Source organism: Petrotoga sp. 9PW.55.5.1, from assembly GCF_003265365.1.
Lineage (GTDB): Bacteria > Thermotogota > Thermotogae > Petrotogales > Petrotogaceae > Petrotoga.
Genome location: NZ_AUPM01000031.1, coordinates 57,672 through 113,656, shown reverse-complemented (window position 1 = coordinate 113,656; position 55,985 = coordinate 57,672). Strand labels below are relative to the sequence as shown.

The following is a 55,985-nucleotide window of genomic DNA, read 5'->3' as shown; positions in this document are numbered from 1 at the left end:
TTTGGCATTGTTTTCTCCTTTGTTTGTAGGGTTGAAGTTATCTATTTAAATTATACCATAATAGTGATGGTTATGATCTAATACGCAAAAATTTATTCTTAAGTCTAAATTTCCTTAACTGTTACCCATGGATAAAGAGTAGGAGACTGAAAGACTACTCCTCTATGCCAATCAGGCTTATCAATAGGTTTTCCATGCATGGAACAGCTCCCTTCTGTAAGGAGGCTGAACAAATGGAAGTTTTAGATTACTATATTGAAGATATTAAATATAGAATAGAAACTTGTCAAGCTAAGGAAATTTGAGCTTAATTTTTTTAAATTTCATGACATTGCATAGGGGTTGGTTCGCTTAGTGTTTCGAGAACTTTTTCTAATAGTATGCCTTCTCTTGGCGGATAATTATAACCACAACTAGCTTTTAAACACGTGGTTACAAAGTAAGTTGCCTTATTAATAGCTGTTGATAAGCTGTCTTTATTTAATAGACTTCCCGTTATTACACTTGCAAAGGCATCTCCAGTTCCAGGATATGAGGCTTTTATATATTCATTTGTTATTTTCCAAAATTTTCCATCTTCTTTGTTATAAGCTATTACACCCGTTTTACTTTTATCTTTGTTTGGTATACTGGTAATTATTACAATCTTTGGCCCGTTTTCAGAGAGCTTTCTCATCCAATCTTTTAATTTGGATTCTTCCACCAATTCTGTGTAATTTTCTTCCAATAACAAACAAGCTTCGGTGTAGTTTGGAATGATTACATCTGCTTTTATTATTAATTTTTTCATTTCTTCAACTAAATTTTTCGTAATTGAAGAATAAAGTTGACCATAATCTCCCATAACAGGATCAACGACTACAAGAGTTTCTTCATTTTTTTTGAAATAATTTATAAAGTCAATTACGATGTCTATTTGCTTTTCAGATCCCAAAAATCCACTGTAAATAGCATCAAATCTCAAATTTAATTTTTTCCAATGGTTTATACTGGCTTTCATATGATCCGTTAAATCAGTGAAAACGTAATTTTCAAATCCATCAGTTTGGGTTGATAAAACAGCCGTTGGAATAGGACAAACTTGAATATTCATTGAAGATAATACTGGAATAACAACAGTTAATGATGATTTCCCAAATCCTGATAAATCATGAATAGCTGCAACTCTTTTGATGGGTCTTTCTAACAAATGAATCATTCCTTTAATTGATTTATTAATTTTGAATATTCTATTGCTATATCAGCTCCAAGTCGAGCGTTGTTGTACACTAATTCTATGTTTGCTTCTAAACTTTCCCCTTTGGTTAAGTCTTTTATTTTTGATAACAGAAATGGAGTTAGCTCCTTTCCTTTTATATTTTGTTTTTCAGCTTCAGATATTGCCTTCTCTATTATTTCTTCAATTATTTTTGTATCCATCGAATATTCTTCGGGAATAGGGTTCGCTATTATTAAACCTCCTTTTAAATCCAAATCCCACTTCGCCTTCATTATTTGAGCTGCTTGCCTAGCATTTTCTATTTTATATGGTAGATTTACTCCACTATTTCTGGAATAGAAACAAGGTAATTCTTCTGTCTTAAAACCAAGAACAGGTACTCCAAAAGTTTCAAGGTATTCCTTAGTTAGGTTTAAATCTAATATGGCTTTAGGGCCAGCAGATATCACAGCTACATTGGTTTTAGAAAGTTCTTGAAGATCCGCTGATATATCAAAGGTTTGCTGAGCATTTCTGTGTACCCCACCTATTCCACCGGTTACAAAAACTCTTATTCCAGCTAAGTTTGATATTATCATGGTCCCTGCAACTGTCGTTGCTGCATTCAATTTTTTTGCTACTATTACAGGTAAATCCATCCTGCTAGCTTTAAGAATGTTTTTTGATTTTGCCATAAATTCTATTTCATCAGCTGATAGTCCTACTTTCATTTTGCCGTTTATCACAGCTATTGTAACTGGGATTACTCCTTTTTCCCTAATTATTTTTTCTACATTCAAAGCCACCTCAACGTTTTTAGGATAAGGCATACCGTGTGTAATTATTGTGGATTCAAGAGCTACAACAGGTTGGTGTTCATGTAAAGCTTTCGATACTTCTTCTTTGACTTCTAAGTATGAATTTGTAATCAATTGAATTTCCTCCGTTTGTTCAAATTATAATTTCAGGGCTCATTTCGTCTGCTACCGTTTTCGGACTTTTCAAGGTTATTTGTGAGGCTTTTATTCCATATTCAATAGATTTTTCAACACTTTCATTTTGATATAACCCGAAAATTAATCCAGCAGTAAATGCATCCCCCGCACCATTTGAATCAACAATATCTTTTTCCTTTATTTTCTCCACAGAATAAAATCTCTTTATTTTATTTTTATTATTTATGTAAATTACTCCTTTTTCCCCATTAGTTATAACTATATTGCAAATATTGGAATGCTTTTTTTGAAATAGTTCTGAAATATTATCAATATCTAAGAAATCTATTTTTCTTTCAAATAGAGATTCCGTTTCTAATAAATTTAACGTGAGATAATCGATCTTTTCTTTAATATTTGCCAATTTTTTTACTTTCTTATTGGACACAGAGTTTACAACTATTAAAGCTTTTTTATTCTGAAAAATTTTCAGTATATGCCCAATAACCGATTCTTTCAAGTTTGTATCGATAAAGATTATTTTAGAATTTTCTAATATTTCTTTGTGAGATTCTATATAATTTACGTTTACTTCTTTCATTATTTTCATATCAGAAATTGAAACCATCATATCTTTTTTTTCATCTAAAACAGCTAAATAAATACCTGTTTGGTATTTATCCGATATTTTAAGACATTCTGTTCCAATATTCAAATCCTTTAACTCTTGTAATAGGATTTGGCCAAAAACATCTTTCCCAATAGATCCAAATAAATTTACTGGAATCTTCAGCTTTGAAAGATTATGTGCAACGTTCCGAGAAACCCCTCCAGAGGAATAAAAAATATTTCCTGGATTAGAGGTTTTTAGTTCTAACTTTTGGTATGATGAACCTTTTAAATCTAGATTAATTCCCCCTATAACAGAAATGGACAACTATATATCTCCCTTTAAAATTTTTTCTGGATTAAAAACCTTTACTATTTCTTCACAACTTTTTCTAAGCTTTTCTTCATCTTCTGGTTCTAAAGGAGAAAACCTATCTGCCGCTTGTATTAACCATTCTATAAGATTGATTTTAGCAGAACAAAGTATTGAAGTTATAGGTCTTGTAAGTGAAAATCTTATAGTTAATTCCACTTCCCTATAGCTATCAGAAGAAACATAGAGGAGGTCAGATATGTGTTTTTCGGTATTAGCTCTTGATACCTTTTTTGTTAAACTTTGACTACTTACTATTGCTGCTTCTTTTTCTTTCGCCTTAATAACCGTTTTTCTTCCATAACCAGTATACCAATTGACCCAATCAATCGGAAAAGTTATCACGTCAAAATTATAGCTTTCCAAAAGAGATAAAGCAATTTTTTCTTTGTAAGTAGAAAAACCAATATAATTTATTAAGCCTTGGGATTTAGCTTGTAATATTGCTTCTAAAGCTCCTTCAGGAGCGAAGATTGTTTGAGCCATTTCATCAGAATTTACAACAATTTGTATTAAATCTAAATGCTGAAGATTAAATATTTTCAACATGTAAATTATATCTTCTAAAATTTCATCACGATTTTTAGAATAAACTCTTCCAGAAATAAAAAGCTTGTCTCTGTGAAGATTTAACGGAAAAACAAGGGTTTCATCTACCAGTTCAATTCTTGGTGAAATTTCAAAAAAATTTACACCATTAATAATACTTTTTTCAAGATATAATTTTATGTCTTGGGAAACATGATTTTTAAACAATTTCTCCAAATCTAATCCTATTATTGATATTTCTTCGTTTGTTTTACCTAAAATTCTTTTTTCCATCAATAATTCCTCCTTTAAAAAACGGACCCCCGAAAAGTACATAAAAACTAAAGAAAAAACAAAATAACTATATATTTAATTATAACATATAATTTTATTTGATTTGAAAATCGGTAATCATATGTTATTAGAAGCGATTAGAGAGAAATATTAGCTTTTAGAATGAATTTTCTTGATTTTGATTTTATACTATATACTGGTATAATGTATACGTAAAATTTAAAGCATTAGATTTATGAGATTTTTTTCACAAACTATTTAGATTGGAGGGATAAGTGTGAAAAAGTTTATTACAACCTTTTTTGTTCTTTTCGCTATTTGGTTGATTTTAACTTCATTTACTGTTTCTGAAATAATCGTAGGACTTATGGTATCAATTGTCTTAGCAATTATTATATCTAAGATGGTGAGCTATGAATTCGATTTTTCTGTTTTTTACAAATTGTTTTTATTCATTTTCCTTTATGTGCCAGTGTTTATCTACAAGATGGTTCTTGCTAATATCGATGTCGCAAAAAGAGTTTTATCTCCAAAAATCCCCCTTAACCCTGGTTTTGTAAAAATACCTATTAACTTAAAGGGAGAAGTTGGTAAGCTAACCCTAGCAAATTCGGTCACTTTAACCCCCGGAACCTTGTCTATAGATGCTGATGAAGACAATTTATATATACACTGGATAGACATTAAAGGGGTTAATGAGAAAGATTACAAGGAAAAAGTTACAGGTAATTTTGAAAAAATTTTGGGGAGGATTTTCAAATGATTGAGATTATTGTGTTTTGTTTAATAGGTGGAGGAGTTTTATTCTCTGTTTTACGCATGATAATCGGTCCAGAAGTAACAGATAGAATCGTTTCCTTAGATACTGTGAACGTTATGGTTACTGGAATTATTGTTTTATTTGCTTTTGTTTTCAAAAATGAGATATACCTTGATATCGCGATAGTATATGGAGTTCTTTCTTTTCTAGAAACTGTAGTTCTTTCTAGATATTTGGAGGCGAAAAAATGAGCGTTATAGGATATTTTCTTTTAATCGTAGGTGGAATTTTTTATTTTTTAGGAGGTTTAGGAATTTTTAGAATGCCTGATATCTTCAACAGAATTCAAGCAGGAACCAAAGCAACAACTTTAGGAGCGTTTTCTTTGATATTAGGTGTTGGTTTTTTAAATCCATCCTGGCTTTTAAAAACAATTATTTTGGTTATTTTTATGACGATAACAAATCCTGTTGGTAGCTCAGCCTTAGCAAGAGCTTCTTACCTATACAAGTCAAAAACAACAAAATTACAGAAAGATGATTTAAAGTTATTATACCAAGAACAGGAGATGAGGAAAGATGATTGATATCATCAGCATAATCATAGGGTTGCTAATGATCGTGTTTGCATTATTGGCCATTGAGTCAAAAAAACTGTTAAACTCAGTGATTTTTCTTTCTATAACATCTCTTTTATCAGTTGTAGAATTCGTTATAATGAAGGCACCGGATGTTGCAATAACTCAGGCAGTTATAGGCTCGGGTTTAATGACATCTTTATTTCTCTTTACTTTGATGTCTTTACAAAAGCGTGGTGAGGGTGAATGAAAAAATTTATCTCTGCTTTTTTGACACTTGTTATTGCTTTTTTCGTTTTTTCTTTATTGTATGATTCACAAAGCATGTTTCCAAAATACGGCGAGAAAGATTTAAGTAAAATAGTTTCCCAAAGATATATTGAAAAAAATGTAGATGAAGAAAGGCCTTATCCGGAAACTGGTTCAGCGAACATTGTTACTTCAATTGTGGTTAATTATAGATCTTTTGATACTTTAGGAGAATTAACAGTATTATTTATTTCTGCACTTGGTGTTTCTTTGCTTTTAAATGTTGGGGGAGAAAGAATAAAGTTCAGAATTAAACCTAATTTCATCCTCAAAGCAGGGGTAAGAATAATTACAGGAATAATATTGATTGTTGGAGTTTATATATTCGTTCATGGGCACTTAACTCCTGGCGGAGGATTTCCAGGCGGAGCTATGATAGCTTCTTCAATTTTGTTGATGTATCTAAGTGATGATAATTTCAAAGAAAAGATGAATGCTTTTAATGTACTTGAAGGAACTTCGGGTATTTTAATAATAGTTTTAGGATTAATTGGACTGTTTGCCTTTAATTCATTCTTATACAATTTTTTGCCTTCAGGAAACATAGGAGAACTTTTTAGTGCAGGTTTAACACCTATTTTATATGTTCTTATAGGCTTAAAAGTAGGTTCAGAACTATCTAACATCGTTGGGAATTTTCTTTTTGAGGGGGGAGAAGCATGATTCAATACTTATTTTTAGCTTTATTTTTTGTAGGTATATATGGTTTACTCTCATCAAAGAATTTGATTAAAATGCTTATTTCATTAAATATTCTTGAACTGGGTTTAAACCTTTTTATTATCTCTATTGGATATATAAAAGGCAGTGAAGCTCCAATAATTACATTTGAATCTATAACAAGTTACGTTGATCCTTTACCACAAGCATTAGTCTTAACAGCAATTGTTATAGGGTTTGGAACTACAGCACTAGGACTTGCTTTTATTAGAAAAATATATATTGATAAAAATTCTTTAGAGATGGATGAAATTAGAGGTGGTATTGATGATTAATCCAATTCTTTTAATAGTTATACCTTTGCTTTTTGCTTTTTTAGCAGCGATTTTCAAGAGATCTTCTAAATTTTTATTGTTACTAGCTTCTTTTTTAAATATTATATTTCTTTTTTTCATTCAAAATGGAAGTTATGAAATTGGAGGATGGCAACCGCCTTTCGGTATCAATTTGCTTGTAGATAATTATTCGTTCTTTGGAATTGTTTTAATAAATATATTATTTATTGTTTCTATTTTGATAGGCTTCAAAAATATAAAGAATTACTCAACAGTCTTGATGGTAGCTTTAGCAGGATTAAATGGAATGATACTTACAAACGACTTATTTAATTTTTTTGTTTTTTTCGAAATAACAACTATCTCTGCCTACATAATCTCAACGTTACATAAAAAATTTCTTCATACTTTTAATTATTTAATACTAGGTTCTATAGGTTCAAGTTTGTATCTTCTAGGAATAATAATATTTTACAACGTTGCTGGAAGTTTGAATATGGTTGATTTAGCCACTAATTTTCCTGAATTATCTTTAAATATACAACTTATAGTGACTGTCCTCATTTTTTCAGGACTTGCTGTTGAAACAAAACTTTTACCGTTCAATGCATGGGTAAGAGGAATCTATTCGAACACTAATTCACTAACAGCCCCACTTTTTTCTGCAGTTTATGCTTCAGCTGCCATTTTAGTATTTGGAAGATTCTTTTCTAGTATTTTACAAACATCAGGAGCATTATTCAACATAATTATAACAATTACTTTAGTAACTTTTATATTTGCAGAAGCATCGGCTACATCCACAAGAAATATGAGAGAAATCCTTACATACTCTAGTATCGGCCAAGCAGGTTTAATAACTAGCTTATTTCTTATTGGGGGAGGATATGCTGCTATTCTTCAATTAATAAACAATGCTTTTGCTAAAACAGTTATGTTTTCTACCGCGGCAAATATTTACGAGAATAACTCAAACGATACTATTGATAGTGCAGCTGGAATTTTTAGAAAGTATCCTTTGGTAGGATTTGGTTTCACTATTTCTACCTTATCTTTGATTGGACTCCCGCTGTTTTACGGATTTTATGCAAAATTAAATATTTTAAATACGGCTTTTTCTTCCAATTGGTATTTTCCAATGATAATACTTTTAGGTAGTTTGATAGAAGGCGTTTATTACATTAGAATGTTAGTTAAATTGTGGGTACCTGGAGAAGAACACGAAGAAGCAACTGAAAAACTAACTACAAAATTTTCTATGAACAAAATATTTGTTATAAACATTGTAGCAGTAGTTTTTGGTGTTCTATTGTTATTTGGAGGAATTTATCCAGAACTTTTTGATAGTTTTGTTCAAAATGTTTCTAAACCATTAAATGAGTTAATATCTTATATCCCACAGGGAGTGATGTAGATGGCTTTGAACTCTCTTTTGTTAATTGGCTTATTGGCTGCACCTTTGACTTATGTTTTAACGAAAGTTAATAAAAAATTAGGTAGTTACTTTACAATTTTTTCAACGTTGTTTATTTTGATATTCTTGTTTGGATATATGAATGATACCGGAAGTATCTTCAACTTAATTAGTTTTGGAGAATTTTCTTTACAACTAGTTACTTCAAACTATGGTTGGTATTTTTCTATAATAATGGTTTTAACGTATTTTCTCGTTTCTTTTTTTAACCCTTTTTGGGTAGAAAAGTTAATCAATCCTGCTTCATACAATATGCTATACGTTTTTTCCGTAGTGTCTACTTTGGGCGTTTTTTATGCCAAAGATTTTTTAACGCTGTTCATATTTTGGGAGATGGTTGTTTGGTCATCTTTGTTTATAATCCCTCTTGGTAAATCAAGAAAAGCTTCTGTAGTTTACTACACTATCAGTACGATCGGTTCTTTTTCAATGTTTTTTGCGATAATGTATTTATATTCAATGTACCAGACTTTTGATATCTCAGTAATTTCACAGAATTTAATCAATAGTCCCAATACGGCTATTATGGCTTATTTCTTAATAATAATAGCTGGTCTTGCAAAATTAGGGATTTTCCCATTTCATACTTGGCTTCCCATTGCTCACGGTAATGCACCTCACACTTTCTCACCTGTTCTATCAGGTGGATTGGTAAAGATGGGTGGATTTGTTGCTTTGTTGGCTAGTGCGGTTATTCCCACTTCACAGATATTTTCAAACCATATTAAAATAATAGGAGTTCCTTACGAAAATTACATAGTTATGGTGTTAGGTGCAATAAGTATAGTGGTTGGGACCCTCATGGCGATAAAACAAGAAGACGCTAAAAGGTTAATAGCTTACTCCACCGTCGCTAATGGAGGATACATATTGATAGGGATATCACTTCTAGATCAATCAGGGTTTGCCGGTGGAATGATGCATATCTTTAATCATGCTATGGCATCAGCAGCAATGTTTTTAACTATTGGAGCCGTGGCTTATAGAACTGGAACTACCAAGATGAGTGAGTTAGGTGGATTGATTAAAAAGATGCCTGTTACCTTTGCAGCGTATTTAATAGCAATAATTTCAATGGCAGGGATTCCACCTATGAGTGGATTCGCTTCAAAATGGTTAATATTCCAAGGATTAGCAAACAAGGGTCTTATGTTTATGGCATTCGCTGCTTTTTTTGGAAGTATAGGGTCTTTCATGTACGTTTTTAGGCCTCTTGCTACTGTATTTTTAGGCCAATTATCACCAAAGTATAACGATGTGAAAGAAGTTCCTTTTTTAATGCAAATTCCTATGTTAATAATGTCTTTACTCACAATCTACTTTGGAGTAATGCCATCTCACATGTTGACATTTATATCAAAAATTCAAAGTTCTTTAAATATAACACCTATAACTATCGAAGGTTCAAAAATTTATTCTTTCAGCGGTATGTGGGATTCTGTTATTGTAACATTAGTTTTTGTAATAGGTTTCATTATAGCTGCTTTGGTTTTTTATACACATAAAAAGGCAGAACCTGTAGATCAGATGAATACTTACACAGCAGGTGAATTTATATACGATCCTGAATCTTACCATTATGCAAAAAATTATTACGCACCTTTTGAAAGATTATACAAGAATCATCCATCCGTAGAGAAATTCTATGATGCGATTGTTTTAAGAATAAACGAGTTCGGTCATCTAATAAGGAGTTGGTTTTTCTCTTCAAATGTTTCTACAGGAGTATTTTGGATCTCAGTAATAATAACAATAGCCTTTTTCTGGGGTGATAAATTATGAGTTATTTGATAGCATTTTCAATAATTATCATAGGATTTCTGTGGCAAGTATCTCTAGATGGTGTTCAGAGAAAAGTCACAGCTAAAGTTCATAGAAGAGTGGGACCACCATGGTACCAAGCGTTTATGGATATATTTAAAACGTTATCAAAATCATCGATATCTCATGGTTTTATATATGATTTCGGAGTTATGATGGCTTTAGGTGGAACAATAGCCACTTTGATGTTTTTGCCTTTTGGAAATATAGTAGCGTTTGAAGGCTTGGATAATTTCTTTGTGATTGTTTATCTACTTGCTGTTGGATCATTAGGTATGGCAATGAGTGCTTCTGGATCGGGAAACGCATGGGCGGGTATAGGCATAATGAGGGCATTAACTCAAATGCTTGCCTATGAAGTTCCTTTCATGATTGTAGTATTTGGGATGATTCACGCTTATGGCACTTCTTCTTTAAGTGAATTAGCCCATGTACAACAAATGAATGGAATTTTAGGATGGCATATCTTTACCATGCCCCTTGGTGCAATAGTTGCTTTTATCTCTCTTTTGGGAATGTTAACTAAAGTGCCGTTTGATACACCTATTGCACCTGCAGAAATAGCTTCAGGACCAATGGTTGAGTATGGAGGAAAACATTTTGGTATGTTGATTTTACAACATGAATTTGCTACTTTAGTAGAAGTAGGATTATTTGTGAACCTATTTTTAGGTGGAGGGAACTTATTGGAATATCTAATAAAATATTTTTTGGTCTATACATTAGTAACTTTAATATACAGTGTATCAGCTCGCTTTAGAGTAGAAAACGTAGTTACATATTTCTACAGAGTGCCAATCATTCTTTCTCTTGTTCAGACTGCAATAGTAATTTTTACAGGACTGGGGGTGAACGTATGAGTAACAAAGACCAAATAAAAGAAATAAATGTTTTCGAAGAAGATTTAAACGATACTATAACGTTTTGGGAAAAGATAAGAAATATATTTAGAGGTAAATCTCTTTGGATGCTTCATTATTGCACGGGTTGCGGAGCTGTTGAGTTGCCTCCAACAATGACAGCAAGATTTGATATGGAAAGATTAGGAATGGGACCTATGGCAACTCCTCGTCAAGCAGATGTTTTATTGGTAACAGGTTATCTAAGCGTTAAAACATTAAGAAGAGTAATATACACTTACGAACAAATGATGTTTCCAAAATATCTTGTTGGATTTGGTTCTTGTACTATAAACGGTGGGATATATTATGATTCTTATGCCGTTATAAATAGACTAGATTACTACCTTCCTGTAGATTTATACGTTGCAGGATGTATGCCAAGACCTGAAGCAATAATGAATACTTTTAAGACCTTAGAAAACATGATAACAAAAGGCGAAGCCAATGGATGGAAGAAATATGTAGAAAACTACGAATGGTACAGAGAAAACCAGATCCGTTCTTTAGGGGAGGTGTACGTAAAAGATGAATTCCACGAATGATTCTAAAAGTATTATAAGTATCTTAGAAAAAAGCTACGATATAAAAGAGTATTCTACGCCGAAAAATAATGAAATAAGTATTACCGTTGATCAAAATGATCTACCTGCTGTATTAAGTCACTTAAAAAGTTTAGGATGGAAGCAGTTAAGCTTATTGACTTGCGTTGATTGGATAAAAGAAAATAAATTTGAATTGGTTTATATACTTTTCAATTGGACAAACGCTATAACATTCATAGTAAGAACCAAAATAGAAAGAGAGAATCCTCAATATATTAGTATAGTTAATATCTTTCCTGGTGCCAAGTACTACGAAAGAGATGTACATGAATTCTTTGGTGTAAAATTTGAAGGTAATGAAGATTCAGAAAAACCACTGTTTTTAGAGCTATGGGATGATAAACCACCTATGAAAAAAGACTTTGATCCTTTGGAATATTCAAAAAGAAAGTTCCCTGATAGAGAATATGATGTTGAATCTGCAAAGAAAACGGTTATAAGGATAACAGAAGGTGAGAAAAATGAAAGAGCTTAAATTATACTTAGGACCTAATCATCCAGGAATGCATGGTAATTATAGTGTTCACATGTATGTGGACGGAGATACTATAGTTAGAGCTAGACCAATGCCAGGAATGTTACACAGAGGATTCGAAAAACTTATGGAAAGAAGATATTGGATGAACAACCTTGCACTAATTCCAAGAATATGTGTTCCGGAACCAGATATAAATGAAATGGTTTATTCTATGGCAATAGAAGAATTATCAGGTGTTGAGGTTCCTGAAAGAGCACATTGGATTCGAATGATTATCTTAGAATTGGCAAGAATAGCGAACCATTTGATGTCTTTAGGAGGCATAGGTGGACCGGTAGGTTTATATACTGGACCAAACTGGGGTCTTGCTGATAGGGATTTAATTTTAGATATATTCGAAGAAATAACTGGAGCAAGAATATACCATATGTACATAGTACCGGGTGGCGTTAGAAAAGATATAAGTGAAGAAACGATAGAAAAGATCCAGAGTTTTCTTGATTACTTGGAGAGAAGACTACCGGAGTATGAAGATTTAATCCTAAAAAATGAATTAGTGATTAGAAGAACAAAAGATAAAATATTATTACCTGCAGAGGTTGTTTGGGAGTTAGGGGTTACCGGAATAGGAATGAGATCTGCTGTGGGAAAAGCCTATGATATAAGAAAAGTTGACCCATACGCAAGATACGATCAAGTAGATTTTTATGTCCCGACAGCTAATTATTCTGATGGGTACACTAGATTATATTTCAAATATTTAGAAACTTATCAAAGCATTAAAATAATAAGACAGGTAATAGAAAAAATGCCAAAAAAAGGAGAAGTATGGAACAAAATTTCTGTTGGAAATGCGCTTCGTTGGAGGGTGCCAAAAGGTCAAGTATACACTCATGTTGAATGTACAAGAGGAGAATATGGTTATTACTTGGTTTCTGATGGAGAAGATAAACCTTATAGGGTAGCTGTTAGAGGAGCTTCTTATCCCCAAGGTTTACTTGGTGTGGAAAAATATATGCCAGGAACTAGAATAGACGACGCGGCACTTTGGATGGATACTATGGGAGTATGCGCTCCTGAAATTGACCGATAATAGATAAAATTAATAAAAGAGGTGAACAATGAAAATGAAAACACCTGATAAAAGTTTCTTTGCTCCTGCAAAAGCATGGAAGTATTTAACAAGAAAACCTGTAACTATTCCCATGGATGACATATTAACCACTCCTCGAGAAGCATCTGATAGGTATAGAGGATTTCACGTAAATGATTGGGAAAAATGTATAGGATGTGGAACTTGCTCAAAAATATGTCCCACTGATGCCATTACAATGATAGAATTTACAGAACTTCCAGATGTTGAAGGTTCTAAACCTCAAAGACCTTCAATAGATTATGGAAGATGTAGTTTTTGCGGGTTATGTGTGGATATATGTACGACCGGTTCATTACAAATGACAAAGGAATATTTACACATATCAAAAGATCCAAATTCCTTCTTTTTTATACCAACAGATGAAGGAATTCATTTGAAGAAAGAACCACTTGGTTATATTAGAGATGAAAATTCAGATCTACTTGGTTTAGAAAGAGAAGAAATGGAAATTGATCCACCAGAAGTTAGAAAAACATCTTTTATTGAAATGGTTAAAGGCTTCTCAAAAGAACAGGCGATAAAAGAAGCCTCTCGATGTGTAGATTGTAGTATATGCGAAAAAACATGCCCTGCACATATGAATATAGCAGATTATATAAGAGATATATATACAAACGATCTTGAAACAGGTTTAAAAGATCTTTACAAAACCAATCCATTACCAGCAGTTTGTGGAAGGATGTGTACACACAAATGTGAAACTGTATGTTCTATAGGTCATAGAGGGGAACCCGTTGCTATAAGATGGTTGAAAAGATATATAGTTGACAATGTTCCTCAAGAAAAGTACAGTGAAATATTAAATCAGGAAATTATAAAAAAGGCAAATGCCAAAGTTGCTATAATAGGAGCAGGACCTGCCGGGCTTTCTGCGGCATACTTTTTATCTTTGATGGGATATGAAATAACCATATACGAAGAAAAAAACAGACCTGGAGGAGTACTAAATTATGGAGGACCTTCATATAGATTACCAGATAATGCATTCGAACAAGATGTGAATTATATAAAATCATTGGGAGTAAAAATAATAACAAACACAAAAGTTGGTAAAGATATTACATTAGAAGAATTAAGGGAAAAATTTGATGTAATATTCGCATCAACAGGTTTCAACAAAGGAAGAAAACTTCCAATTGAGGGGGCAGACCACGAAAAAGTTTATGATTCCTTGACTATTTTAGAAGATATGAAAAACTACGTAAGAGGAGAAGGACCAAAGCCATACATTCCTAAATCATTAGTGGTTATTGGTGGAGGGAACGTAGCAATGGATGTTGCAAGATCAATGCTTAGACTTCAAAACTTAGAAAATGGTGAATCAGAAGTTCATGTATTAAGTTTAGAAAGAACCTTTGATGAAATGCCTGCAGACGAAGATGAAATTGTAGAAGGTAAAGAAGAGGGAGTAAACTTTCATCCTGGCTGGGGACCAGTAAAAGTAATAGTTGAAGATGGAAAATTAAAAGGAGTACTATTCAAAAAATGTGTTGAAGTATTTGATGAAAATGGAAGATTTAATCCCAAATATGACGAATCAAAAACAATGATGGTTGAAGGTGACATGGTTGTTATGACCGTAGGACAAGCTCCAGATTATTCTTATCTACCAGAAGATATACAAAATAAAATGACGATAGAAAGAGGAAAAGTAAAAACAAATGAATACGGACAAGTTGAAGGGGTACCTTGGCTGTTTGCAGGTGGAGATATTGTAAATGGGCCAGATATCATACATGGAGTTGCTGACGGGCATCGAGCAGCACAAGGAATAGATAAATATATAATGGAAGAAAAGGTTATTTAACAAAAGAGGCAGTAATGCCTCTTTTGTTTTTGTGTTTATTATTTATTTATTTAATTTAGAGGGATGTCGGTTTTGATTTAGCGCTCTAATTCCCTTCACAGAAGAAGAATTAGAATCAAACAAAAAGTTATAATTTTTTTATTTTCAACCTCATATTAAATGATATAATCAGAAAAGGCCCCTAGTATTTACCAATCAGTGAAACCGTTACAAGAATTCAGTTTATAACTACTCAGGAGGAATACATGTTAGCTTTACTAATAATCATTTACATATCTTTTATAAGTCTTGGTTTACCTGATGCTCTTCTGGGTTCTGCGTGGCCTGTTATGTACCAAGAATTTTCTGTTTCCGTTTCATATGCAGGGATAATTTCGATGATAATTTCATTAGGAACTGTAGTATCAAGTTTTTTAAGTGCAAGGTTTATAAAAAGATTTGGAACTGGAAGAGTTACTTTAGTGAGTGTAGCTATGACAGCTATTGCCTTAATTGGTTTCGGATTATCTCATACTTTTTTCCCTTTACTATTTCTTGCAATCCCTCTTGGATTAGGAGCAGGATCCGTCGATGCAGCTCTTAACAACTTTGTTGCTTTGCATTATGAAGCAAAACACATGAATTGGCTTCATAGTTTTTGGGGAGTTGGAGCAACAACTGGACCTGTAATTATGTCTTTTTGGCTTGCAAGAAATAATAACTGGAACATGGGTTATATAACAATAGGTATCATCCAAAGTGTTTTGGTTGTTGCTTTAATAATATCTTTACCTCTCTGGAATAATTCCCCAATAGAAAAAAAGAGAAGACAAAACAAAGGGAAAAATAGTGAAGATATTAAAGCACTTTCTTTGACTCAAATTTTAAAAATTCCTAGGTCCAAAATGGCATTACTAGCTTTTTTCTCTTACTGTTCTTTAGAATTAACAGCTGGTCTTTGGGCAAGCAGTTATTCGGTAAATAATTATGGAATTTCATCAGAGGTCGCAGCTTTTTGGACATCAATTTACTATCTTGGAATTACTATAGGTCGTTTTTTCTCGGGTTTTATGTCCATCCAACTATCTAATAAACAATTAATTAAAATTGGATTAAGCATTATCTTTGGTGGAATAATATTAATTATTCTTCCTTTACCTGTTTGGAAAATTCCTATTGGTTTATCTCTTATTGGCCTCGGATGTGCCCCTATTTATCCAAGCATGCTTCACCAAACTCCTAGAATATTTGGTAAGGAACTTTCGCAGTCAATGATGGGGGTTCAAATGGCTTTTGCTTATATTGGTTCTACCTTTACACCACCTTTGTTTGGATTAATTGCTGATCTTATTAGCATTTCATTATTTCCTGCCTTCCTTTTATTATTAGCTTTTATCTTACTATTTACAACAGAAATAGTTAATCGTTAAAGAAATTATTTATATCATTCTAAAATATAAACAACGAGAAGTGAAATAATTCCAGAAGCCAAAGGGGTTCCTACCCAACCAAATATTACCTTCAATATTACTTTTGTATCAAAAGTTCTTGTCCCTGTTGCTAACCCAACTCCTATAATAGATCCTATTATAGCTTGTGCAGCACTTACTGGAATTCCTATCAATGAATATACCCAAAGTGTCATTGATGCTCCCAAAATACTTATTACAGAAGAAAAATGATCTAATTCGATTATCCCTTTTCCTACAGTGTTTAATACTTTCTTGTTGGTTGTTAATATCCCAAAAGCTATTGATAATCCGCCTATTAGCAATAAAAGTATAGGTGTAAGAAAAATATTCGTAAAAACACCTGTTACATTAGCAACGTTATTTGCTCCAAGTGAGTAAGAACTATAACCTATTACAACCCATGTTAGTACCTTAATAAATCTATCCTGAGTCGCTACTCCCAAGAATTTTCTAAATATTAATGCAAATATCTTGTATAGAATTAATGAAAAAACCAACGCCCCTATAGGTGTAAATATCCAAGAAATAAATATATCTATCAATATTTTTGTGTCAAAACTGCCTTTTAATAAACTTACACTCACCAGCGCTCCTACAACCGCTTGAGTTGCTGATGCTGGCAATCCAAAAAAACTCATTATTGTCATTGTTAAAAAAGCACAAAGTAAAGAGAGCGAAAGAAAAAAAATATCTAATTCCGCTAAATTACTTAAGGTGTTTAACCCATTTCTTCCTCCTAAGATAGATCCAACTATTACAAATACAGAAGAAACGATTATTGCTTTTTTGTATGAAACTAAACCAGAAGATACTGGAGGACCAAAAATATTAGAGGAGTTGTTAGACCCCAAAGACCACCCTAACAAAACAGCTGGGACAAGAAAAAGAAAATTCATATCAGAAAATTTCCTCCGTTTAATTTAAATATATCTATTGAAAAAAGAAAGCCTATTTTACCATTTTCGGCAATAATAGGCTTTTTGGTAAATCTTTCTCGAAAAACACTGTTTTTAATTTTAACACTAATTATTTCGTTAGTCAATTTCTATGGTTTTATTAACTTATAAAATCATTCTTTTAATCCACTACCAACCAAACTTTTAACAAAAAGATCCTGAAGTAAAAAGAATATAATCAACGTTGGAATTGCAACTAATAAGGTTCCTGCCATGATAACACCCCAGTTGTTTGTGGATTCGGCAGAAATTAACATCTTAACCCCTATTTGCGCTGTTTTCATCTTATCATCCATAGTAACTATTAAAGGCCAAAGATACATATTCCAAGCATATACAAAGTTAATTATGGAAGCACCTGCTATCATTGGGCCTGATAATGGAATCAATATTTTCCTAAAATATTGCATAGGAGTAGCTCCATCAATCTTTGCTGCATCTTCTAAAGTAGTCGGAATAGACATAAAATGTTGTCTAAACAAAAAAGTATTAGTAGCAGAAGCAGTGAAAGGTATAATAAGAGCCCAATATGTATTAACCCACCCCAATTTTGACATAATCATGAAAAGAGGTAATATCATAACGGTTTCTGCGGGTAAAAACAAAGTAATAAAAAGCGTAGAAAACAATATGTTTTTCCCTTTAAATCTGAAAGATGAAAAAGCAAAAGCAGCTAATGTTCCAGTAACTAATTTACCTATAGTAGTAAAAACTGCAACTATCATAGAGTTCAATAACATTCTACCAAGAGGTATAAGTTTTAATGCTTCACTATAATTTTTAAAGTTTATACTGGATGGAAAAAATTTTGGAGGATATGAAAACACCTCTGTAGGACTCATAAAACTCATAGATATTGCAAGAATAAAAGGCAAAAACATAAATAAAGAAACTAGTATTAATCCCACTTCAATTAAAAAATAATTGGTTTTCTGTCTGGTTGATATTTTCATATTTCGTACGCTCCTTTATTGATAATGTACCTTTTTTTCTCCAAATCTGAAGTAGAAAAATGTTATAAAAGACATTATTATAAATAGAACTACGCTTTGTGCCGCTGCTTCCCCAGTCTTTTGAAAATAAAATGCATCTAAATATAATCTGTATATTAAAGTTGTTGTAGTACCAACAGGTCCTCCTCTGGTCATTATATCAATGATACCAAAGGATTGGAACATGGAGTGCGTTATATTCATAATAATAAGATAAAAAGTAATCGGAGAGAGTATCGGAAATTTTATTCTCCACATTCTTTGCCATGAATTGGCTCCGTCTATTATTGAACTATCAATAATAGATTCAGAAATAGATTGGAGCCCCGCAAGATAAAAAATAATGGAGAAAGGAAGCATTTTCCATATACTCGCAACGGACACTGATATTAAAGCAAAAGGAGCTTGATTTAACCAATTAATGCTTTTTCCAGTAATTTGAGATAAAAAATAGTTGATATGCCCTGCCACTGGATTAAGCATAAAGACCCATAGTGCTCCTCCTATGGCAAAAGATATAGCATAAGGAACAAATATAAGAGTCCTATATACTTTGATTCCTGCTACTTTGTTATCTAATAACTGAGCTATCAAATATCCAAGTACAACGACACTAAAAACGGTTACAACAAGATATATTAAAGTAACAGTAATAGCGTTCCAATAAACATCGCTTTTAAAAAGATCTATATAATTTTGTATTCCAACAAATATCCTTCTTCCGCCAAAAGGAGCTACTTTATACATACTTAAAGAAAAAGAGTTAATCGCAGGCCAATAAATAAAGATTCCTATCACCAAAAAAGTAGGTATAAGTAAAAGATAAGGAGTATATTTACCCCATTTCATAGCTAATTCCTCCTAAAAAATCCAAGGAAGAGATTTTCCTCTCCCTCGGATAATTTACAAAATTTTATAGATTAGAAAATATTATTGGCAAGTATCTATCAATAGAATCGGTTATAATTTTCTATTAATTTGGTAACTTCCTTTTCAGCCCATGCTAAAGCTGCTTCAGGAGTCATTTGACCATCTGCCATTCTTTCATATGCTGTTTCTATGACATCTCTAGCTTCAGGAAAAACACCGATTATTGCTCCTGCTGTGTTATAATCTCTTTTTGCTAACAGTAATTGTAAAATCGAAGTAAAGTAGTTAGGATTTTCTGCATAGAATCCCTGATAGTGTAGTGTTTGAATTGCGTCTTTTCTTACAGGGAAATATCCTGTTCCTTTATGCCAATTTATTTGTTGATCTTCTCTGTTCACGAACTTCAAAAATTCCCATGCCGCCTTTGTTTCTGCATCAGGATGTCCTGCTATTAACCATAAACTTGCTCCTCCAATTACTGGACCTCCACTTACAGATTCATTTGGAACAGGAAGGAAGGCAGTACCTAGTTCGTATCCATTACTTGCTAGCCCCTCTTCAAACATCGCTACATCAGAAGTAGAAGTTAAAAGCATCGCTGCTTTTCCAGGTATAAAGTTTTGTCTTGCTGCTCCCCAATCTTCTCTAGTGGTGTTAAGGATCAAACCTTCTTTATTTAATTGATCAAATAGTTTAAATATTGCCAGTCCTTCTTCATGATTAAATACAGCTTCTGTAGCTCTACCGCTTCTTCCATTATTGTTGTTAACAAAAGGAGCATCAGCTGCTGCTATTAGTTGTTCAATTATCCAAGAATGAGTTGGCCATGTTAAACCGTATTGTATTGTGTTGCCTTTGGCATCTTTTTTGGTCAGAACCCTACTATACTCCAAAACTTCTTCATAAGTTCGTGGAGGTCTGTCTGGATCTAATCCAGCTTCTTCAAAAAGTGTTTTGTTGTAATATAGTAAAGCTGTAGATGAGTTAAAAGGCATTGAATAAAGTTTGCCGTCGACTTTGTAATAATTTAAAATAGGCTCTAATAATACACCGGGATCATATGTTTTGTCCTGATCTAGTAAATCTTGTGCGGGAACTATTATTCCGCTGTCTATCATAAGCCTTGTTCCAATCTCATATATCTGAACAATATGAGGAGCGTTCCCAGATTGAACTGCTGCAGAAAGCTTGTTCAAAGTTTCAGGATAGCTTCCGGTATACTGAACATTCACCTTAATATCAGGATTCGCTTTTTCAAAATCTGCAACCATACCTTCTATAATGGGAATCCTACTGCCACTCATAGCATGCCAAAATTCTATCGTAGTAACTGAAAAAATCGCTCCTGCAAATAAAACAAAAATAATCCCCAATACCAAAAAACGCTTCATTCCAAAACACCTCCTTAAAATAGTTATGCTCATCTTTCAAGTAAATCTATTATAGAATACATAATTTTCATAAGAAATATATTAAAAAAGATTAAGAATTATTTAAAATAAAAAAACCCAATAATATTAAGATTATTATCTTAATATTATCAGGCTTTTCTCTTTATATTCTCTAGCCTATCGTAGATTTTATCATTTGTCGATAGGTTAGTCAAATACCGCTAAAAGTAATCAGAGTGGTTTAGAAACAAATAATTGGATTTAACAACGAAAATTATCAAATATCTTAAAAATTAAAAAAATGTTAGTTTATTTTAATTTCTTGTTTATAGATTCTATTTCAGAAAATATTTCTTCTAAAAATGGAGAATCTTGTTTTATAAAAATTGGTGGGAATCCTAAGTCAGCTTTTACTTTAATATATTCACCCCCCAAAAATCTTCTGTTTGTCCAGAGATGGATCCATTTATCTGGAGGTAGATAAACTTTCTTTTCTTTCTTGCCTTTTTCTAAAATAGGAGCTACTAAAATATCATCCCCTAGTAAATATTCATATTTTTGGTTTAAACTTTCTTTATCCTCTGGATAATTTAAACAAAGATGTTTAATAACAGGTAATTTTTGGTTTAAACTTTTTGTTATTTCTTTTTTTAGGTAATTTTTTAAAGAATAATGTACTCTCGACATCCGTATAAAATGTTTAAAAATTTTTTCATCTGAATCAAACTGAACATTTTTATAAGGCCTATTGCCTTCGTGGGTTCTCATAATAAGAGAAAAAGAACTTAATTCTATCCATCTCATGAATAATTCTGGTGTTCTTTTCATCCACATTAAAGAAGTATAACCTCCCGCATCCCAATGAAAAAAATCAACGCCTGAAAGCCCTACACTTAAAGCAGCTGGAACAACAGACGAAAGCCCGTCACTCTTACTCCAATTAACGTTTTGATCTCCTGCCCAATAAATTGGGCAGTATGAAACTGAGTTAAAATAACCGGAACGCATAAAGAATGTTAAATCTTTTTTATGACTTTCTTTTATTGCCTCATAATTTAATTTCGCCCAATCTACGGGATATCTATTATGGTAATTAACTACATTTTCACCTGATGACAAGACAGCATCTACTGGGAGATATTCGCCAAAGTCTGCCATCCATCCAGTTGTTCCAATGTTTATAATATTGTTCTTTATAATTTCTTTATACCATTCGTAAGCATTTTTATTCGTGAGATCTATCAGACCTGCTGGAAAACTAGTAACGTATATTTTATATACTTCATTAGAACTATTTCTAACAAAATAGTTGTTTTCTTTTGCTATATTATATAATCTACTGCCTTCAATTAAAAATGGGTTAATATACGAGAGAAATTTAATACCCTCGTTGTTTAATCTTTTTATTTCCTCAGGTAAGGCTTTGTAAGATTTATCATCGTATTCCCAATTCCAATAAACTTGTTTACCAAAGGATGTATTAATAGTTCCAGACCAATCTTGACACCAAAAAGCAGATACGGGGACATCGTTCTCTTTCAGTTTTTTCATTTTTCTATCTAAACTTTCTATTCCACCCTGTGAGGCAATTATTGTTCCATGAATCCATTCAGGAAGATGATGCTTAATATCAAAATAATCTCTTATTTCTTTTGCAAGATCGGTGAGGTTTTCTCCTTCGATAATAATTATTTTTAAAGTGTTATCCCATATTTCGTATTTTAAATCCTTACCTTTTAAGTTTACAATCATTGGGGAATAAGTTTCAAATATTAAAGCGTATCCAAAAGTCGAGAGAAATATAGGAGATGGGAAATAGGTAGTATACCAACTTCCACTAATCCCTTTAAATTTTGTAGCAAAGGATATAAGGTCATGCCCTCTACCTACTCCTTGCTCTTGGACCCAAAGAGGAAACTTTTTCCCTTTTAAATTTAGATGAGTATATTGCTCCCCTCCTCCATAAATTTTCTCTGATTCCAAACCCGAAAAAGTGATATTTATTCTATTATATTGTTGGGGTATATCAATAAGAATTTCTGAAATATTTTTAGATACTAATTTTGTTTGTAAATCAATATTTTCTTTTTTTATTACTTTTACTTTTTCTTTAATCTTGAAGTGGCCATGGTTTTCTTTGAATTTATGTTTGCCTTTACCATAATGAATCTGCGTGGAATTTAAAATTTCATGGTTTTTAATAAAAAGTTTAAAATCATTTCCTGATTTTATTATTTGCATAATTTTTTCACCACTTTATATTGTTATCATTCTATTATTTCCCACTTCTTTAATCTAGCCACTTTTTTCAAACTTTGTGAGTAGTCACCATATCCTAATACAACATGGTGAGAAATCCCTTTTGATACAATCTTTTCTAGAAATTCTTTTGCTTCAGGGATCTTAACTTTTACAAAGGTTCCTTTAAGCTCTTTATCCATTGGTATTGCTTCTCCTTTTGCCACTAACAATCGAAATTTTCCTTTTGCATAATCAATCCTTGAGATAGTAACGGGACCTGGTTTTAAAACAAAACCTACAGTAACTCCTTTTCCACCTGCAAAATAAGTATCAAGTGTTTTTTCAGATTTATTATCCCATAGGTTGTATGGTGCAACACCACAATGCCAAAATAATAAAGCACTTTCTTTTTCAAATATTTGACTGACATCTGCTAAAAAAATTTCATTACAACCAATAGATTTATAGGCTATCATTCCCAGTGCTCCTTCAATATCTCCTTCACAGGCAATAGGAACATGTCCTGGCATAAAATATGACATCGAAGCACATGGTGATATTCCATAGTTGCCGGCAAATTCTGGCCAACATCTTACTGCCATTGCTTCATAATGATTTGATTCTTGTAAATCTTTGAAAGTTAGAGATAGATTAGCTACTTTTTCTAATCTGTCATCTGTCATACTTTCACTGTATTTGTATAATTTTTTTATATTTGCTTCTTCTTCTTTAATTTCTTCAACTTTAGCTTTTTTTGTAAATACAGTATTTAGAGGTATATATTCTATATCTGAACCAAACTGATTAATTATTTCAGGTTCATAAACGTCGATGTTGTAGAAACCATGTGCATGATTGCCAATGTAACCTATTTTGGTATTATTCCATTTTTTTATAATCCTTAAAGAATCCAGCCAATTATTTAATTCAAAAATAAATTTTTCGTCTTCAATTTCGCCGTATATGAATTCAAATTTATCAAAACCAGCCTTATACAAATTAGAACAGTCTAAATGCGCCCCTACCAAGGAATTTAATCTTACTCTTCCTCCATTGTATGGAGGTTCTGGAAGAGCCCAAATTAATAAAGGAACATTCAGATTCTTAGCCACTTTTATAGCTAATTGTCCCAAATGAAATGTCGCACTCATTATTATTATTCCATCTAACTTTTTATTTTTAAGATTATTTATCTCTTTATCTAGCTCTTCAGGAAATTCTACTGATTTTTCTAAACCATACAAATTAATATCTTCAATGTTTCTTTTGATAAATGAAATTGAGTCTTGATATATTTCATTTCCTTTTTTAACATCATAAGTACTTCTAACAAAAGCCAACAATCCAATATTGATTTTTTCTTTCAATCTAACTCACTCCTCTATATCAAAGCATACTACTTTCATTTCTGACATTTCTTCCATTGCAAACCTTATTCCTTCTCTACCTAATCCACTCTTTTTATAGCCTCCATAAGGCATAAAATCAGCTCTGTAACGTGGCCCTTCATTTATCATAATCCCACCAGCTTCTATGCTTTTTGCTACTTTGAATGCTTCATTCACATTTTGAGTAAAAATACCCGCTTGTAAACCATAAACACTATTGTTTGTTAGTATGATAGCTTCTTCAATATTCTTTATTTTTCTAATAGCAATACCTGGTCCAAAAAGCTCGTTTTTCATTAAATTAGATTCCAAAGGAACATTCGTTAATATTGTTGGCTCAACCAAGGTATAATTTCTACTTCCTCCGGTAAGAATTTCAGCCCCTTTTGACTCAGCCTCTTTAAACCATTCTACAATCCTAATTGCATTTTGCTCATCAATTACAGGGCCCATTGTTGTTCTATCATCCATTGGATCCCCAATATTTATTTCTTTGACTTTTTGAATCAATTTTGAGACAAACTCATCATAAACTTTTTCATGTACAAAAACTCTTTGAACAGATATACAAACTTGCCCAGCCAAAGAAAATCCTCCACTTACTGTTGATTTAACAGCTTTGTCAATATTTGCTGAATCTGCAACTATTAAAGCTGAATTAGAACCTAATTCCAAACCTAACTTTTTCATTCCCGCATTTCTTGATATGTTTTCACCTGTTTCCACACTACCTGTAAAACTTAAGAATCTTATTCTAGGATCTTTTACTAATGCGTTTCCTACAATACTACCTCTGCCTGTTAAAACACTAATAGCCTTTTCAGGCATACCAGCTTCTAACAACAATTCTCCTAATATTATTGTATTCAAAGGTGTTTGAGTGGCGGGTTTAATAACAACAGCATTCCCTGCCGCAATCGCAGGAGCAACTTTATGAGCAGCTAGCGATAATGGAACATTAAAAGGTGTGATAGCCCCTACTATTCCTATTGGTTCTAAAGTATAATAACCTATTTTATTTTCTGAACCTTCCAAAGAAGAAAAAGGAAGAGTCTCTCCGTGCACTCTTTTTGCCTCTTCAGAAGCATATTTAAACAATTTTGCAGTTCTCAAAACTTCACCTTTAGCTTCTTTCTTTGTTTTACCGACCTCTTTGACAAGTATCTCTGTTAAACTTTTTTCATTTTTTTCTAATAAAACCCCTGTATTGTATAAAATATCAGATCTTTTATATATAGGTAATTCTTTCATTATCTTTCTTCCTTCATCAGCTAAGCTAATTGCTTTATCCACATCAGGAAATTCGCCTTGTGGAACTTCATCAACTATTTCTCCGTTGTATGGATTGCAAACCTTTAATGTTTTCTCCTTTTTTACTCTTTTTCCACCAACAATCATTTCCATTTTATTCTTTCCTCCTTTTTCAATCTAAAACAGGCAAGACTTGTATAGCTCTTGGCAAGATAGCTATGGTTTTGTCATAGGCATTCTCTTTTAGAAACTCTGTAATATCTTTAATAGGATTTATAAAAGTACCAGATAATTCATTATTCATACTTTTATTGTTTGTGTATAAATATAATTGGTGATTTAAAGCAGCTTTTGCAAATAATAGTGATTTGTGTGGTCCCACTTTAAAATTTTCTAAATCAAAGTTTTTAACAAGTTTTTCAGGAGTTTTGACTTGTTTTATTAGTTCTAGATACTCTCTCTCTCCTGAACCACGGGGGCATTCCGAAATTAATAATATAATTCCACCATCCTTGCAGATAGATAAAGCAGGAGTTATAGCTTTTTGTGCTTGATAAAGATCAATGTCACGAGGAAAGCCCCCTGGAGAGGTTATAACTAAATCATACTTTTTTCCTACTTTATAACCTGTTAATTCTTTTATGTAATTAACAGTTTTTCTAAAACTTTCAGGATTTTCACCACAAATAATATTCATCGGCTTATTATCTAAATTCATCACAAAATTTATTAAATAGTTAATATTAATCATTTGGCCGGCTTCTTCAATATCCTCTCTTAGTGGATTCCCTTTAATTATTCCAATTCTTGATCGAGGATCCATTATCAATGCATGATTTCTTGAAATGGTTTTTTCTCCTCCTAAACCAATCACAACACCTTTAGATCCACCAGAAAATCCAGCAAATTGATGAGGTTCCACAACTCCTATAGATAATTTTAAATCACTATAATAATATTCTTTTTCTACATAAATTGGAGTCCCTTTTTCTGTATCTCCAATATAAATATTATCATCTGAATTAGCATCATGAAATTTTATTCTTATTTTCTCGTGATTTATAAACTGCCTAGGAATCATTTCATATATATCTGATTGGGTAAAACTATGTAATCCGGTACCTATAAAAATATATATATATCCTTGAAAAGATTTTACCAGATTTTCAAGAATAACTTGCAGAACCCCCTGAGGTATTTTTGGCCTTGTAATATCAGGAATAGCTATTGAGATATTCTTTTTACCTTTTAATGGCAAATTTTGTATGAATTTAATAATAATTTCTTTCATTTCATTGCCTTTTAATTCTTTTTTTCTCTTATCTTCTACATCAATAATTTCGTATTTATTATTTGGAATATCGAATTTAAGTTCTTTTTTCCCAAATGGGATACTAACTTCATTCATAAAATCACGCACTTGGATATAATTTTGTGAGAACAAACTCTCGATGTTTAAGCATTTCTGCCATTACGAATTTCCCATCAGCAGTTTCAATTATTTTTCCCCATAAATTATCCGCATGATCGTTTAGAGATCCTTCTAATTTTAGTAACCCTGAAACATCTAAGTCTATGTGTTCAGCCATGTTCTTCGCAGTTTTAGGATTCGCGGTAATTTTTAAAACTGGAATAACAGGATTTCCAATAATATTACCTTGACCTGTAGGAAATAAGTGAATAACAGCACCAGCAGCAGCAAACAATGTTACAGCTTCAGCGGCTGCAGAAGAAGTATTCATAAAATGTAATCCTTTTCCAACAGGGACTTCACCGTAGTCTAAAGCACTATCTATTTGTGCTTTCCCTATTTTTTGTATGTTTCCTAAAGCCTTTTCTTCAATTGTGCTTAATCCACCTTCAATATTTCCTTGAGTTGGCTGAGATCCAAGCAAATCTACTTCTTGAGATTCTATTAACTCTTGATATTCATTGAAAATTCTCATGAATTTTTCTTTATCTTCTTTCTTTTTAAATCTCTCAGCTATAATGTGTTCGGCACCAGTTAATTCGGTTGTTTCACCAAATAATATAGTGCCATTATTCTGTAAAAAGTTTTCTACAAATCTTCCCACAACTCTATTTGAAGCTAAGCCTGATGTTGTATCCGATTCTCCGCATTTTAAACTAATTGTTATTTCAGAAAAATCAACCCATTCTTTTTTTAGACTAGTTGCGTATTGAACCAATTTTAATGCAGATCTTGACATCTTTTCAATGGTTTTTAGTTCGCCATTTTTCTCAATATAAAAAGCCTCTACAGGTTTACCTGTTTGAGCAATCCCTTCCGCTATTTTGTTTGTCCAGTTTGGTTCTATTCCTACTACTATTGCAGCAGCAACATTAGGATTACTTCCGGTACCAATCATGGTTTTAAAAAATAGATCTAAATCTTTCCCAAATTGAAGTCTGCCGTAATGGTGTGGAATTGCTAAAGTACCTTGAATTATGTTTTCCACTGCTAAAGCTGCGGAATTAGAAATATCATCTACGGGAATAATTAGAACATGATTTCTCACACCAACTTTTCCATTTTCTCTTTTATATGCTAAAATTTTATCCTTCATTATTTGCTACCTCCCCATCTTCTACTTTTAATATTATGTACGTGTACTTCTTCTCCTATTTTAATTGTTTTTGTAGCTATTCCTGTTTTTTCTCCGTATTCGATTATTTCTTCATCTTTTTCAATATCTTTCAAGGAAATTTTGTGACCCAATACTATTTCATCTAATACTGTTATTTCATATTCCTTGTTTCCTTCCAAAACTCTTCCTTTTATTTTTTCTCCCGGCTTTAAATCATCACTTGCAACTCCAACACTATCTCCTTCTTTATGTACTAGAAATTTGTATTCTGCCATTTTAATACCTCCTACTTTTTTATTGAGTCCCATGCTTGAGAAAATATTTCTAACCCCATTGAAGTATATGGAGTTTGAAAGGCTGTTTTATATACCTCAAATCCAGCGGTAATAATGTCAGCTTTAGCGTTTATAGCTTCTGTAATTTGTTTGGCATTTCTTACAGCAGCTACCAATACTTGTGATTTGAAGTTATAATTATGAACAGCGTTTACTATATCTGCTATGTAGTTTATATTAGTTTCTCCTCTTTCTTCTCGCCATCCTACAAACGGGCTAATATAATAAGCTCCCATTCGAGCGGCTTGTAAAGCTTGAAAAGCATTGAAAACGAGAGTAACATTAACTTTAACCTCCGTATTTTTTAATAATTTTACAGCATATAACCCTTCTTCTGTTGCTGGTATCTTAATTACGAAATTTTTAGAAATAGCAGCAATTTTTTTTTGCTTCTTCTGCCATATCTTCTGCTTTAATTAGATGGGGATTTACCTCAACACTTACTGTAATTTCTGTTGATTCTACTATCTTTTTTACTTCGTCCATAAAATATTCCATAGATCTTCCTGAGTTTTTAATGTGCTTTGGATTACTGGTGACTCCTTCAATGCCCCATTTTTCAATAGCGTATTTTATTTCATCTAATTTCGCACTGTCTAAAAAAAGTTTCATAAATTTAATTGCCCCCTTTTTAATTAAAATTTTCAACACCATTGGTATTACCATTATACCCTTTTTTATTTTTTTGTCAAAAGTAGGATTAAATAGAAAAACTAAGATTTTCCTTTCTAAATACTGATATTTTCTACTAATAATTTGTAATTAAATGAGACGACTTTTTTTCGAACTTGCAAAATGATATTACCAGTAGTAAAATTGTTTTGTGGTTTTAACTCAAACCACAAAAATATGTCCTAGAGGAGGGGTAAAGGTGAAAAAAGGAACTATTTTTCTAATATTAGTATCTTTGATTGTTAGTAATTTTCTGTTTGGTCAACCCTACAAGGGAACCACGATAAGGGTTCTTGTTTGGGATGATGCTTTAACTGTTGCTGTAGATTCTATGATTAAAGAATTTGAACAAGAAACGGGTATAAAAGTAATTTTTGAAAGACTTCCTAGTGGGTCGATTCTTGAAAAAACAGCTGTTTCTGTGTCAAGTAACAGAACAGACTATGATCTTGTATCGGTAGACGAACCGTTTGTACCACAATTTGGAAATCTCTTTACACCATATTCTCAATGGCCTCAAGGAAAAGTTTATAAAAAAGTTGATTTAGAAAATGATTTAATTTCAGGTGTTGCCGAAGGATCTTATTGGAATGGCGAATACCGAGGATTACCTATAAACGGAAATGTATATGTATGGATGACTCGAAATGATATTGTAACAAACTACAAGTACAAGGAAGAATTCAAACAATCTTACGGTTATGAATTGAATGTTCCACAGACTTTTGAACAATTGCTAGATATCAGTGAATTTTTGTCCACAAAAGGTATTTATGGATTTGCTCCTTTTACAAAGAATACAGAAGGAGCCACATGCGAAGCAATTTTAATGTTTGAATCCTACGGAACAAGTGTATTAAAACCAGTGGGAGAAAATGATTTTGAAGTAGTTTTAGATAAAGAAAAAGCTGTTGAAGCCATGAACATGTATAAAGCACTGTGTGAATTCGCCCCTCCTGGTTGGCAAGATATGGGTCATTCAGAAAGGATAGCAGCTTTTAATCAAGGTAAAGTTTTTTCGATGTTCCAATGGCCAGCGATTGTACCGGATCATGAAGATCCAGATCAATCACTCGTTTATGGAAGAATTCATTATAGCGCACCACCAGCTGGAACATCAAGAAGAGCTCCAATAAGAGGGACATGGATGTTGGGAATACCGAATGCTTCAAAAAACAAAGAAGCTGCAGCTGAATTCGCTTACTGGTGGTCTTCCTATGAAGCCGGAAAAGAGTTAGTAAAAGCTGGAATGACCCCTGCAAGAAGAGATCTTTTATTGGCTCCAGAATTCGTTTCTGAGAAACCTTATTTTCTTGGAATTTTTGAATCAATGAATTATTCAGTTTCAAGGCCAAGATTCGAACATTATGCAGAAGTTTCTGATGTAATAAAAGTTAATTGGTTAGCTGGTGTAACAGGAAGGGTTACTCCAGAAACAGCTGTAGATAATATGATAAGAGAAGTTAATGGGGTGCTCGCAAAATATGGCTACTAAGGGCAGAAAAAGGATAGGGGGGAAATCCCCTGTCCTTTATTTTATATTACCTGCTTTGATATTAGTCGGTGTAGTTTTAGTTTATCCAATACTCTACGCTATAGGGATATCTTTTTTTAACTGGCCTCTAGTTGATGAAGCTTCTAGAGGATTTATAGGAATTTCTAATTATGTTAGCATATTCCAAGATGCTGAATTTTGGAATTCTTTATTTTTGCAGATGGGATTTATTTTCATTGCAATACCTATAGAATTAATTATTGGTTTCTTCGTTGCCATACTTTTAAATCGAGAATTCAAGGGAGTAGGGTTAATACGTTCCCTTTTGTTGCTGCCAATTTTTGTCTTACCGGTTTTATCAGGTTTAACCTGGAGATTGATGCTTCAACCGGGATACGGAGCTATAAGCTTTCTTTTAACGACTTTAGGTTTTCCTGAAACTGCTTTGTTAGCTAATCCTGGAACCGCGTATGCTGCTGTTATTATTCAGGATATTTGGAGAATGTGGCCTTTCATGTTTATGTTTATATATTCTGGATTAATTAATATTCCCAATTCTTTAATAGAAGCGGCTAATTTAGATGGAGCAAGATTTTGGGATAAAGTTATCAAAATTATCATTCCTTTATTGAGGCCAACTATTACAACCGCTTTATTGTTAAGACTTATTGATGCCTTACGTATATTTTCAGAAGTTTTTGTAATGACTGGGGGAGGCCCAGGTAATTCTACAACCTTATTATCTCTGTATATTCACAAACAAGCTTTTCGATATTTTAACATTGGTTATGCTTCGGCGATGGGAGTTGTTTTAATTATAATAAGTTTAATCATTGCAAACTTCTTAGTTAGAAGAAATATGGAGTATTGATGGGAGTTGAAAAAAATGAAGAAAAGAAATTTCAAAAAGAATTTCCTGATAATATTATCGATAATTATCTTAATAATTGAACTCTTTCCAATTGCAATTATAATAATGAATAGTTTTAAAAGAGATATTGACATTTGGTCCGCAAATCCTTTTAGTTTTAAGCCTACATTAGATAGTTATAAGAAGATTTTTCAGAGAAATGATGTCCTCTTGGGTATTCGAAATAGTCTCATAGTCAGTATATTATCCACGTCTTTTTCATTGATAGTAGGATCCATGGCTTCATACGCAATAGCACGTTTCAAATTCAGATATAGTAAGGCTTTATCATACTCTTTTCTTATTTCAAGAATGATTCCCCAAATTTCTCTATCTATTCCTTTGTTTATGATGTTTAGATCTTTAGGATTGACAGATACTTTAATCGCTTTAATTTTTGCACATATGAGTTTCAATATTCCTTATATTATATGGGTTCTTTTGCCGTTTTTTTCAAGCGTACCTTTGGAATATGAAGAGGCCGCTTTAGTTGATGGTTGCAATAGAAAGATGGTCTTTTGGAGAATTTTTTTACCCTTAGTTAGACCGGGGTTAGTAGTTGCTGCTGTTTTTGCATTCATCATGTCTTGGAATGAATTTTTGTATGCTTTAGTTTTAACAAGTTCTCAAGCAAAAACTGCCCCAGTAGTTATAAATGGTTTTATGGGTCAATATGCGCCACAGTGGGGACAGTTAGCTGCAGCTGGAACATTTATGCTGATTCCAATATTTGTTATTACTCTTGCTTTCCAAAGATTTTTGATAGGAGGTATAAGTGGAGGAATAAAAGGATGAAAATAATAATTTATGTTAAAATATTATAAATTAAATACTCGGAGGAGATATAAATGGGAAACGAAAAACTATCGCTAAGATCTAAATTATTTTATGGTTCCGGGGATATTTTTGGTGGTGGAGCATTTAACATTATTAATTTTTTTTATGCGATATTTCTCACGGATGTAGTTGGCTTAAAGATGCAATATATTGCTCCAATTTTACTGATAGGTCGAATATGGGATGCAGTTACAGATCCAATGATGGGATTTATTACCGATAATACAAGAACAAGATTTGGTAGGAGAAGACCTTACTTTTTAGTAGGGACTTTTTTAATTTTTATAGCTTTTTTCACACTTTGGTATCCTGTTACTTTTCCTAACCAATTAGGAAGATTCTTATATGCTCTTTTTGCGTATTTAGCTTTTACAACTGTTTTTACAATGGTAATGACACCTTATACCGCTTTAGGTGCAGAATTAACCTTGGATTATAACGAAAGAACATCACTAAATTCATATAGATTAGCCTTTTCTTTAGCTTCTGGTTTAGCATGTGCAGTTATTCCTATGTTGATTGTAAACTCATTCTCTGATATCAGAGTTGGGTATATTGCTATGGCTACAGTTTTTGGATTGCTATTTTCCATACCATGGATTGGAGTTTTTATGTTCACAAGTGAAAGAAGATATTTTTCAAGCGAAAAAGTTCATTTTAATTTTTTAAATATGTTTTTTGAACCTTTTAAAATTCGAACATTTAGACTATTGATCGCAATGTATTTATTCGCTTATTTATCAATAGATGTTGTGTCTACCATATTTGCGTATTATACAAAATATTATATTGGAAATGAAGGACTTCTTCCTATTGCTTTGGGAGCTCTTTTTATTGCAGAAATAATTTTTATTCCTTTTTATGCTTTCCTTGCCAAAAGACTATCTAAAAACATTTCCTATATAGTGGGTGCAATTGTTTGGTGTGTTGCTGGAATGATTCTTTTTACCTTTTCACCCGAAGTTTCTACCTTCCAAGTTGTTATTATGGCTGCAATTATAGGAGCTGGAGTTTCAGCTGTTGCAGTAATGCCTCATACTATTTTTGGAGATGTAACTGATGTTGCTGAGTTAAAGTTTGGTAAGAGAGAAGAAGGAGCTTTGAGCGGGTTAATGACTTTCATTAGAAAGGTTGCCTCAGGTTTAGCTGTAGCGGGAGTAACTTTTTCTTTGGGAGTTGCTGGTTTTGTTAATCCTATAAATGGAATTGAGCAAGTTCAACCTGATTCTTTTTTGTTTTCTTTAAGATTTATCATTGCTTTCGTTCCAATAATATTACTAATTTTAGGAATAATAGCCGCTATCAAATATCCTTTGAATTCTAAAAAACATGCTAAACTTGTAGAATATTTAGAAGCTAAAAGAGAAAACAAACCTATTGATAAGTCTTTGGAAAAAGAGATATCTGATTTAAAAAGAGAATTGATTTAAAAGGAGAAAAATAGTATGATTGAAAGCACAGGAAATAATGGAAAAAGTAAGGAAGTTATCGAAGATATATTAAATCAAATATCAAACTCTAAATTAAAAATAGGAGATAAACTTCCTTCTGAAAGAATTCTTTCTAAAAAATACGGGGTATCTAGAATCGTAATTAGAGAAGTTATTAGCTATTTAAAAGCTATTAATGTAGTAGAAAGTGTTCAGGGAAGTGGAAATTATATAAAGAATAATTATAATAGTTCTATAGATCTAACTTTTCCTGACTACGAAGTCGAAGATTTAATAGAGAGTCGAAAAATATTGGAAAGATCTATAGCTTATTTGGTATTTAAATATTTAGATCAGAAATTAATAACTGAAATGGAAGAAATATGCACAAGATTTAATACAGCGATACAAAACAAAGATTTGGAAGGGGTTTTGGAGGAAGATTATAAGTTTCACAATCTATATGCGAGATATTCTAAGAATTCAATAATTGAACACTTTTTAAATAACCTTACAAGTTTTATTCATCAGAAGGTATGGAGAATTATGAAAAAAGATTATCTTTTCACAAACACTTACAATAGAAAAACTCTAGAAAATCACGAAAATATCTTAAAAGCTCTAAAAGAAAAAGATTTAAACAAACTTTTAAATTCTATTGATTTACATTATGATACTATTATAGAAGGCCTAAAAAATTAATAATTCTTTAAATATTAATTTTAATTTTACTAATACTTGATTATATTATGATATAATTAAGTTTGGTTTTGTTTTATTATTTTGCCTTGATAAGGGGGATATGCTCTTGAAGAAAAATAAAAGAAGATTTACCTTCTTTATGATTTTGATGATTTCTATTGTTTCGTTTTCTAATTATTCAATGATTGAGCACCTAGTTCAAAACGGCGACACTCTTTATAGTATTTCTCAGAAATACAATGTATCAATTACCACTATCCTTGACTGGAATACTGATTTGAACCCTCAAAGTTTGAAAATTGGAAACAAAATACATATCCCGCAGCCAGATGGTTACTTATATGAAGTAAAAAAAGGTGATAATTTAACTTATATAGCGAAAATGTTTTTCACAAGTGTACCCGACATAGTTAGAGCTAATAATCTAGATTCTACAACAATTTATGTAGGTCAAAAGCTTTTTATTCCAAAAAATATTGTAGGCAAGGGTTTTAATAATGAAGCAAATATAATATGGCCAGTTTATGGTTCTATTTCTTCATTATACGGTTGGAGAATTCATCCAATAACTCACGAGTATTCTTTGCATAATGGGATAGATTTGGCAGCTAATGTAGGAACACCTATTTTTGCTGCTTCTTCTGGAATCGTACAGTTTGTAGGTGAAAATGGTGGATATGGTTTGATGGTAGAAATAAAATCCAACAATATCAGTTATGTTTATGGACATCTTTCACAAATCAACGTTTACCCAGGCCAGTATGTAGAAAAAGGCGAGTTAATTGCAAGAGTAGGCAATTCAGGTTTAAGTACGGGACCACATCTTCATTTTGAAGTTAGAAACAATAATAAAACATCTGATCCATTAGCATATCTTCCCTCTAGCAATAGAATATATGTTTTGGATAATAGAGAAAATGCTTATGGTTTAGGAGGAAATTAATTTTACTCTACTCTACACATTTTGTTCCATGTTTTTACCGTTTGTTCCAATATAAATCTGTTTTTTAATAAGGCGTAATTAATCTTGTTTTTTATTACTAATTTATAGCCTTCATCTAGTGATGAAAAAGAAATTTTTCTTAGTTCTTCTAAACCATCATAATCCCTTCCATCTGCTGCTGAGTCAGATATTACCAACGCTTTTCCAATTTTTTTCATATGTTCGTATCCACTCGTATGATAATAAACTGCTTGATATATCTCATCATCAATTTTATATTTTCTTCTTAAGAATTCAGCACCAATCTTACCGTGCAAAAGTATAGGTTTTATTTTATCAAACTGATCGAGTGTTATTCCATAAATATGAGAAATTTTAATCAATTTATCTGTTTTTACATCTCTAAATAAATCATGGCTCAATGCGGCTATAGTCATTTTTTCTTTTGATAATGAATGAATATTTGCAAGCGTTTTTGAAAATTCTACTACGCTGTATATATGTTCTAATCTTTTTTTTGATTTAATAGTTACATTTAGATAATTTTTAAGTTCTTCAATTATTTTAAAATAATTTATAATTCGAACCTCCCGAGTATCTATAATTAATCTAAAATATTATATAATCATCTTCTTCAACTTCTAATCCTTGAAAATTTTCTATTTCATTTTCTATGTTATCCATCAGATTCAGTAAGTAGTCTTGACTTTGGCTTAAGGAAGAAATAAATATACCTAAATGATTTTTGGAATCATTATAATTCCCTTCCAAAGCTGAAACATTGTATTTTTTTCTAAGATCGTTAAGTAAACTCTTGACGATTGATCTTTTCTCTTTTAATGAATTTATACCAAATAATTTTATTTTTAATTCAATTTTGATGCAAAACATCTTATACCTCTTACCACTTTTTATATTCAATGGAATCTACAAGATACTCTTCTAGACGAGCCAATATGAATAACAAATCAGAAAGTCTGTTCATATATTTTTTCAACTGCTCTGATACTTTTTCATTTTTATCCAAAGTTATTATTCTTCTCTCTGCTCTTCTTGTAATAGCTCTGCATACATCCAACTTTGAAGATTGTAAAGTTTTTCCTGGGATTACGAATCCTTTTAGATTTATTCTTTTTTCAAAGTTTTCTATGTATTTTGTAATTCTTTGAACATCTTCTTCGCTAACAGGGTGTATATAATTTCTACTTTTTGAAGCTAACTGTCCTGCAACTTTAAAAAGATCGTTTTGTACTTCTTTTAATATTTTTTTTGATTCCGAAGATTTTAAATAATGAGAAGCTTCAGAAATAAATGAATTTAATTCATCTATAGTTCCATACGCTTCTACTCTAATAGAATCTTTTGAAATGCGTTCTCCACTCCATAATGATGTTTCTCCCTTGTCTCCAGTTTTTGTTGTTATTGACATTTTATTCCTCCCGGCAGTTTATATCCTTAATTCAAAAATGGGGCAAAAGCCCCATTTTACTTTTCTGATTCTTCTTCTCTTTTTCTTTCTTCTATAATTTTATTTTGAATATCAGGTGTAACTTCAGAATAATGAGAAAATTTCATAGTAAAATAAGCTTTCCCTGAAGATATCGAACTAAGTCTAGGTGAAAAATCCAACATTTCTGCTAAAGGAATTTCTGCTAGTATTTTATCGTATCCTTTACCTACCGATTCCATTCCTAACGGTCTTCCTCTTTTTGCTGTTATTTCACCTATAACATCCCCTGTATTTTCTGTTGGTAAAAATATCTCAACATGCATTATAGGTTCTAAAATAACTGGATTATCGCTTTCCATAGCTATTTTAAAAGCATGTCTTGCGGCTATTTGAAATGAAATATCTGAAGAATCCACTTCATGATAAGAACCGTCGAAAAGAGTAACACGAATATCCACAACTGGGAATCCCGCTAATACTCCCTTTTTAATGGCCTCTCTAATTCCTTTATCTACTGAAGGAATAAAGTTTTTAGGAATTACTCCTCCTACTATCTTATCAACAAACTCATACCCTTTTCCTCTTTCTAACGGTTCTATTTCTATTTTAACGTGTCCGTATTGTCCATGACCGCCTGTTTGTTTCTTGTGTTTATATTCTGCTTGAGATTTGCTTCTAATAGTTTCTTTGTAAGCAATCTTGGGTTTTCCTACTTCAAAATCAATCCCAAAGTTCTTTTTGAGTTTTTCTACCATAATTTCTAAATGGATGCTACCCATTCCACTTATAACTGTTTCTCCGATTTCAGGATCAAATTCCCACTTAAAAGTAGGATCAGAGTCAGCGATTTTTGCTAACGATTCAGTAATCTTATCAATTTCATTTTTGGACTTTGGAGAAATTGACTTAGAAATCATTGGTTCAGGAAATTCAGGTAATTTTAACTTGATATTCGATTCTTCTCCCGAAACAGTTTGATTGATTTTACCTGATTTCAGTTTTGGAATAACTAAGATATCTCCAACTCCAGCTTGTTCAATTTCTTCATTTTTTTCAAATCTAGGTATAGTTAAATGAGATATTTTTTCTCTCGAGTTTTCTTCAACTACGTAAATTGTAGATCCAGCTTTTAAAGATCCCCTTAAAACTCTTAAATATGTAAGTTTACCAACGAAAGGATCTACTTCATTTTTAACAAAAAGACCTAAGAAAGAATCTTCTTGACTGGGGCTTATTTCCTCACCATTTTCCGTAAAGAATTTTCTTTCAGAGGTAGTCATACCAAATTTCTCAATAGCTTCTAAAAGTTGATCAATGCCAATATTCTTAGTTGCTGATCCTATAAATACTGGTATAATTTTATTTTCATCGTAAGCTTTATGAAGCGCTGAAACTAGCTCTTCTTGGGTTAATCCTTCCTCTCCAGATTCAAAATACTTTTCCATAAGTTCTTCATTATTTTCAACAATATCCTCGATTAATTCAGATCTATATGTTTCAAAAAGTTCCTTGCTTTCTTCAGGTAGTTCACTTTGTTTTATTGCTTTACCGCTATTTCCTTCATAGATAAATGTTTCTTTTGATAAAAGGTTCACGGTTCCTTTGAAATTACTTCCTTTTCCCATAGGAACTTGAAAAGGAACCACCCTAATCCCATCTTCAAAAGTTTCTTTGAGCTCTTGAATTAGAGATTCATAGTTTGCTTCTTCTTTGTCCATTTGGTTTATAAAAATCATCACAGGTTTATTAAAATCACGAGTCATATTCCAAATTCTTTCGGTAGTTACTTCTATTCCAGATGATGCGTTAATTACTATAACTACATTGTCAACTGTGTTCATGGCAATCTGTATATCACCAATGAAATCCAAAGAACCGGGGGTATCAAAGAAATAAGTTCTCGTATTATCTAAATCAATTGAAAATATATGGTTGGAAAATGTTGCTCCCTTTTCTTTTTCTACAGGATCCTTATCTAAGTATCTTTGACCTATCCTGTCAGCTGAATCATAATTTACTAGGATATCATCCATAAGCGTAGTTTTTCCACACCCATGATGTCCAAAAAATCCTACAATTCTTTTTTCTTCTGCTTTATATTCTCTCATATTACCCCTCCATCTCTTAAGCTATTTGTATATCTATGAGATATCATTTTTCATAGACACTGATAAGTACAGGTATATTGCTTCTTGTTTTTCCGTCTTTATAATTTTGTATCTTGCCATCATAATATACTATAGAGGAACTTCCTCCATCTAATAACATTGCTTTTGTAAAATTCCCCATATTTATTAGCAAATTTCTTGCTTCATCGTATGTAACTCCGACATCGGGGTTATCATACCCCTCAATTACCATCAAATTTACATTCCCTTGATTATCTATCGCTACTAGACTTCTAGGACTTTTACTATATATTATTCCATTAGAATAACTTCTTTTCTCTGCCTGTATTTGTTCATCATTAAAATCAGGATTTAATAAAATAGGTCCTCCTTCTATAAGTAAAACTGGATCAGATAACAAGTTTTCACTTTTGTTTAAAGTAAATTCAACTTGGTCTCCGATTGATATACTAGAGAGATATTTTTCATACTTTTTATCTATAGCTAATAACTTTTCATTTTCTCTGGGAATATTTTTGTTTTTAGAAATTATTTTATCGTTTTTATCTAATAACAAAAAGGAATATGCTTCGGGTTGTTCGAAAATATCGCCTTTATAATGATGGGTGTATAACTTTACATCACCTTTCCAATTTGAATTTATTGACTTCACCCAAAATAATAAATTGTTGATCTTCATTTGATATTCTAATTTTATATAATCTATATCGGCATTAGAATTTTTTGAAATAATAAAAGCTGGTCTCGAATAAGAACTTAAATGTAATAACTCCCCTTCAGACATTATATTACCCACAGGTTCTAAAGTTTGTGGATCAAAAAAGGAAGCGTTTACTGAAAAAAGAGGATTTTTATCATTTAAGTATGTAGCTACATCCGAACGAACACCCAATTGGTTTAAATCAATTTTTACTTCATATTTTCTTGGATCTATTGTCGCCATATATATTTTTAACTTTTGACCGTTTAATTCCTCTACTCTTTCCACATATTTAAAACCATCTCTTGTTTGACTAGTTGCTGTATCTGACTTTAATAAACCATCTGTAAGAAGATCACTTTGCATAACAATACTTAAATTTTCTCCTTCTAGAATTATATCGTAACTAAAATCGCTTCTGAATTTTAAATAAACAGTGTTGTTGGAATAAGAATAATCTACGTTAGCGGGTATTTTTTCTAAGGGAGATATAGGTTTTATACTTAGTAAATAGCCATTTTCTTGTGATATTTGGGTTAGAGTTATAGAGTTATTTGGTAGTTCTGTGTTAAAAGAAATATCTATTTGATTAGTTCCAACTTTTAAGTCAGTAATTTTAGGAACTCTGGAATAAAAATATATTGTATCAAGATTTTTAAAAGTGTTCAATTTCAAAAAAGCTGATAAAGCATCTTCTCTTAAGTATACATCTTTACCCAATATGAGAACAGAGTCATCATATTTATTTATAAAATTTAACTTGGAATAATAATCGTTCAAACTTATTTCTAAAACATCTTTGTTATATATAATATATATAATCCTAGAAGTACGGTTAATTACCATTGAATCAAAGTAAACAAGATCATCAACTTTTACATAAAAATTACCTTGGTTTTTAATAGCATCGATAGTAACTGGAGATCGCGACTCAAACAAAAATACCGCTTCAGCCGCTAACGAAATTATAGCTATAAAAAGAAACAAAAACAATGTGAAATATTTTTTCATCAAATAATGATCCTCCATAATCTTACCTTTTCAATTAAATAAGACATCAAAAATTACTTTATTTTCTAAATTTTCGGGTAATTGTTCTTCTATCTTATAAGCTTCTTTTAAAAATTTTAAGGAGTTATCTACATGACTTTTAGAACCAACATACAACTTAGCTATGGGTTCTCCCTTTTCCACTCTATCACCAAGTTTTTTCAATATTTCTATTCCTACGGTTGTATCGATAGCATCCTCTTTCTTTTCTCTTCCTGCACCCAAAACCATTGAAGCGGAACCTACTTTTTCTGTATTTATACTTGTTATATAACCCTTTTGGGGGGAGGAAAACTCTACAACATTTTCGGATATCTCTAAGTATTTATAAGGTTCTTCAACTACAAGTTCATTCCCACCTTGGGCCTTTATCCACTCTTTCATTTTTTCCTTTACTGATCCATCTTCTATATTTTTCTTCAATTTTTCTTTAGCTTCTTTATAGGGTATTATACCAGATAATTCTACCATATAGGCGGATAATTCTAAACACAGTTTGCTGAAATCTCTTGGACCATTTCCTTTAACGGTTTCTATAGCTTCTAATACTTCTAAAGCATTACCTATTTTGTTCCCTAAAGGTTGATTCATATTAGTTATCAGAGCCACTGCCTTTTTATTATATTTCTTTGAAATATTCAACATAATTCTTCCTAGTTCTTTAGCTTTGTCAATATCTTTCATAAAGGCCCCAGACCCTACTTTAATGTCTAAAACAATACCATCACTTAACACTGCAAGTTTTTTACTCATTATACTTGAAGCAATTAAGGATAATTCTTCAACTGTAGCGGTTGCATCTCTCAATGAATACAATTTTTTATCTGCCGGAGCAATATTTCCTGTTTGACCAGCGACAACAACCCCCACGTCATTGGCTATTTTAATAAACTCTTGGGTACTTAAAGAAGATCTAAAACCTGGAATGGCTTCTAATTTATCAATAGTTCCCCCGGTATGACCTAAAGCCCTTCCCGAAAGCTTTGCTACTTTAATACCTAATGTAGCTACCATTGGGGCTATTGCTAATGTAGTTTTATCTCCAACTCCTCCAGTAGAATGTTTATCTATTTTTTTACCCTTTATTTGAGATAAATCTATTAAGTCCCCACTTTTTAACATTACATCTGTAAGATTAAAACTTTCTTCTTCGTTTAAATGATTAAAAAATATTGCCATCAACCATGCAGATATTTGATAATCAGGTATAATATTATCCAAATATCCCTTTATCATAAATTCTATCTCTTCTCGAGTATTTCTCCCTTTATCTCTTTTGGTTTTAATTATATCGTATGGCCTCAAAGCAAATAACCTCCTATGAAGAATATTAAAATGATTTTTCTGTTCTATTCAAAGCATTTTTATTAGTCGGAATAATTATTTGAAATAATGTTCCGTTATTTTCTTCACTATCCAAGTATATTCTAGCTCCATGAGATTCTAGTATGGTTTTTACAATATATAGACCAATCCCCAAACCTGGAACTTGCCTTGTTCTAGACTTGTCTACTCGATAGAATAAGTTAAAAATTTTCTTCATCTCTTTAGAAGGAATCCCTATTCCGGTATCTTCAATTTCTAAAATAACTTCGTTGCTACTCTGATATAATCTTAACCATACTTTTTTTTGTCCTTTTTCTTTTAAAGAGGTAAACTTAAAAGAATTGTCTAAAATATTATACACTACTTGTAATAATCTATCTTCATTTCCAAATATATATATATCTTCTTCAACTTGTTTTTCGAACTCTACAAATAAATTGTCGGACACGATTTTAAAGAAATCATAGGCCCTTTTTATTGTATTTGAAAAATTAAAATAAACAAATCGTTTTTCTTCTCCAATATTCTTTTCTAATCGCTCAATATCAAGTAAATCATTAAACATTCGCGTTAAACGAGAAGTTTCTTCTTCTACTTTTTTTAATGAGATATATATTTCTTCATCAAGATTAGGTTCATTTAAAACTGTTTCTAAATAACCACTGATAACTGATAAAGGAGTCCTCATTTCATGAGACATTATGGTTAAGAATTCCCTTCTTAAATTCTCTAAATTCTTCTCTTTAGTAATATCTAATAAAATTATTACCCTATAATTTTCTACACCGATTGATTTTACTTGACACCTGAAATATTTTTTCTCTGGATAATAAAACGATATATCTTCATCTACATTATCGTTAATTTTAAAACTTTTTAGAGCCAGTTCAATCAAATTATGATTATCGATTACTTCTGTTAAAGTCCTTCCAACAAATTCTTCAGTATTAAAAATATTTTTTGCAAAAGAATTAGCAAAATCTACTCTAATAATCTCATCGTGATTTATGGAAACCAAAATTACTCCCTCTGAAAGATTATCTAAAATCGAAAAAATATTCCTTCTTTTGTTTTTTTCAGATTTATATTTTTCTTGAAGATTTTGAATGAAAAAATTCAATTGATGAAGAAGGAAATCATTAACAGGGTTTTTTATATTTAGGTCGATGCTTTTCGCAATTTCATTTTTAAGTTGTTTATAAGACTTTTCTTCCTGTTTTTTCCTATAATATGCTAAGAAAAGTAATATATTTAAGATAATTAACAAAATGATAATTAAAATATATACATAGGTCAAACTTCCTCACCTAACTTATTAAAAGTAGTAGGAAAAATGGCAGAGGAATATCCCTCTGCCATTTTTAATATTTAACTAATAATCTCTTTCTTTCCCAGGATCTCTGAATTTATATCCCTTACCTCTTACTGTTATGATATACTTTGGATTTGATGGATCTTCTTCGATCTTTGTCCTTAACCTTCTAATATGAACATCAACTGTTCTTGTATCTCCATAATAATCATATCCCCACAACTTGTCCAGTAAAACATCTCGACTAAAAACTTTACCTTCATTTTTTGCAAGAAAAACTAATAAATCAAATTCTAGAGGAGTAAGACTAACCGGCTTTCCTCTTACCCACACTTCCAATCTTTCTGTATCAATTATCAAATCTTTTGCAGTTATTTTCTTAGGCCCTTCCTCTTTCATTTGAGCTGAAGCAATTTGTCTTCTAAAGATACTTTTAATTCGGGCAATCAACTCTCTTACATTGAAAGGTTTAGTAACATAATCATCACTACCTAGTTCTAGTCCTGCTACTTTATCTGCTGCATCATCTTTTGCACTTAATATCAATACAGGTGCATTACGATGTTCTTCACTGGATTTCAATATTCTTATTAAATCAAATCCATCCATTGAACCTGGTAACATAATATCTACAATGAAAAAATCCGCTTCTTTTTCTTCTAATTTCTTCAAAGCTTCATCTGCCGAAACGGCCGTTATTACTTCGTAACCTTCTTTACTTAAATTCAAGGATAACATTTCAGAGATCGCTGGATCGTCTTCTACTATCATAATACTTCTTTTTGCCACTTTTAATTCCCCCCTTTGGATGTATTTTTGTACTTTTCTGTCATATGATTTCTAGTGTGTGTTATTATTAGGTAATTGACCAGAAAAATTTATACTTTCCATTTTAAGATTTAAATTCTTTTTCAAAATCCTTTTAGAAACAATATTTCTTACAACTTTGAATGTCGCTATTTTATTAATTTCATCAAAAACCTCACCTTCGAAATAGACTCTATTCTGAACAACCTGTGTTATTTTAAATTTTATAAAAACTTTAAAAGAATAAGGTGTTGAAGATAAATGGTCTATGCAACTATGTGAAACAACTGCAACTTGGTTATCGTCCAACACATTTTTAAGAATATCATAACAACACTTATGAATCTCTGCCATAAGGGCGGTTGTGCTTAAGGCACCAAATTGCAATACTTCTTGATCCTCTGACCATAAGTAACTTTCATCCTTAACTTTAAAAGAGTAATTGAACTCTTTATCCTTCAGTAAATTTATTTTTTCTAGTTGTGTATTCATAATTTATCACCCGGACTTCTTCTTGAATTATTGAAGAATCTCCAAAATTATCAACAAAATCCTTTAAATCATCTATATCTTTGCTTAATAAATCTTTTAACTCTTTGCCATTTATAGTTTCAACTTTTAAAAGATATTGCGTAATGATCTCCAATTTTTTTCTATTCTCATTTAATATTTTTTTTGCCTTTTCATAACTATAATTAATAATTCTTTTTACCTCTGAATCTAATTCTTTCGCTGTTTCGTCAGAATAATTCTTTTCTCTAAAAAGTTCTCGAGCTAAGAATGTCTCTTCACTTTCGCTTCCCCAGAAAACGGGTCCTATTTTTTCACTCATTCCATAGCTTTCTACCATTCTTCGTGCCATTTCAGTTGCTCTTTTTAAGTCGTTTTCAGCTCCGCTGGTAATTTCTTCAAATATTATTTCTTCTGCAGCTCTACCACCTAACATTACTACTATATCATCCAATAATTCGGACTTACTCATTAAATACCTATCTTCTGTTGGCAATTGCAGAGTATAACCTAAAGCGGCATATCCCCTTGGTATGATTGTAACTTTATGAACAGGATCTGAATTAGGTAAAAGTGTTCCTAATAAAGCATGTCCCAATTCATGATATGCTACTACTTCCTTCTCCTGATCAGTTAGTATTCTAGTTTTACGCTCTGGACCCGCTAAAACTCTTTCAACAGCTTCTTCACAATCTTTCATTGTAATATATTTTTTACCGCTTCTGGCTGCAAGAAGTGCTGCTTCATTGACTAAATTTTCTAGATCTGCACCGACAAAACCAGGGGTTATCTTAGCTAAAACATCCAAATCCATATCTGGAGAAATCTTTTTACCCCTAAAATGAATTTTTAAAATTTCTTTCCTGCCCTGTGCATCTGGTCTATCCACAACAACTTTTTTATCAAATCTTCCGGGTCTTAATAAAGCTTTATCAAGTACATCTGCTCTATTAGTGGCTGCCATTACAATTATTCCAATGCTAGGATCAAAACCATCCATCTCAACCAATATAGAGTTGAGTGTTTGCTCTCTTTCATCGTGCCCTCCCCCAAGACCAGCTCCTCTCTGTCTACCAACAGCATCTATTTCATCAATAAAAATTATAGCGGGCGCATTAGCTTTTGCCTGATTAAAAAGGTCCCTAACTCTTGCAGCTCCTACACCAACAAAAAGCTCAACGAAATCCGAACCACTAATATAGAAAAAAGGTACTTCTGCTTCACCAGCAACGGCCCTCGCCAATAATGTTTTACCTGTTCCAGGTGGTCCAACCAAAAGAACACCTTTTGGCATTCTAGCCCCTAACTTATTAAATGTTTTAGGATTTTTAAGGAACTTTATAACATCAGTTAACTCTTCTTTTGCTTCTTTAACTCCTGCTACATCATTAAAAGAAACCTTGTTTTTTTTATTTTCATATTTTTTAGCAGGACTCTTTATAAAATTCATACTCTGCCCAGCGGCTCCTCCCCTTGATCGAAACAAGAAGGAAAACATGAAAAGAAGTAAAAAAATGGGTAAAAGTAATGTGAGAATAGAGACCCACCAACTGTTTTCAAGACTATTTACATATTTTATTTCTATTCCTCGACTTGCTAATCCATAAACATACTGTTGATCTGTCAGAAAATTCGGGGCATAAGTCTTATAATAAAGTCCATTCAAATCTCGGGCTCGCACATAACCAGAATCTTCAATTTCTAAAGATATTATCTTGTCATCTTCGGCCATACTTATTAGCTGGCTGTATTCTATTTGTGTTACATCTTCAGAGGATATAATACTGTTAACCCCGAAGAAGATCAAAACTCCTATTAATACATATATAAATAAAAGCCCGTAGACTTTAGATTTATTTTTATTATTTTTTTCCAAATAAAGAAACCTCCTCTTAATTCCAAAATCCATTAACGACGTAATTCAATACAATTTCCCTTTTTTACCAAATTAATTTTATTTATCCTTCTAATACCTCCATTTCGCATTTCAATTATCTTTTCAGTTTCTTCCATATTTGGAGGGTATTGTCCTAGTTTTAGAAAAGCATATCTTAGAACCTCTTTATCAAAAAAATCTCCTATTAACTCTATACTAATAAGATCTTGGGATGTTTTACTTCTTTCATTAAATTTTTTCTTAATTTCTTCTCTATACTTCCATACTATTTTTGCTAATCTAAAAAAACTCTGACTATATTTTATATTAATTTGTTCGAACAATGGAGCAATATTCTGCCTAATCTTATTTCTTGAATAATCTAGAGAATAATTATAACTATCTTCCACATACTCTATATTATTAATTGTAACATAATTTTTTATATCTTCCAAATTAACACACAACATAGGTTTTGCTAATTCACCTTCTATAGGAACAAGACCACCTAATCCATAAATCCCCGTACCACGTAATATTCTATAAAAAAGTGTTTCAACTAAATCATCCATATGATGGGCTGTAGCAATTTTATTATAATCTAATTTCCTTAACGTTCTATAAAAAAATTCATATCTCAAACTTCTTCCCGCAACCTCAATTCCAACTTTGTTCTTTTTAGAATATTGAAAGACATCTTTTTTTTCAGAAATGAAACGAACACCGATATTTTCACATTTTTCTCTAACAAAATTTTCGTCTTTTATAGCTTCTTCTCTCATTCCATGATTCAAATGAACTACAGAGATTTCAAATCCTATAATTTTCGACAATTTATGCATTGTATAAAACAAAGACATGGAATCTTTTCCACCAGAAACTCCTAATAATATTTTATCATATTTGTTAAAAATTTTATAGTCTTTAATAAACCCCAATACTTTCTTCTCAAAATCCAGAAGCACCATTTTAATCAATCCCTTTGCAAAAAATCTTTTTTATAAAAATAAAATAGCGCCTTTAGACGCTAAATTATTTTTTATTAATGTTTTATGGAGCCGGTGAAGGGATTTGAACCCCCAACCTACTCATTACGAATGAGCCGCTCTACCGTTGAGCCACACCGGCATAAAAAAATCGAATTGCAAAATTTAGTCATTTTCTATTATACTATAATTTGTACCTTTGTCAATCATTTAAAATGCACAATGAATAATTATATTCTCCAAATAAATATATAATTTTTTGTTTTTATTAATTATTTTTAAAGAAAAAATCTTTACAAAGATCGTTTTTTATGATAAAATAAAATAGCTTATAAGGGGACGTGGTGAAGATGGTTATCATGCCGGTCTGTCACACCGGTGGCCGCGGGTTCGAGTCCCGTCGTCCCCGCCATATTAAATAAATATTTTAAAAGCGAGCAATAAAAGCTCGCTTTTTTAAGTTTATTTTAAAGTTCCTATATTATTATTTTCTGTAAGTACATATATTTTTTAAATTTATGATATAATTAATGTGACAAACATTTTACAAAACGTTAGGGGGAGAATTATATCTCATGCAAAAACAAATAGAAAAAGAATATTATATTGAATCTTTCCAAGAAATGGTTGAATTATTACAAGAAATAAACTGGGATGAGTCCGAAAAAGATTTTTTATCTAAGATTTTGAAGATCGCTATTAAAATAATCCCAGAGGCTGAGTATGGTTCAATCTGGTTAATCGAAGGAGCGCTGTATAAAGCCATAGTTGGCATGGGGTATGATCAAAGTTTAATTAAAGATATGATTGTTCCATTAAATGAGTCATATATTAACGAACATTTGGATAAAGAATTTATGGAAGTTAAAGATATTCTAGATTATAACTCCCCGGAAACGGATTTGTATAAAATAAGCAAAAAGATACATCATGAAAATAACAATATGGTTACTTTAATTTCAGCACTTAAAAATAAAGAGAGAATAATAGGTCACATTTACATTGATAGTTTCAATGTTAATTCGTTTTCTGATGATTCAAAAAAAATGATTAGAATGTTTAGTAACTTAGCATCTATTTTTTTAACTTTAAAATTCTTAAGAGATGCTGAGAAAGAAACTTTAGAGTTGAATTCTGATTACTTAAGTTTCATAAGCCATGAATTAAGGACACCTTTAACTGCCATTATCGGTTTTGCTGAGACTATATTGAATAATACTGAGTTAGAAACTAGCGAAATTAAAAATATTGTAAAGAAGATGCTATTCTCAGCAAAGCATATGAATTCACTCATAGATGATATTTCAACATTTAACAAGTTGAACAGGGAAACTCACCTAAAATTGAAAAAGATTGATTTGAAAAAAGTAGTTTATGAGGTATTATCTATGTTAGAATTGACTGCTTCTCCCGATCTTGAGATTAATTTAAATTACCCCACAAATATCCCAAAAGAGATCGAAACCGATGAAACAAAACTTAAGCAAGTATTAGTTAATGTCATTGGTAATGCCATAAAATATACTGATCAAGGATCCGTTAGTGTAAATATTGAATTTGATAATTATACAAAACATTTTGTGATTACTGTAAAAGATACGGGTCCGGGCATCCCTAAAGAAAAAATAAAGGATATCTTTAAACCCTTTTTTAGGCTTTCAAAGGAAAAACCTGGAAGTGGTTTGGGACTTGCTATAGTCAAAAGAAACTTAGAAAATTTGAAGGGATCTGTTTCAGTCGAATCGAGTACAGGACAAGGAACAACCTTTGTTATTAAATTGCCTAAATCAATTAGAAATATTGTAAAGAAGGATCTTTCATAACTTATCTGTACAAAAATCGTGAAAAAAGGAAGCGAGAAGAACTTTTGCATCTCCTCCAGCCTTTAAAGATCTATCCAATTTTTCTAGCTCTATTATTATTTTCCCTAAAGAAATAGTAGAATACATATTTTCTAAATTGGTTTTTTTTGTTTTATCACTTTTGAAATTATAACCTAAAAAAGAAGCAACCCTTTGCTGTGAAACTTGACTTTCTTTACTTATTTTAGCTATTTCAGGCCATGTATAGTATTTTTTGTTTTCTCCATATAATATAACAGAATACAAATCCAAAAAATACCTATTCATATATCCTAGCATGCCAATTGATGTAAAATTTGAAGATGAAACTGCTTTTTGAAATTCGTCTTGTACTTTTTTTTGGTTTTTTCTAGCTAATTCATAACATAATTCTTCTAAATTTACAGTTGAAAAAACGGAAGATATTTCTTGAATTTCTTGACTTAAAATATCGTTACTTTTTGAATATATCGACAACTTTTTAACTTCTTCATAAAGTAACTCTTCATTTTTACCAACAATTTGGATTAATTTTTCAGCTGCTTCATCGTTTAAATTCTTGCTGAATTTATTCGCTATTTCTTTTAAATAATTGATCCACAAATCCTCTTTCCAAGGTGGTGGTTGATTTGCATCAACCTTTATTTCAAATTTTATGCTTTTTAGAATTTTCGTTTCATTCTGACTTTCTAATATAATAAAACCTTTAAAAGCTTCTCCTACCTGGTTTATCAATCTTGCTATTTTTTCTTGTTGTGAAATATTATATTTATCAAAATCAGAAATTATTATGATCTTTTTTTTTGAAAACAAATCTCCCATAGTAAAGATATTACTAAAATTTTCTGATGAATAATTTTCAGGAAAAAGCCTTATAAATTCTGCATCCTGATTATTTTTTTTGATTTCTTCGATTTTCATTCTTTTTTTGATAGATGAGTTCCCTAATAACAAAATTCTTGACAAGTCACATTCTCCTTCATTTAAAAGCATATAATTCTATAATTTTTGAATCATCGATATATTTGTTTGGACTAATAGATTGAGAAACAACTTTATCACCATTACCTATGATGATTATGTCCTTGCCATTTATTCCCATATTTAAAAGAATATTATAAGCCTCTACAACTGAAAACCCTGTTAAATCAGGCATAATATTGTTATAATATACTTTTTTACTTTCTGACGTTTCAATTCCCTTTTCTTTCGTATAGCGATAAAAAATATCTTTCAAAACTGGGGCAGCTACTTCCCCACCATAAAATTCTTCTTTTGGGTTATCTATTACTATCAGTGCGGTATATTTTGGATCAACCAATGGATAAAATCCTACAAACAAGGAATAATAGCTCCCTTTTATATATCCTACCCCGCTTTGAGCCTTTTGAGCAGTCCCTGTTTTTCCACCAATTCTAAGTCCTTCTTTGTAAGCTTTTTTTGCTGTTCCTTCAATTACTGTATAACCTAGCCAATCTTTTATTATATCAGTAGTTGGTTCTGATATGACTTGCCTTTTTAGTGTACTTGTATCTTCTAAAAAACTTGGTTGGACATACTTTCCATTGTTTGCAAAAACATTAAATGCAGAAACCAACTGTATGGGGGTGGTCCCTATCCCTTGACCTAAAGAAATCTGATAAGGAGTTATTTCATACCAAGTATTGGGTAGAGGTAAAATCCCATTTATTTCTCCTTTAAATTCTACCCCTGTTTTAGCACCAAATCCAAAATTTATTAGTTTTTGATAAAGCCATTGATTAGAAAATTCTTTGAGAATTTCATTCATAATTTTTGAGATCACTATATTCGAGGAATGTACAATAGTTTCTTTTAGACCAATTTCACCAAAACCATAACCTTGTGATTCGGTTACTCTAAAATTATTTTTACCTGTTGGAAAGTATTCATAACCAGAATAAAAAATATCGTTTGTATTTACAATATTTTCATCCAAAGCAAGAGCTATTAATAAAGGTTTTAAAGTAGAACCGGGTTCAATATAACCCATATATGCAATATTCCAAGGGTATAAAGAAACACTAGCTTTAATTTTCCCAGTATTACTTTCCATTATTATTGCAGTTCCACCTTCGGCAGATTCCTTTTCTACCGCCTTTAATAACTCTTGATATACAATCTTTTGAAGTTCTAAATCGATACTTAAACGGATTTCATCTTGATTTTCTAGAAGCCCTTTCTCTAACAAAAAAGGTTCTATACCATAAGTCGTTTTACCTATTTTTCCAATTAATTGATCAAAATTAAATAGTTCGTTATAAACTCTCTGAGTTACAGGATATATATTACTAAATTTATTTAAAACCCCTAGGTCCATATAAGCTTCTTCGTACGTGTCATAGACACCCCATTTTAAAAATTTCTTATCCTGCATTTGCTCTTCATTAAATCTCTGATTCAATAAATACTTGTTCTTTTCATATTCTTTCCTTTTTTTCATAAAATCCAAATCTATCCATGCTTCATATTTTTTTTGATTATATACAAGAGTGTTACCTTCGCTGTCTAAAAGCAGCGCATATTCAGGAGATTCTAAAATTGAAGCTAATTCTTCGAAGTCTTTTGATAAAGAGTTATTATATATGAAAGTTAAGAAAATAAGGAAAACGTACAAAAAACCAAACACAAAGATAAAAATGATCCGTTTTAATTCCACGTAATTTACTTCTCCATTAGGTTTAAAATCTCTAGATATTTATTAATATCAGAATCTAATTTTGTTATTTTTTGTTCCAAGTTATTTACTTCCATTTGAGTCTTAGAAATTATATTTTTGTAATTTTCAATATTTTTCCCAAAGTTTAGAAATATTGTCGCCCATATACTAACAGCTAAAAAAGCTAAAAAAACCAATGCTATTAAAATTATATCTATAGCTTTAATTTTACTTTTAGTTCTTTCTAATTCCCGACTCTTTATGTGAGTATCTTTTTCCATAAAAATTCCCCCTATTTCTAAACTTCCCTATAAACTTATCCTACAAACTCCGCCACTCTTAATTTCGCACTTCTACTTCTAGGATTATTTATTATTTCTTCTTTTGAAGGTAATATAGGCTTTTGAGTAATAAAAATGTATTTATTGTTATTTTTAAAGAAATTTTTTACTATCCTATCTTCCAAAGAATGGAAAGTTATAATCACTACTCTTCCACCGATTCTTAAAAATTTTTCGAATTTCGCAAGTGTATCCTCCACATTCTTTAATTCATCATTAACTTCAATTCTTATGGCCTGGAAAGTTTTTGTGGCAAAATGCCTTTTTCGATTCCCTAATTCAGATTTTGGGAGTCCTTTTTTTATGGCTGATACCAATTCTTGAGTTGTATTTATAGGACGATTTTTCAAAATGCTTTTAGCTATGCTATTAGCAAATCTTTTTTCTTCCCCATACTCGAAAATAATACGCCTTAATTCTTCTTGAGTATAATTATTAACAACGTAAGCAGCATTCTTTGAGGCTTCTGTATCCATTCTCATATCTAACTCTTCATCATCTAGAAAAGAAAATCCCCTGTTTTTACCTTTAAGCTGAAAAGTGGAAACTCCTAAATCCATTAAAAAACCATCAACCTGTTTTATGCCTAATCCACCTAAAACCATATCTATATCTTTATAAGATGATTTAATTAAGGTAATATTATTAGAAATTTCTTTCAGTTTTTGTTCCGCTATCTCCAAAACCTCATAATCTATATCAACACCTATTACTTTTGCCTTATTTTCACATTTCTGCATGATCGCTTTAATATGTCCGCCTTCACCAGCAGTACAATCGACATAAATTCCTTCTTTTTCTGTAATTAGATAAGAAAGACTCTCTTCCACCATTACACTTTTGTGAAAACTATCGTACTTCCTTGTTATTATTATACACCTCTTTTACTGAAAATCAAATTATTTCTTAGCCGTTTATTTATATTTTGCAAAAAATAATAATTCTTCTTCTATAAAACCGTCTATTTCACCATCCAAAACTGCTTGGGCGTTAGATGTTTCATACCCTGTTCTATGATCTTTAACCATAGTATATGGATACAAAACATATGACCTTATCTGATTTCCCCAAGAAATATCTTTAACTTCTCCACGAATTTTCATTCTTTCTTCAATATTTTTTTGTTGCTCTAATTCGTATAATTTGGACTTTAAAATTTTCAAAGCATTTGCTTTATTCTGATGCTGCGAGCGTTCATTTTGAACTGCCACAACTATACCTGTTGGAAGATGAGTTATTCTAACTGCAGAATCAGTTTTATTAACATGCTGCCCGCCAGCTCCACCAGATCTATATGTATCAATCTTTAATTCTTCCATATTTATTTCTATTTCAACATCTTCATCCAATTCAGGCATAACAGAAACAGAAGCAAAAGAGGTGTGTCTTCTGGCATTTGAATCAAAAGGAGAAATTCTTACCAATCGATGTACACCACTTTCGTATCTAAGTTTTCCATAAACGTATTCACCAGAAATTTTAATGGTAACATTTTTAATACCTGCTTCATCGCCCTCTTGGAAATCTATAGTTTCTATTTTAAAATTATTTTTATCAGCCCATCTTGTATACATTCTAAACAACATTGAAGTCCAATCCTGAGATTCTGTACCGCCAGCACCTGGATGTATTGTTAAAAAAGCATTAGCATCATCATACTCTCCTGAAAGCAAGGCTTTCATATTAAAAACTGAAATCTTTTTTTCTATATCTTTTAATATTTCATCAACTTGATTAGTCATACCTTGATCCTCATCAGATAATTCAACAGCTATTTCTAGATCTTCAAAATCACTTTCTAACTTGTTAAATTCAAGTAATTCATTTTTTAAATCTTGAGCTCTTTTTGAAATCTTTTGAGCTCTTTGAGGATCGTCCCAAAGCGTTGGGTCCATCATTTCTTTATCTAACTTGTGAATCTCTTTTTTTACCTTTTGAACGTCAAAAAGCTCTTTTAAATTTTCAAAACTTTCTCTAAGTTCGCTAATTTTGACTTTAATTTCATATTCTATCATCAGATCACCTCATATTTTCTATCTTTTGACTTTATATCTTTTTCTAATCTTATTGGCAGATTTATTTTCTTTACTTTTAGAATTATTCGAATCATTTGAGCCTTCAATAGCAGAATTATTATTATTATGAACGAAATTCAAGTTTGCATATATCTTTTTTGCCTCTTTCTCTTCTTTTTCAGGAACTACTTTTACTATCCTCATCAAATAATTAACAATTTCATCGTATATGCTATCGACCATTTGATCAAACATCAAGTAAGATTCTTTTTTAAATTCCATAACTGGATCTTTTTGCCCATAAGATCTTAAACCAACTGATTCTTTCAGAGCTTCAATTGAATCCAGATGATATCTCCACTTTTCATCTATTATTCTAAGCATTACAAATTTAGCTATTTTATTGAAATCTTCTCCAAACTCTTCCTTTTTGTATTTGTATCTTTCCCACAAAAGATCAAAAACTTCCTTTTCTACTTCTTCTATTGTTTCTCCTTTTATATCAGAAACAATTAAATATTGTTTTAACTTTTGGTTTATAGCTTTTTTGTCAACTCTTTCTTCATTTTCATCCCAAGATGATGTGACTATCCTTTCCACAAAATCTTTGATAATGTCTTCTATATGTTCGTCATAATTATCTTGCTCCAGTATCCAATCTCTATGATTATATATTACGGTTCTTTGTTTATCCATCACAGAGTCAAATTCGTAGAGTCTCTTTCTAATTGAAAAATGTATACCTTCTATTTTCTTTTGAGCATCTCTTATAACTTTACTAAGCATTTTATGCTCAATTGGTTGGCCTTCTTCTATTTTTAGAGCGTTCATAAGGTTCTTCATACGCTCTCCACCAAAGAGCCTTAAAACATCATCTTCAAAAGAAATTATAAATATTGATTCTCCCGGATCTCCTTGCCTTCCAGCCCTACCTATCAACTGATTATCTATTCTTCTACTCTCATGCCTTTCAGTCCCTAATACTAATAAACCTCCGAGTTCTTTTACCCCTTCTCCCAACTTTATATCTGTACCTCTACCGGCCATATTAGTAGCTATTGTAACCGCATTTTTCTCTCCCGCTTTAGCAACGATTTCTGCTTCTCTTTCATGCTGTTTTGCATTTAAAACTTCATGAGGTACTCCTTTTTTTCTGAGCATTTCACTTAAAACTTCACTGTTTTCTATAGAAGTAGTTCCCACCAAAACAGGCTGCCCTTTTTTATTTCTATTCACAATTTCATCAATAATTGCTTCATATTTTTCTTTTGTTGTTTTATATATTAAATCATTCCTATCTTCTCTTATTACGGGTTCATTAGTAGGTATTATTACAACCTCAGAATTATAAATAGCTTTGAATTCATCTTCTTCGGTTTTGGCTGTACCAGTCATACCAGATAATTTTTTGTACATTCTAAAATAATTTTGGAAAGTTATAGTGGCAAAAGTAACACTTTCTTCTTTTATTTTAACTCCTTCTTTTGCTTCTATAGCTTGATGCAGACCTTCAGAATATCTCCTTCCAGGTAATAACCTTCCTGTGAATTCATCAACTATAATTACTTCTCCGTCTTTAATTATATAATCTTTATCCCTTTTGAAAAAATTGATAGCTTTTAAGGCATTCAAAAGATGGAATAGGTATTTAATATTACTTGGATCGTATAAATTCTCTAAAGACAGCAGTTTTTC

Annotated in this window: 56 protein-coding genes and 2 tRNA genes (1 of these 58 only partly in view); 23 read left to right on the top strand and 35 right to left on the bottom strand. The window is 31.5% G+C overall.

Features of this window, described 5'->3' with window-relative positions:
* Positions 1-164: 164 nt before the first annotated feature.
* Positions 165-305 (top strand): hypothetical protein, encoded by a 141-nt coding sequence (locus PW5551_RS10480; RefSeq protein WP_233488440.1) that lies wholly within the window; start codon positions 165-167, stop codon positions 303-305.
* 11 nt (positions 306-316) lie between these two features.
* On the opposite strand, the gene PW5551_RS04990 is transcribed toward PW5551_RS10480, so the two are convergent.
* The 4 genes from PW5551_RS04990 to PW5551_RS04975 are packed head-to-tail and all read right to left on the bottom strand — an operon-like array spanning position 317 to position 3,937.
* Complete coding sequence (locus PW5551_RS04990) at positions 317-1,198, bottom strand: pyridoxamine kinase (RefSeq protein WP_113074691.1); 882 nt, start codon at positions 1,196-1,198, stop codon at positions 317-319.
* Complete coding sequence (locus PW5551_RS04985) at positions 1,195-2,127, bottom strand: pseudouridine-5'-phosphate glycosidase (protein WP_113074699.1); 933 nt, start codon at positions 2,125-2,127, stop codon at positions 1,195-1,197. Before PW5551_RS04985 ends, PW5551_RS04990 begins: the two co-directional genes overlap by 4 nt.
* A gap of 22 nt (positions 2,128-2,149) precedes the next feature.
* Positions 2,150-3,070, bottom strand: coding sequence for a carbohydrate kinase family protein (locus PW5551_RS04980; RefSeq protein WP_113074690.1), 921 nt, complete (start codon positions 3,068-3,070; stop codon positions 2,150-2,152).
* Positions 3,071-3,937, bottom strand: a complete 867-nt coding sequence (locus PW5551_RS04975) for a hypothetical protein (protein WP_158526141.1) — start codon at positions 3,935-3,937, stop codon at positions 3,071-3,073.
* A 277-nt stretch (positions 3,938-4,214) separates the two neighbouring features.
* Here PW5551_RS04975 and PW5551_RS04970 point away from each other — a divergent pair, with 277 nt between their 5' ends.
* The 14 genes from PW5551_RS04970 to PW5551_RS04905 all read left to right on the top strand — a co-directional run bounded on the left by PW5551_RS04970 (position 4,215) and on the right by PW5551_RS04905 (position 16,227).
* On the top strand, positions 4,215-4,700 hold the full coding sequence (locus PW5551_RS04970; RefSeq protein ID WP_113074688.1) for a Na+/H+ antiporter subunit E: 486 nt from the start codon (positions 4,215-4,217) through the stop codon (positions 4,698-4,700).
* On the top strand, positions 4,697-4,948 hold the full coding sequence (locus PW5551_RS04965) for a monovalent cation/H+ antiporter complex subunit F (protein ID WP_113074687.1): 252 nt from the start codon (positions 4,697-4,699) through the stop codon (positions 4,946-4,948). The genes PW5551_RS04970 and PW5551_RS04965 overlap by 4 nt, the downstream gene beginning before the upstream one ends.
* Entirely contained in the window at positions 4,945-5,283 is a 339-nt protein-coding gene (mnhG, locus tag PW5551_RS04960; protein WP_113074686.1) for a monovalent cation/H(+) antiporter subunit G, read from the top strand. Before PW5551_RS04965 ends, mnhG begins: the two co-directional genes overlap by 4 nt.
* Positions 5,276-5,524: a DUF4040 domain-containing protein gene (locus PW5551_RS04955; protein ID WP_199562208.1), complete on the top strand. Its 249-nt coding sequence runs from the start codon at positions 5,276-5,278 to the stop codon at positions 5,522-5,524. Before mnhG ends, PW5551_RS04955 begins: the two co-directional genes overlap by 8 nt.
* Positions 5,521-6,246, top strand: coding sequence for a Na(+)/H(+) antiporter subunit B (locus PW5551_RS04950; RefSeq protein WP_113074685.1), 726 nt, complete (start codon positions 5,521-5,523; stop codon positions 6,244-6,246). Before PW5551_RS04955 ends, PW5551_RS04950 begins: the two co-directional genes overlap by 4 nt.
* Positions 6,243-6,578: a sodium:proton antiporter gene (locus tag PW5551_RS04945; RefSeq protein ID WP_113074684.1), complete on the top strand. Its 336-nt coding sequence runs from the start codon at positions 6,243-6,245 to the stop codon at positions 6,576-6,578. The genes PW5551_RS04950 and PW5551_RS04945 overlap by 4 nt, the downstream gene beginning before the upstream one ends.
* Positions 6,571-7,992, top strand: a complete 1,422-nt coding sequence (locus PW5551_RS04940; protein ID WP_113074683.1) for a complex I subunit 5 family protein — start codon at positions 6,571-6,573, stop codon at positions 7,990-7,992. Before PW5551_RS04945 ends, PW5551_RS04940 begins: the two co-directional genes overlap by 8 nt.
* Positions 7,993-9,834 carry a proton-conducting transporter membrane subunit gene (locus tag PW5551_RS04935; RefSeq protein WP_113074682.1) on the top strand — a complete coding sequence of 614 codons (1,842 nt, stop codon included), beginning with the start codon at positions 7,993-7,995 and terminating at the stop codon, positions 9,832-9,834.
* The gene (locus tag PW5551_RS04930; RefSeq protein ID WP_113074681.1) at positions 9,831-10,733 is read left to right on the top strand and encodes a respiratory chain complex I subunit 1 family protein; all 903 of its coding nucleotides are present in this window, start codon (positions 9,831-9,833) and stop codon (positions 10,731-10,733) included. Before PW5551_RS04935 ends, PW5551_RS04930 begins: the two co-directional genes overlap by 4 nt.
* The gene (locus PW5551_RS04925) at positions 10,730-11,317 is read left to right on the top strand and encodes an NADH-quinone oxidoreductase subunit B family protein (RefSeq protein WP_199562207.1); all 588 of its coding nucleotides are present in this window, start codon (positions 10,730-10,732) and stop codon (positions 11,315-11,317) included. The genes PW5551_RS04930 and PW5551_RS04925 overlap by 4 nt, the downstream gene beginning before the upstream one ends.
* Positions 11,301-11,852, top strand: coding sequence for an NADH-quinone oxidoreductase subunit C (locus tag PW5551_RS04920; RefSeq protein ID WP_113074680.1), 552 nt, complete (start codon positions 11,301-11,303; stop codon positions 11,850-11,852). The genes PW5551_RS04925 and PW5551_RS04920 overlap by 17 nt, the downstream gene beginning before the upstream one ends.
* On the top strand, positions 11,839-12,948 hold the full coding sequence (locus PW5551_RS04915) for an NADH-quinone oxidoreductase subunit D (protein WP_113074679.1): 1,110 nt from the start codon (positions 11,839-11,841) through the stop codon (positions 12,946-12,948). Before PW5551_RS04920 ends, PW5551_RS04915 begins: the two co-directional genes overlap by 14 nt.
* Before the next feature lie 34 nt (positions 12,949-12,982).
* Positions 12,983-14,818 (top strand): FAD-dependent oxidoreductase, encoded by a 1,836-nt coding sequence (locus PW5551_RS04910; protein WP_113074696.1) that lies wholly within the window; start codon positions 12,983-12,985, stop codon positions 14,816-14,818.
* A gap of 245 nt (positions 14,819-15,063) precedes the next feature.
* The gene (locus PW5551_RS04905) at positions 15,064-16,227 is read left to right on the top strand and encodes a sugar MFS transporter (RefSeq protein ID WP_113074678.1); all 1,164 of its coding nucleotides are present in this window, start codon (positions 15,064-15,066) and stop codon (positions 16,225-16,227) included.
* Between the two features lie 14 nt (positions 16,228-16,241).
* Here the strand turns inward: PW5551_RS04905 and PW5551_RS04900 are convergent, their stop codons facing one another.
* The 13 genes from PW5551_RS04900 to PW5551_RS10670 all read right to left on the bottom strand — a co-directional run bounded on the left by PW5551_RS04900 (position 16,242) and on the right by PW5551_RS10670 (position 28,893).
* Positions 16,242-17,165 (bottom strand): inorganic phosphate transporter, encoded by a 924-nt coding sequence (locus PW5551_RS04900; RefSeq protein ID WP_113074677.1) that lies wholly within the window; start codon positions 17,163-17,165, stop codon positions 16,242-16,244.
* Positions 17,162-17,311 carry a hypothetical protein gene (locus PW5551_RS10475; RefSeq protein ID WP_233488438.1) on the bottom strand — a complete coding sequence of 50 codons (150 nt, stop codon included), beginning with the start codon at positions 17,309-17,311 and terminating at the stop codon, positions 17,162-17,164. Before PW5551_RS10475 ends, PW5551_RS04900 begins: the two co-directional genes overlap by 4 nt.
* A gap of 27 nt (positions 17,312-17,338) precedes the next feature.
* Positions 17,339-18,178, bottom strand: a complete 840-nt coding sequence (locus PW5551_RS04895) for a carbohydrate ABC transporter permease (RefSeq protein WP_113074676.1) — start codon at positions 18,176-18,178, stop codon at positions 17,339-17,341.
* Between the two features lie 15 nt (positions 18,179-18,193).
* Positions 18,194-19,066: a carbohydrate ABC transporter permease gene (locus tag PW5551_RS04890; RefSeq protein WP_113074675.1), complete on the bottom strand. Its 873-nt coding sequence runs from the start codon at positions 19,064-19,066 to the stop codon at positions 18,194-18,196.
* A 98-nt stretch (positions 19,067-19,164) separates the two neighbouring features.
* Entirely contained in the window at positions 19,165-20,478 is a 1,314-nt protein-coding gene (locus PW5551_RS04885; protein ID WP_113074674.1) for an ABC transporter substrate-binding protein, read from the bottom strand.
* Positions 20,479-20,787: 309 nt separating this feature from the next.
* Positions 20,788-22,719, bottom strand: a complete 1,932-nt coding sequence (locus PW5551_RS04880) for an alpha-glucosidase (protein WP_113074673.1) — start codon at positions 22,717-22,719, stop codon at positions 20,788-20,790.
* A gap of 26 nt (positions 22,720-22,745) precedes the next feature.
* Complete coding sequence (locus tag PW5551_RS04875) at positions 22,746-24,086, bottom strand: L-fucose/L-arabinose isomerase family protein (RefSeq protein ID WP_113074672.1); 1,341 nt, start codon at positions 24,084-24,086, stop codon at positions 22,746-22,748.
* 6 nt (positions 24,087-24,092) lie between these two features.
* Positions 24,093-25,511, bottom strand: a complete 1,419-nt coding sequence (locus PW5551_RS04870) for an aldehyde dehydrogenase family protein (RefSeq protein ID WP_113074671.1) — start codon at positions 25,509-25,511, stop codon at positions 24,093-24,095.
* Positions 25,512-25,530: 19 nt separating this feature from the next.
* Entirely contained in the window at positions 25,531-26,766 is a 1,236-nt protein-coding gene (gene larA, locus PW5551_RS04865) for a nickel-dependent lactate racemase (RefSeq protein WP_113074670.1), read from the bottom strand.
* 4 nt (positions 26,767-26,770) lie between these two features.
* Complete coding sequence (locus tag PW5551_RS04860) at positions 26,771-27,925, bottom strand: UxaA family hydrolase (protein WP_113074669.1); 1,155 nt, start codon at positions 27,923-27,925, stop codon at positions 26,771-26,773.
* Positions 27,925-28,221 (bottom strand): UxaA family hydrolase, encoded by a 297-nt coding sequence (locus PW5551_RS04855; RefSeq protein ID WP_113074668.1) that lies wholly within the window; start codon positions 28,219-28,221, stop codon positions 27,925-27,927. Before PW5551_RS04855 ends, PW5551_RS04860 begins: the two co-directional genes overlap by 1 nt.
* 11 nt (positions 28,222-28,232) lie before the next feature.
* Positions 28,233-28,628 carry a transaldolase family protein gene (locus tag PW5551_RS10675; protein WP_255420122.1) on the bottom strand — a complete coding sequence of 132 codons (396 nt, stop codon included), beginning with the start codon at positions 28,626-28,628 and terminating at the stop codon, positions 28,233-28,235.
* A 16-nt stretch (positions 28,629-28,644) separates the two neighbouring features.
* Positions 28,645-28,893 (bottom strand): transaldolase family protein, encoded by a 249-nt coding sequence (locus tag PW5551_RS10670; protein ID WP_199562206.1) that lies wholly within the window; start codon positions 28,891-28,893, stop codon positions 28,645-28,647.
* Positions 28,894-29,152: 259 nt separating this feature from the next.
* On the opposite strand from PW5551_RS10670, the gene PW5551_RS04845 reads away from it, so the two are divergent.
* The 6 genes from PW5551_RS04845 to PW5551_RS04820 all read left to right on the top strand — a co-directional run bounded on the left by PW5551_RS04845 (position 29,153) and on the right by PW5551_RS04820 (position 35,270).
* A complete protein-coding gene (locus PW5551_RS04845; RefSeq protein WP_113074667.1) occupies positions 29,153-30,448 on the top strand; it encodes an extracellular solute-binding protein in 1,296 nt (431 codons plus the stop codon).
* A complete protein-coding gene (locus PW5551_RS04840; protein ID WP_199562204.1) occupies positions 30,438-31,319 on the top strand; it encodes a carbohydrate ABC transporter permease in 882 nt (293 codons plus the stop codon). Before PW5551_RS04845 ends, PW5551_RS04840 begins: the two co-directional genes overlap by 11 nt.
* A 15-nt stretch (positions 31,320-31,334) precedes the next feature.
* On the top strand, positions 31,335-32,153 hold the full coding sequence (locus PW5551_RS04835; protein WP_113074665.1) for a carbohydrate ABC transporter permease: 819 nt from the start codon (positions 31,335-31,337) through the stop codon (positions 32,151-32,153).
* A 53-nt stretch (positions 32,154-32,206) separates the two neighbouring features.
* Entirely contained in the window at positions 32,207-33,625 is a 1,419-nt protein-coding gene (locus tag PW5551_RS04830) for an MFS transporter (protein WP_113074664.1), read from the top strand.
* A 15-nt stretch (positions 33,626-33,640) separates the two neighbouring features.
* Complete coding sequence (locus PW5551_RS04825; protein WP_113074663.1) at positions 33,641-34,327, top strand: FadR/GntR family transcriptional regulator; 687 nt, start codon at positions 33,641-33,643, stop codon at positions 34,325-34,327.
* A 139-nt stretch (positions 34,328-34,466) separates the two neighbouring features.
* A complete protein-coding gene (locus PW5551_RS04820; RefSeq protein WP_199562210.1) occupies positions 34,467-35,270 on the top strand; it encodes a peptidoglycan DD-metalloendopeptidase family protein in 804 nt (267 codons plus the stop codon).
* Positions 35,271-35,272: 2 nt separating this feature from the next.
* Here the strand turns inward: PW5551_RS04820 and yqeK are convergent, their stop codons facing one another.
* From yqeK to PW5551_RS04760, 12 genes are all read right to left on the bottom strand, one after another.
* Positions 35,273-35,797, bottom strand: a complete 525-nt coding sequence (gene yqeK / locus PW5551_RS04815; RefSeq protein WP_255420121.1) for a bis(5'-nucleosyl)-tetraphosphatase (symmetrical) YqeK — start codon at positions 35,795-35,797, stop codon at positions 35,273-35,275.
* Positions 35,798-35,879: 82 nt separating this feature from the next.
* A complete protein-coding gene (locus tag PW5551_RS04810) occupies positions 35,880-36,161 on the bottom strand; it encodes a DUF503 domain-containing protein (RefSeq protein ID WP_113074660.1) in 282 nt (93 codons plus the stop codon).
* Between the two features lie 10 nt (positions 36,162-36,171).
* Positions 36,172-36,699 carry a cob(I)yrinic acid a,c-diamide adenosyltransferase gene (locus PW5551_RS04805; RefSeq protein WP_113074659.1) on the bottom strand — a complete coding sequence of 176 codons (528 nt, stop codon included), beginning with the start codon at positions 36,697-36,699 and terminating at the stop codon, positions 36,172-36,174.
* A 56-nt stretch (positions 36,700-36,755) separates the two neighbouring features.
* A complete protein-coding gene (gene fusA / locus PW5551_RS04800; protein ID WP_113074658.1) occupies positions 36,756-38,828 on the bottom strand; it encodes an elongation factor G in 2,073 nt (690 codons plus the stop codon).
* A gap of 43 nt (positions 38,829-38,871) precedes the next feature.
* Positions 38,872-40,560 carry a phosphodiester glycosidase family protein gene (locus tag PW5551_RS04795; protein WP_158526140.1) on the bottom strand — a complete coding sequence of 563 codons (1,689 nt, stop codon included), beginning with the start codon at positions 40,558-40,560 and terminating at the stop codon, positions 38,872-38,874.
* Between the two features lie 30 nt (positions 40,561-40,590).
* On the bottom strand, positions 40,591-41,904 hold the full coding sequence (locus tag PW5551_RS04790) for a thymidine phosphorylase (RefSeq protein WP_113074656.1): 1,314 nt from the start codon (positions 41,902-41,904) through the stop codon (positions 40,591-40,593).
* Positions 41,905-41,929: 25 nt separating this feature from the next.
* Complete coding sequence (locus PW5551_RS04785) at positions 41,930-43,222, bottom strand: cell wall metabolism sensor histidine kinase WalK (protein WP_113074655.1); 1,293 nt, start codon at positions 43,220-43,222, stop codon at positions 41,930-41,932.
* Between the two features lie 75 nt (positions 43,223-43,297).
* Entirely contained in the window at positions 43,298-44,026 is a 729-nt protein-coding gene (locus PW5551_RS04780; protein WP_113074654.1) for a response regulator transcription factor, read from the bottom strand.
* Positions 44,027-44,077: 51 nt separating this feature from the next.
* Positions 44,078-44,536, bottom strand: a complete 459-nt coding sequence (locus PW5551_RS04775) for a thioesterase family protein (protein ID WP_113074653.1) — start codon at positions 44,534-44,536, stop codon at positions 44,078-44,080.
* A complete protein-coding gene (ftsH, locus tag PW5551_RS04770; RefSeq protein ID WP_304598337.1) occupies positions 44,496-46,430 on the bottom strand; it encodes an ATP-dependent zinc metalloprotease FtsH in 1,935 nt (644 codons plus the stop codon). Before ftsH ends, PW5551_RS04775 begins: the two co-directional genes overlap by 41 nt.
* Before the next feature lie 32 nt (positions 46,431-46,462).
* Positions 46,463-47,398, bottom strand: coding sequence for a tRNA lysidine(34) synthetase TilS (tilS, locus tag PW5551_RS04765; RefSeq protein ID WP_113074651.1), 936 nt, complete (start codon positions 47,396-47,398; stop codon positions 46,463-46,465).
* 85 nt (positions 47,399-47,483) lie between these two features.
* A tRNA-Thr gene (locus PW5551_RS04760) sits at positions 47,484-47,558 on the bottom strand.
* A gap of 193 nt (positions 47,559-47,751) precedes the next feature.
* Here PW5551_RS04760 and PW5551_RS04755 point away from each other — a divergent pair.
* Positions 47,752-47,828: transfer RNA gene (locus PW5551_RS04755), tRNA-Asp, on the top strand.
* 163 nt (positions 47,829-47,991) lie between these two features.
* Complete coding sequence (locus PW5551_RS04750) at positions 47,992-49,239, top strand: HAMP domain-containing sensor histidine kinase (RefSeq protein ID WP_113074650.1); 1,248 nt, start codon at positions 47,992-47,994, stop codon at positions 49,237-49,239.
* Here PW5551_RS04750 and PW5551_RS04745 read toward each other — a convergent pair.
* The 6 genes in view from PW5551_RS04745 to secA are tightly spaced (at most 45 nt apart) and all read right to left on the bottom strand, a layout consistent with a single transcriptional unit that may run on beyond the window.
* A complete protein-coding gene (locus PW5551_RS04745) occupies positions 49,234-50,223 on the bottom strand; it encodes a DNA polymerase III subunit delta (protein WP_158526139.1) in 990 nt (329 codons plus the stop codon). The two genes, PW5551_RS04750 and PW5551_RS04745, sit on opposite strands and share 6 nt — an antisense overlap.
* A 13-nt stretch (positions 50,224-50,236) precedes the next feature.
* Positions 50,237-51,934: a penicillin-binding transpeptidase domain-containing protein gene (locus tag PW5551_RS04740; RefSeq protein ID WP_113074648.1), complete on the bottom strand. Its 1,698-nt coding sequence runs from the start codon at positions 51,932-51,934 to the stop codon at positions 50,237-50,239.
* 5 nt (positions 51,935-51,939) lie between these two features.
* Positions 51,940-52,215, bottom strand: a complete 276-nt coding sequence (locus tag PW5551_RS04735) for a hypothetical protein (RefSeq protein ID WP_113074647.1) — start codon at positions 52,213-52,215, stop codon at positions 51,940-51,942.
* Positions 52,216-52,250: 35 nt separating this feature from the next.
* Entirely contained in the window at positions 52,251-53,144 is an 894-nt protein-coding gene (rsmH, locus tag PW5551_RS04730; protein WP_113074646.1) for a 16S rRNA (cytosine(1402)-N(4))-methyltransferase RsmH, read from the bottom strand.
* Between the two features lie 45 nt (positions 53,145-53,189).
* Complete coding sequence (prfB, locus tag PW5551_RS04725) at positions 53,190-54,290, bottom strand: peptide chain release factor 2 (RefSeq protein WP_113074645.1); 1,101 nt, start codon at positions 54,288-54,290, stop codon at positions 53,190-53,192.
* A gap of 18 nt (positions 54,291-54,308) precedes the next feature.
* Positions 54,309-55,985 carry the 3' portion of a preprotein translocase subunit SecA gene (secA, locus tag PW5551_RS04720; RefSeq protein WP_113074644.1) on the bottom strand. It continues 798 nt past the right edge of the window, so only the last 1,677 of its 2,475 coding nucleotides appear in the window; its start codon lies beyond the right edge, outside the window — the gene reads right to left on this strand; the stop codon is at positions 54,309-54,311.

What these genes read in the sequence shown, in the direction of transcription:
- PW5551_RS10480 (WP_233488440.1), top strand. Translation starts at nt 165, where the DNA reads ATGCCAATCAGGCTTATCAATAGGTTTTCCATGCATGGAACAGCTCCC.
- PW5551_RS04990 (WP_113074691.1), bottom strand. Translation starts at nt 1,198, where the DNA reads ATGATTCATTTGTTAGAAAGACCCATCAAAAGAGTTGCAGCTATTCAT.
- PW5551_RS04975 (WP_158526141.1), bottom strand. Translation starts at nt 3,937, where the DNA reads ATGGAAAAAAGAATTTTAGGTAAAACAAACGAAGAAATATCAATAATA.
- PW5551_RS04965 (WP_113074687.1), top strand. Translation starts at nt 4,697, where the DNA reads ATGATTGAGATTATTGTGTTTTGTTTAATAGGTGGAGGAGTTTTATTC.
- mnhG (WP_113074686.1), top strand. Translation starts at nt 4,945, where the DNA reads ATGAGCGTTATAGGATATTTTCTTTTAATCGTAGGTGGAATTTTTTAT.
- PW5551_RS04955 (WP_199562208.1), top strand. Translation starts at nt 5,276, where the DNA reads ATGATTGATATCATCAGCATAATCATAGGGTTGCTAATGATCGTGTTT.
- PW5551_RS04950 (WP_113074685.1), top strand. Translation starts at nt 5,521, where the DNA reads ATGAAAAAATTTATCTCTGCTTTTTTGACACTTGTTATTGCTTTTTTC.
- PW5551_RS04945 (WP_113074684.1), top strand. Translation starts at nt 6,243, where the DNA reads ATGATTCAATACTTATTTTTAGCTTTATTTTTTGTAGGTATATATGGT.
- PW5551_RS04940 (WP_113074683.1), top strand. Translation starts at nt 6,571, where the DNA reads ATGATTAATCCAATTCTTTTAATAGTTATACCTTTGCTTTTTGCTTTT.
- PW5551_RS04935 (WP_113074682.1), top strand. Translation starts at nt 7,993, where the DNA reads ATGGCTTTGAACTCTCTTTTGTTAATTGGCTTATTGGCTGCACCTTTG.
- PW5551_RS04930 (WP_113074681.1), top strand. Translation starts at nt 9,831, where the DNA reads ATGAGTTATTTGATAGCATTTTCAATAATTATCATAGGATTTCTGTGG.
- PW5551_RS04925 (WP_199562207.1), top strand. Translation starts at nt 10,730, where the DNA reads ATGAGTAACAAAGACCAAATAAAAGAAATAAATGTTTTCGAAGAAGAT.
- PW5551_RS04920 (WP_113074680.1), top strand. Translation starts at nt 11,301, where the DNA reads ATGAATTCCACGAATGATTCTAAAAGTATTATAAGTATCTTAGAAAAA.
- PW5551_RS04915 (WP_113074679.1), top strand. Translation starts at nt 11,839, where the DNA reads ATGAAAGAGCTTAAATTATACTTAGGACCTAATCATCCAGGAATGCAT.
- PW5551_RS04910 (WP_113074696.1), top strand. Translation starts at nt 12,983, where the DNA reads ATGAAAACACCTGATAAAAGTTTCTTTGCTCCTGCAAAAGCATGGAAG.
- PW5551_RS04905 (WP_113074678.1), top strand. Translation starts at nt 15,064, where the DNA reads ATGTTAGCTTTACTAATAATCATTTACATATCTTTTATAAGTCTTGGT.
- PW5551_RS04900 (WP_113074677.1), bottom strand. Translation starts at nt 17,165, where the DNA reads ATGAATTTTCTTTTTCTTGTCCCAGCTGTTTTGTTAGGGTGGTCTTTG.
- PW5551_RS04895 (WP_113074676.1), bottom strand. Translation starts at nt 18,178, where the DNA reads ATGAAAATATCAACCAGACAGAAAACCAATTATTTTTTAATTGAAGTG.
- PW5551_RS04890 (WP_113074675.1), bottom strand. Translation starts at nt 19,066, where the DNA reads ATGAAATGGGGTAAATATACTCCTTATCTTTTACTTATACCTACTTTT.
- PW5551_RS04885 (WP_113074674.1), bottom strand. Translation starts at nt 20,478, where the DNA reads ATGAAGCGTTTTTTGGTATTGGGGATTATTTTTGTTTTATTTGCAGGA.
- PW5551_RS04880 (WP_113074673.1), bottom strand. Translation starts at nt 22,719, where the DNA reads ATGCAAATAATAAAATCAGGAAATGATTTTAAACTTTTTATTAAAAAC.
- PW5551_RS04870 (WP_113074671.1), bottom strand. Translation starts at nt 25,511, where the DNA reads ATGGAAATGATTGTTGGTGGAAAAAGAGTAAAAAAGGAGAAAACATTA.
- larA (WP_113074670.1), bottom strand. Translation starts at nt 26,766, where the DNA reads ATGAATGAAGTTAGTATCCCATTTGGGAAAAAAGAACTTAAATTCGAT.
- PW5551_RS04860 (WP_113074669.1), bottom strand. Translation starts at nt 27,925, where the DNA reads ATGAAGGATAAAATTTTAGCATATAAAAGAGAAAATGGAAAAGTTGGT.
- PW5551_RS04855 (WP_113074668.1), bottom strand. Translation starts at nt 28,221, where the DNA reads ATGGCAGAATACAAATTTCTAGTACATAAAGAAGGAGATAGTGTTGGA.
- PW5551_RS10670 (WP_199562206.1), bottom strand. Translation starts at nt 28,893, where the DNA reads ATGAAACTTTTTTTAGACAGTGCGAAATTAGATGAAATAAAATACGCT.
- PW5551_RS04840 (WP_199562204.1), top strand. Translation starts at nt 30,438, where the DNA reads ATGGCTACTAAGGGCAGAAAAAGGATAGGGGGGAAATCCCCTGTCCTT.
- PW5551_RS04835 (WP_113074665.1), top strand. Translation starts at nt 31,335, where the DNA reads ATGAAGAAAAGAAATTTCAAAAAGAATTTCCTGATAATATTATCGATA.
- PW5551_RS04830 (WP_113074664.1), top strand. Translation starts at nt 32,207, where the DNA reads ATGGGAAACGAAAAACTATCGCTAAGATCTAAATTATTTTATGGTTCC.
- PW5551_RS04825 (WP_113074663.1), top strand. Translation starts at nt 33,641, where the DNA reads ATGATTGAAAGCACAGGAAATAATGGAAAAAGTAAGGAAGTTATCGAA.
- PW5551_RS04820 (WP_199562210.1), top strand. Translation starts at nt 34,467, where the DNA reads ATGATTTTGATGATTTCTATTGTTTCGTTTTCTAATTATTCAATGATT.
- PW5551_RS04810 (WP_113074660.1), bottom strand. Translation starts at nt 36,161, where the DNA reads ATGTTTTGCATCAAAATTGAATTAAAAATAAAATTATTTGGTATAAAT.
- PW5551_RS04805 (WP_113074659.1), bottom strand. Translation starts at nt 36,699, where the DNA reads ATGTCAATAACAACAAAAACTGGAGACAAGGGAGAAACATCATTATGG.
- fusA (WP_113074658.1), bottom strand. Translation starts at nt 38,828, where the DNA reads ATGAGAGAATATAAAGCAGAAGAAAAAAGAATTGTAGGATTTTTTGGA.
- PW5551_RS04795 (WP_158526140.1), bottom strand. Translation starts at nt 40,560, where the DNA reads ATGAAAAAATATTTCACATTGTTTTTGTTTCTTTTTATAGCTATAATT.
- PW5551_RS04775 (WP_113074653.1), bottom strand. Translation starts at nt 44,536, where the DNA reads ATGAATACACAACTAGAAAAAATAAATTTACTGAAGGATAAAGAGTTC.
- tilS (WP_113074651.1), bottom strand. Translation starts at nt 47,398, where the DNA reads ATGGTGCTTCTGGATTTTGAGAAGAAAGTATTGGGGTTTATTAAAGAC.
- PW5551_RS04750 (WP_113074650.1), top strand. Translation starts at nt 47,992, where the DNA reads ATGCAAAAACAAATAGAAAAAGAATATTATATTGAATCTTTCCAAGAA.
- PW5551_RS04735 (WP_113074647.1), bottom strand. Translation starts at nt 52,215, where the DNA reads ATGGAAAAAGATACTCACATAAAGAGTCGGGAATTAGAAAGAACTAAA.
- prfB (WP_113074645.1), bottom strand. Translation starts at nt 54,290, where the DNA reads ATGATAGAATATGAAATTAAAGTCAAAATTAGCGAACTTAGAGAAAGT.